At 43.2% G+C, this 57,671-nt stretch carries 37 protein-coding genes (1 of these 37 running past the window's edge); 20 read left to right on the top strand and 17 right to left on the bottom strand.

The window, feature by feature from the left end:
- The first annotated feature begins 667 nt into the window (after window positions 1–667).
- The 5 genes from BN35_RS04975 to BN35_RS04995 all read left to right on the top strand — a co-directional run bounded on the left by BN35_RS04975 (window position 668) and on the right by BN35_RS04995 (window position 8,890).
- Complete coding sequence (locus BN35_RS04975) at window positions 668–994, top strand: hypothetical protein (protein WP_025071786.1); 327 nt, start codon at window positions 668–670, stop codon at window positions 992–994.
- 225 nt (window positions 995–1,219) lie between these two features.
- Window positions 1,220–3,340, top strand: coding sequence for a TonB-dependent receptor (locus tag BN35_RS04980; RefSeq protein ID WP_025071785.1), 2,121 nt, complete (start codon window positions 1,220–1,222; stop codon window positions 3,338–3,340).
- A gap of 141 nt (window positions 3,341–3,481) precedes the next feature.
- Window positions 3,482–5,128: a hypothetical protein gene (locus BN35_RS04985; RefSeq protein ID WP_028900855.1), complete on the top strand. Its 1,647-nt coding sequence runs from the start codon at window positions 3,482–3,484 to the stop codon at window positions 5,126–5,128.
- A 227-nt stretch (window positions 5,129–5,355) separates the two neighbouring features.
- Complete coding sequence (locus BN35_RS04990) at window positions 5,356–7,017, top strand: putative transporter (protein ID WP_025071784.1); 1,662 nt, start codon at window positions 5,356–5,358, stop codon at window positions 7,015–7,017.
- A gap of 85 nt (window positions 7,018–7,102) precedes the next feature.
- Window positions 7,103–8,890: an LTA synthase family protein gene (locus tag BN35_RS04995; protein ID WP_028900856.1), complete on the top strand. Its 1,788-nt coding sequence runs from the start codon at window positions 7,103–7,105 to the stop codon at window positions 8,888–8,890.
- Window positions 8,891–9,262: 372 nt separating this feature from the next.
- On the opposite strand, the gene BN35_RS05000 is transcribed toward BN35_RS04995, so the two are convergent.
- The 3 genes from BN35_RS05000 to BN35_RS05010 all read right to left on the bottom strand — a co-directional run bounded on the left by BN35_RS05000 (window position 9,263) and on the right by BN35_RS05010 (window position 13,885).
- A complete protein-coding gene (locus BN35_RS05000; protein WP_025071782.1) occupies window positions 9,263–10,270 on the bottom strand; it encodes a 2-oxoacid:ferredoxin oxidoreductase subunit beta in 1,008 nt (335 codons plus the stop codon).
- Window positions 10,267–12,120 (bottom strand): 2-oxoacid:acceptor oxidoreductase subunit alpha, encoded by a 1,854-nt coding sequence (locus BN35_RS05005; protein ID WP_025071781.1) that lies wholly within the window; start codon window positions 12,118–12,120, stop codon window positions 10,267–10,269. The genes BN35_RS05000 and BN35_RS05005 overlap by 4 nt, the downstream gene beginning before the upstream one ends.
- Window positions 12,121–13,042: 922 nt before the next feature.
- Window positions 13,043–13,885, bottom strand: a complete 843-nt coding sequence (locus BN35_RS05010) for a helix-turn-helix domain-containing protein (protein WP_025071780.1) — start codon at window positions 13,883–13,885, stop codon at window positions 13,043–13,045.
- 496 nt (window positions 13,886–14,381) lie between these two features.
- Between BN35_RS05010 and BN35_RS13680 the strand changes: the two genes are divergently transcribed.
- The 3 genes from BN35_RS13680 (at window position 14,382) to eno (ending at window position 22,395) form a co-directional block, all read left to right on the top strand.
- Window positions 14,382–14,546, top strand: coding sequence for a hypothetical protein (locus tag BN35_RS13680; RefSeq protein WP_154653945.1), 165 nt, complete (start codon window positions 14,382–14,384; stop codon window positions 14,544–14,546).
- Between the two features lie 69 nt (window positions 14,547–14,615).
- Window positions 14,616–20,582: a T9SS type A sorting domain-containing protein gene (locus BN35_RS05015; RefSeq protein ID WP_234396647.1), complete on the top strand. Its 5,967-nt coding sequence runs from the start codon at window positions 14,616–14,618 to the stop codon at window positions 20,580–20,582.
- Between the two features lie 505 nt (window positions 20,583–21,087).
- Window positions 21,088–22,395 (top strand): phosphopyruvate hydratase, encoded by a 1,308-nt coding sequence (eno, locus tag BN35_RS05020; protein WP_004348729.1) that lies wholly within the window; start codon window positions 21,088–21,090, stop codon window positions 22,393–22,395.
- A 257-nt stretch (window positions 22,396–22,652) separates the two neighbouring features.
- Here eno and rbr read toward each other — a convergent pair whose 3' ends face one another.
- Together rbr and BN35_RS05030 are read right to left on the bottom strand one after the other, a co-directional pair.
- Window positions 22,653–23,306, bottom strand: coding sequence for a rubrerythrin (rbr, locus tag BN35_RS05025; protein ID WP_025071778.1), 654 nt, complete (start codon window positions 23,304–23,306; stop codon window positions 22,653–22,655).
- A 212-nt stretch (window positions 23,307–23,518) separates the two neighbouring features.
- Window positions 23,519–24,493 (bottom strand): YitT family protein, encoded by a 975-nt coding sequence (locus tag BN35_RS05030; protein WP_025071777.1) that lies wholly within the window; start codon window positions 24,491–24,493, stop codon window positions 23,519–23,521.
- A gap of 1,066 nt (window positions 24,494–25,559) precedes the next feature.
- Here BN35_RS05030 and BN35_RS05035 point away from each other — a divergent pair.
- Window positions 25,560–27,248 (top strand): RluA family pseudouridine synthase, encoded by a 1,689-nt coding sequence (locus BN35_RS05035; protein ID WP_025071776.1) that lies wholly within the window; start codon window positions 25,560–25,562, stop codon window positions 27,246–27,248.
- A gap of 131 nt (window positions 27,249–27,379) precedes the next feature.
- On the opposite strand, the gene BN35_RS05040 is transcribed toward BN35_RS05035, so the two are convergent.
- The 3 genes from BN35_RS05040 to pckA all read right to left on the bottom strand — a co-directional run bounded on the left by BN35_RS05040 (window position 27,380) and on the right by pckA (window position 33,024).
- The gene (locus BN35_RS05040; protein ID WP_028900859.1) at window positions 27,380–29,569 is read right to left on the bottom strand and encodes a glutamine synthetase III family protein; all 2,190 of its coding nucleotides are present in this window, start codon (window positions 29,567–29,569) and stop codon (window positions 27,380–27,382) included.
- Window positions 29,570–29,732: 163 nt separating this feature from the next.
- Window positions 29,733–31,304, bottom strand: a complete 1,572-nt coding sequence (locus BN35_RS05045; RefSeq protein WP_028900860.1) for a sulfatase family protein — start codon at window positions 31,302–31,304, stop codon at window positions 29,733–29,735.
- Window positions 31,305–31,410: 106 nt separating this feature from the next.
- Window positions 31,411–33,024 (bottom strand): phosphoenolpyruvate carboxykinase (ATP), encoded by a 1,614-nt coding sequence (gene pckA, locus BN35_RS05050; RefSeq protein WP_025071775.1) that lies wholly within the window; start codon window positions 33,022–33,024, stop codon window positions 31,411–31,413.
- A 244-nt stretch (window positions 33,025–33,268) separates the two neighbouring features.
- Here pckA and upp point away from each other — a divergent pair, with 244 nt between their 5' ends.
- On the top strand, window positions 33,269–33,928 hold the full coding sequence (gene upp / locus BN35_RS05055) for a uracil phosphoribosyltransferase (RefSeq protein WP_025071774.1): 660 nt from the start codon (window positions 33,269–33,271) through the stop codon (window positions 33,926–33,928).
- A 136-nt stretch (window positions 33,929–34,064) separates the two neighbouring features.
- Here upp and BN35_RS05060 read toward each other — a convergent pair whose 3' ends face one another.
- Entirely contained in the window at window positions 34,065–34,715 is a 651-nt protein-coding gene (locus BN35_RS05060; protein ID WP_025071773.1) for an HAD family hydrolase, read from the bottom strand.
- 886 nt (window positions 34,716–35,601) lie between these two features.
- On the opposite strand from BN35_RS05060, the gene BN35_RS05070 reads away from it, so the two are divergent.
- The 3 genes from BN35_RS05070 to BN35_RS05080 all read left to right on the top strand — a co-directional run bounded on the left by BN35_RS05070 (window position 35,602) and on the right by BN35_RS05080 (window position 40,077).
- The gene (locus BN35_RS05070) at window positions 35,602–37,137 is read left to right on the top strand and encodes a GH3 auxin-responsive promoter family protein (RefSeq protein WP_025071772.1); all 1,536 of its coding nucleotides are present in this window, start codon (window positions 35,602–35,604) and stop codon (window positions 37,135–37,137) included.
- 22 nt (window positions 37,138–37,159) lie between these two features.
- Window positions 37,160–39,205, top strand: a complete 2,046-nt coding sequence (locus tag BN35_RS05075; RefSeq protein WP_028900862.1) for an Ig-like domain-containing protein — start codon at window positions 37,160–37,162, stop codon at window positions 39,203–39,205.
- Window positions 39,206–39,285: 80 nt separating this feature from the next.
- Complete coding sequence (locus tag BN35_RS05080) at window positions 39,286–40,077, top strand: DUF3108 domain-containing protein (RefSeq protein WP_025071770.1); 792 nt, start codon at window positions 39,286–39,288, stop codon at window positions 40,075–40,077.
- A 134-nt stretch (window positions 40,078–40,211) separates the two neighbouring features.
- Here BN35_RS05080 and BN35_RS05085 read toward each other — a convergent pair whose 3' ends face one another.
- Window positions 40,212–40,676 carry a MaoC family dehydratase gene (locus tag BN35_RS05085; RefSeq protein WP_008125147.1) on the bottom strand — a complete coding sequence of 155 codons (465 nt, stop codon included), beginning with the start codon at window positions 40,674–40,676 and terminating at the stop codon, window positions 40,212–40,214.
- A 274-nt stretch (window positions 40,677–40,950) separates the two neighbouring features.
- Here BN35_RS05085 and BN35_RS05090 point away from each other — a divergent pair, with 274 nt between their 5' ends.
- Both BN35_RS05090 and BN35_RS05095 read left to right on the top strand, forming a co-directional pair.
- Window positions 40,951–42,783 (top strand): ABC transporter ATP-binding protein, encoded by a 1,833-nt coding sequence (locus tag BN35_RS05090; RefSeq protein WP_025071769.1) that lies wholly within the window; start codon window positions 40,951–40,953, stop codon window positions 42,781–42,783.
- Window positions 42,784–42,813: 30 nt separating this feature from the next.
- On the top strand, window positions 42,814–44,808 hold the full coding sequence (locus BN35_RS05095; protein WP_025071768.1) for an LTA synthase family protein: 1,995 nt from the start codon (window positions 42,814–42,816) through the stop codon (window positions 44,806–44,808).
- 524 nt (window positions 44,809–45,332) lie between these two features.
- Here BN35_RS05095 and BN35_RS05100 read toward each other — a convergent pair.
- Complete coding sequence (locus BN35_RS05100) at window positions 45,333–46,481, bottom strand: glycosyltransferase family 4 protein (RefSeq protein WP_028900863.1); 1,149 nt, start codon at window positions 46,479–46,481, stop codon at window positions 45,333–45,335.
- A 114-nt stretch (window positions 46,482–46,595) separates the two neighbouring features.
- Here BN35_RS05100 and BN35_RS05105 point away from each other — a divergent pair, with 114 nt between their 5' ends.
- Genes BN35_RS05105 through BN35_RS05120 form a run of 4 tightly spaced genes read left to right on the top strand, consistent with a single transcriptional unit; the run spans window position 46,596 to window position 50,384 of the window.
- The gene (locus BN35_RS05105; protein WP_025071766.1) at window positions 46,596–47,567 is read left to right on the top strand and encodes a lysophospholipid acyltransferase family protein; all 972 of its coding nucleotides are present in this window, start codon (window positions 46,596–46,598) and stop codon (window positions 47,565–47,567) included.
- On the top strand, window positions 47,564–48,358 hold the full coding sequence (locus BN35_RS05110; protein WP_025071765.1) for an alpha-1,2-fucosyltransferase: 795 nt from the start codon (window positions 47,564–47,566) through the stop codon (window positions 48,356–48,358). The genes BN35_RS05105 and BN35_RS05110 overlap by 4 nt, the downstream gene beginning before the upstream one ends.
- Before the next feature lie 45 nt (window positions 48,359–48,403).
- Entirely contained in the window at window positions 48,404–49,210 is an 807-nt protein-coding gene (locus tag BN35_RS05115) for a glycosyltransferase family 2 protein (RefSeq protein ID WP_025071764.1), read from the top strand.
- Between the two features lie 4 nt (window positions 49,211–49,214).
- Window positions 49,215–50,384 carry a glycosyltransferase gene (locus BN35_RS05120; RefSeq protein ID WP_025071763.1) on the top strand — a complete coding sequence of 390 codons (1,170 nt, stop codon included), beginning with the start codon at window positions 49,215–49,217 and terminating at the stop codon, window positions 50,382–50,384.
- Between the two features lie 11 nt (window positions 50,385–50,395).
- Here BN35_RS05120 and BN35_RS05125 read toward each other — a convergent pair whose 3' ends face one another.
- Both BN35_RS05125 and BN35_RS05130 read right to left on the bottom strand, forming a co-directional pair.
- On the bottom strand, window positions 50,396–51,175 hold the full coding sequence (locus tag BN35_RS05125) for a glycosyltransferase family 2 protein (RefSeq protein ID WP_025071762.1): 780 nt from the start codon (window positions 51,173–51,175) through the stop codon (window positions 50,396–50,398).
- Between the two features lie 4 nt (window positions 51,176–51,179).
- The gene (locus BN35_RS05130) at window positions 51,180–52,886 is read right to left on the bottom strand and encodes a phosphoethanolamine transferase (RefSeq protein ID WP_025071761.1); all 1,707 of its coding nucleotides are present in this window, start codon (window positions 52,884–52,886) and stop codon (window positions 51,180–51,182) included.
- A gap of 112 nt (window positions 52,887–52,998) precedes the next feature.
- Between BN35_RS05130 and BN35_RS05135 the strand changes: the two genes are divergently transcribed.
- Window positions 52,999–54,204, top strand: a complete 1,206-nt coding sequence (locus BN35_RS05135; RefSeq protein WP_025071760.1) for a glycosyltransferase family 87 protein — start codon at window positions 52,999–53,001, stop codon at window positions 54,202–54,204.
- Here the strand turns inward: BN35_RS05135 and BN35_RS13090 are convergent.
- From BN35_RS13090 to BN35_RS05155, 4 genes are all read right to left on the bottom strand, one after another.
- The gene (locus BN35_RS13090) at window positions 54,149–54,574 is read right to left on the bottom strand and encodes a GtrA family protein (protein WP_081411416.1); all 426 of its coding nucleotides are present in this window, start codon (window positions 54,572–54,574) and stop codon (window positions 54,149–54,151) included. The two genes, BN35_RS05135 and BN35_RS13090, sit on opposite strands and share 56 nt — an antisense overlap.
- Window positions 54,564–55,520 carry a glycosyltransferase family 2 protein gene (locus BN35_RS05145; protein ID WP_025071758.1) on the bottom strand — a complete coding sequence of 319 codons (957 nt, stop codon included), beginning with the start codon at window positions 55,518–55,520 and terminating at the stop codon, window positions 54,564–54,566. Before BN35_RS05145 ends, BN35_RS13090 begins: the two co-directional genes overlap by 11 nt.
- Entirely contained in the window at window positions 55,517–56,302 is a 786-nt protein-coding gene (locus BN35_RS05150) for a polysaccharide deacetylase family protein (RefSeq protein ID WP_025071757.1), read from the bottom strand. Before BN35_RS05150 ends, BN35_RS05145 begins: the two co-directional genes overlap by 4 nt.
- A gap of 78 nt (window positions 56,303–56,380) precedes the next feature.
- A protein-coding gene (locus BN35_RS05155) for a helix-hairpin-helix domain-containing protein (RefSeq protein WP_025071756.1) crosses the window boundary here: on the bottom strand, window positions 56,381–57,671 show its 3' portion. 701 nt of this gene lie beyond the right edge of the window; 1,291 of the gene's 1,992 nt are visible here — the last part of the coding sequence; the start codon falls outside the window, past its right edge; its stop codon occupies window positions 56,381–56,383.

A 57,671-nucleotide genomic window follows, 5' to 3' on the forward strand; every position in this document is an offset into this window, starting at 1 on the left:
GACAGTTTTTTATATGTAATCAAATGGCTCCTCATAATTTTTGGTAAGAGTGTTAGACGTATTTGTCCTATTATTTTACCAAAAAACGGTCATCCAAAATCTTCAAAATAGAAAAATTTAATAGGCAAACGCACAACAAAAATGGGCTGATTTTCACAAAATAAACGCCTTTTCAAGCTGAATCATTGATTTTACGCTCTTGGAAACACGCTTTAGAGGTGTTATTCACATGTAATAACCGCATTAAAGCATGCAAATTGCAGGCTTATCTCAATGCTTCAATCGCAAAAGAGCGGTAAAAATAGAAAAGAAAAGAGATGAGTTTGTTGTAACGTACATAATAACAATGAATTATAAACATTGCTCATAACTCGCGTATTTGCGATCAACTTTGAAGTTGGTTGCAAATACGCGAGTTATGAGAGGCACTTTGTAAAGATAATTCAGCATTAATAAGCCTTCTCTGAAACGTGTCCCTTATTTTTATATGTGGCGTTTTTTCGTTGCTTCAACCTATTGGGTAAATTAGTATTAACGAAGATGTAATATACGAAGTAGTCTGTTAAGATTATCAAAAAATAGGTATTAAATGGTGACAACACGTCATGGTAGACATTTTTTTTGTTTACTTTTGCTTTTTAGATAACATAGGCTCTTGTGAGTGCGGATGATAACAAGTAAATTCAAACGAATATTGATGGCGTGGATGATGGTGCTGACCTTCATCTTAGCTCTCTTTGTCAAAGACTTTCATGCGCACAGTGTAACTGTTCAGCACTTAGACCAAACAGAGCAACACCAAACTACTGTACAGGCGTATTGCTACATTTGTAACTTTGATCTGTGCAAGATGGATATGCCCAAACTCTTTGTTTGGCAGCCTGTGTTGCTTGTTAAGCATGTTTTTCAACCTCTTTTTGCGGAACAAATCGTTTATCGTGAGCCGCTTACGGTAAACGCAAATTCGCCCCCTTTTTTAATTCATAATTCATAATTTATAATTCATACTTCAGATGAGAGAGCATTCTTTCGTCTGTAGAATGATGATATTCATACCCCTATTTTATTAAAAAAGATTACGAGCCGAACGCAATCAGGCTTGCCTGAAATTGCTAAGGCGAAGTATCTTTTATGCAAAAATAGTGCAAGTTGAAGGCTATTCAATCATGATTGAATGGCTGAGGCGAAGCCTATTGAATGAAAAGGAGAAATTATACAAATGAATAAAAAGGAAAATTTATGGCTTATCATCCTATTGTCGTGTATGGTGATGAGCAATAGTACGTTGGTGAGTGCGCAGGATATAGAACACATACCTCGCCAACATCTAAAAGATACCATTACTTTGGGCGAGGTAGTGGTGAAGAGTAAGCGACAAATTGTTACGCCCAATAGTATCAGTACCACGCTTACTCACGAAGACATTGCTCGTGCGGCGGGTAAGTCTTTGGCGTCGATGTTAGAGAACGTCAGTGGGGTGAGTATGCTTCAGACGGGTTCCAACGTTGCCAAACCCGTGATACACGGCATGTATGGCAACCGAATATTGGTAGTGAGTAGGGGAGCAAGGCTTACTGGTCAGCAGTGGGGTATCGACCACGCACCCGAAATAGATAAGAATGCTTATAATGACGTGGTGGTAGTGAAAGGCTCTGAGTCGGTAAGATATGGTGCGGAAGCATTGGGTGGTATCATTTTGATGAATGCCAAACCCTTGCCGTATGGCTCGAAAGGTGTTCAAGCCGATGTGATGAGCTACTATGGAAGCAACGGACGGCAGATAGGAGCGGTAGGACAAATGCAGGGAACGCTGCCTTTTAATCGCCAAATAGCGTGGAGCTTGCAAGGCACTTTTGAACACTCGGGCGACCGAAGTACGGCGGCTTATCTGCTTAACAACACGGGCATGCGGCAACGCAACGCTGCTTTTTCGTTGGGATACCAGCATGACCAGTGGCGCGTAGAAACGGGGTACAGCTTGTTTTGGCAGAAAATGGGAGTGATGCGTAGTGCGCAAATGGGTAACGAACAGCTGTTGCAAGAGCGCATCAGGATAGGGCAACCGGTAGAGTTTACGCCTTTTACGTATCAAATAGATTATCCCTTTCAGCGTGTGGCGCACCATTCGGCTTTCTTTAATGTTTATTATCGTCCGTCATCTTCCATGAAATGGAGTTGGGAAACCACCTATCAGGCAGATGACAGACGTGAAAACAGAATCAGGAGAATGAACCACTCGGACATACCTTCTGTTAGTTTACGTCTGCAGTCATTGCAAAGTCAGTTGCACGGTAGCAGGCTGTTCAATCGCTGGAAAGCCGAGTGGGGAGTTCAAGGTATGCTCATGAAGAACAGTAATGAGCGCGGTACGGGCGTTGTACCAGTAATACCCAACTATACAGAAACAACGTTTGGCACTTATGCCATCGCTAAGTATTTGGGCGATATCTGGGGGACAGAGGCTGGTGTGCGTTATGACAATCAGCTCACTCGTGCCGATGGATACGATTGGACAGGTCATCGATATGGAGGCAACAGGCATTTTGAGAACGTTACTTTCACGTTAGGTGGTCATCAGCATTTAGGAAATCTGTTGACATTGGCGACCAATTTTGGCTTGGCATGGCGTGCACCGCATGTCTACGAACTGTACAGCAATGGCAATGAACTAAGTTCTGGCACGTTTGTGAAAGGCGATTCTACGTTGCGTTCAGAGCAAAGTTACAAGTGGGTTACGTCGTTATGTTATCATGATTCTTGGGTACATGCTCGTATAGATGCGTATTTACAGTGGATCAATCATTACATTTACGATTATCCTACACGGCAAAACGTGGTAGTAGTATCGGGAGCGTATCCTGTGTTTCAGTATGTTCAGACCAACGCCTTGTTTCGTGGGGTGGATGTGGACGTGCATCTTTATCCGCTACAGACGCTCGATTACAGGGTTTATGGTTCATGGATATGGGCAAACGAACAACGAACAAAGGCATATTTGCCGTACATTCCGTCGTTTAAGTTCACGCAACAGCTCACTTGGACACCCGCTTTTCGTGTCGCATGGCAGCCTTCTGTGGGCATTGAACATCGCTATGTGGCTAAGCAACGCAGGTTTAATGTGGCTACCGATCTAACAGACGATACTCCTGCGGCATACCATTTGGTGGGCTTTAACTGTGGTGTTACCTGGAAAATGCCTCATCATCAACAACTATCCTTGTTGTTTGAAGGAACCAATGTGTTGAATCAATTATATAAGGAATACACCAATCGGAGTCGTTATTACGCCCATGACCTTGGGAGGGACATTCGTTGCACCCTTCGTTGGAAGTTGAATTGAGATAGTTGACGAGTTCACAAGTTGGTAGTTGACGAGTAGACAAGTGAACAAGTTGACCAGTTAATAGTTAATGGGTTCATCAATAACGATAACCGTATTCATCATTTTATAAAAAACAAACATTATTAAAATAAAAAAACAATGAGAACAAAGACCATATTTTCAACCGTTTTCGCATACCTCTGTATGTTGTTGGTATTCGTAGTAGCATCGTGTAAACCCGAAGAGGCAGTGGATGAAACAAAAAACAAGTTGCACGAAGACCCGGTGAAGGCCGTGTTTACCTTGCAAGAGGGGTCCATCAAGGGTAACAAATCGTTTAACCAGCAGTTGGTGTTGGCAGATTTTACCCCATCAACAACGCCGGCACAACAAATCGTTTGGGAAATAACACCCAAAGAGGGGTGGCATGTTAGCAGTGCACTCAAGCACTTTCAAGTGAAGAGCATCAAGGAGAATCCAACCATGGTGTACCACCTATCCATTGAATATTATAATAGTAAGGGGCAGAAAATCAATCATCAGTTCTTCGATTTGGGACAAGATAAGATACACCAGCATTTCTTTTCGCTGTACAAAACCACGACGGTGCTGGGCAAGACAGGCAAAGCTCGCGTGACAGATAAGAGCCAACTTCCCTACGATTATTGTTATGTGGACCAATACAATGGGGTAGACATGGGGGCTACCAACCCTGTTGGGTTTGATGGGTTGTTGCAGATTGTGCATCCAAGTGAAGCGTTCAACCTGTCAGTTGACTTGCTCCATGCGGCTCAGAGCAAATATGATAAGGACAATCGGTTGTCACCTTTCTATCTTCCTGCAGCGATTCTCACCTCTACCGGTCAGTGGGATATTACGGTGTCGCTGCCCTTTGACGTCGACGGACAGGTGGCTCAAGGGGATGCGAAACCCCTCGATGCGTCGCTGTTTCAACCCAAAACGGTGGAAATAGAGGTGTATGAAGGGCATTTGCATGGCGAAAAGACGTTCCATCAAAACGGATATTCAAAGAATAACCAATGCCTGGGCAAGTCGTATAGGTTGAAATATACGTTGGAAAACAATCAATGGGTGGCAGACAAGTCAAATCCCGCGTCGGTTAATGTGATGGGAAATGCTGATAAATTTGTGCGATATGCTTTCTCTTTGCGCTATTTCAACGACAAGCATGAGGATATAACGGGGCAGATAGTAAATGGAGGAGAGGACCAACACTATCAGCATTTCTTCACCGTGAGCAACGTGAAACCGTCGTATGGTGGAGTAGAAGAGAAGTCGGATGGCAACCATCCCGATTTCTTCCAATACACTTACTGCGACACAAAGCCTTGGGATAAGACCGTACACTTTGACAATGCTGCGTTCTTGGACGACAACAACCCGATAGGTATAAAAGGTTTTTTTACTTTTTTGCGTAGCCGTAAGCAATTCACACTTAACATTCGACTCATGCGGGCGCACCAATCAAAAGGGGTAGGGGGCAAGCCTTCTCCTTTTTATGCGCCCTCTTCACAGCAGGAAGCAAAGGAGACATGGATGCCAGCTATACAGATTCCCGTCAACGTGTATATGGACTGGAATGAAAAAGGCTTGGACCTTGCGGTTTGGGAGAATCCAAAATTGGTGGAGAGTACCCTGCTGAAAGACCTTTCCGAGCATGATCAAAGGACAGTACTGTCGCTCATGAAGGCTTTTGGTATCAAGGATATCAAAACTGCTTTGGCAGAGTTTTATTGGAATATGGCTGATGTTCCCGTTCACGACGGTAAAGGTTTCTGGTTTTGAACAATGGTAACTGAAGCCAATCTCATTCGTTGTTGAACAAATACTGATGATTGTTTTTGTCTGCAAACTACCTTTTTTAATGAAAGAGCCGTGGTTACAGATAAATAAATCGTATCATTTATTTTGTAAGTTCTTATATTTCATGTACCTTTGCTCTTATTAAATAAACTGTTATTTTAATAGATACGATACCTATATAATAGATTGTATCACAATATTTTATCGTTGTGGATTGGATAAACGGTCTTTTTACTATTCATTCATCAGTACAAACGGTAGTCATTGTCTCTTTGATTATTGCAGCGGGTACGGCATTGAGCAAATTCAAGTTTAAGGGTATTTCGTTGGGCGTTTCATTTGTATTCTTTGTCGGTATTATTGCTGGAAATATTGGATTATCTGTCGATACTGTAGCTCTTGACTATATAGAGACGTTCGGATTAGTACTCTTCGTTTATACTTTAGGGCTGTATGTGGGACCAAACTTCTTCGGTGCCTTTCGACATGAGGGTACTACCTTTAACTTGTGGGGCTTGGGAGTTATCTTTCTTGGAACGCTCATGGCGGTTGCATTATGTCCGCTGACCGGCATTTCTCTATCCAATATGGTGGGATTGCTTTGTGGTGCCACGACTAATACGCCTGCTTTAGGTGCTGCCCAACAGGCTTTAGGACATTTAGGACATCCATCGGATAGCATTGCATTGGCTACGGCAGTGACTTATCCATTAGGTGTCGTGGGCGTCATCTTGGCTATTTTGCTGATGCGTAAATTGTTTGTGAAGCCCAATGACTTAGAACCAAAGCTACCCATTGATGAAGATCACACGTTTGTGTGTCAGTTTTTAATCATCAATCCTGCTATTGAAGGGAAGACGATAGGACAATTGGCAATCAGTACACCACTCAAATTCATCGTTTCTCGTTTATGGCGACAAGGCGAAGTCATCGTTCCTATGGTAAGCACTGAATTACATACGGGGGATAGCCTGTTGGTGGTCACCACTCCTGCGGCTGTCTCTGGCTTAGAAATCTTGTTTGGAAAAAGGGTTGAGCGCGATTGGAATCAAGACCAGATAGATTGGAATTATATCGATTCTAATGTCGAATCACGGGTTATTGTTTTAACTCGTCCTGTACTCAATGGCAAGCGATTGGGTAGAATTCATCTTCGAGAGACCTATGGAGTGAATGTTAGTCGTGTCATTCGTGGTGATGTAAAATTGTTGGCTACGAACGATTTGCGTCTGCAATATGGTGACCGACTCACTGTTGTGGGCGAACCAAAGGCAGTAGAGAATGCAGAACGGTTTTTGGGAAACTCGGTAAAAACCCTCAACGAGCCTAATGTCGGCAGCATCTTCTTTGGTATGGTCTTAGGTCTGATGTTAGGAAGCATTCCTATTTCATTGCCAGGCATGGATTCCCCCATTCGATTAGGAATAGCGGGAGGTCCCATTATCATGGGTATTTTGGTAGGTGCATTGGGACCGCACATGCATTTTATTTCCTATACCACACGTTCGGCATCCCTTATGTTGCGACGCATGGGACTTGCAATGTATTTGGCTTGTTTAGGTTTGGATGCGGGAAAGAATTTTCTCGACACGGTTATTCGACCAGAAGGCTTGTTGTGGGTTGGTGTGGGCTTCGTCCTCACGCTGGTACCTGTGCTTATCATCGGCTTGTTCGCACTGCGTTCAAAGAAGTTCGATTACGGCACTATTTGCGGTATTCTCTGTGGGGCGATGGCGAACCCCATGGCTTTGGCTTATGCGAATGATACGATTGATGGCGATACTCCCAGTATTAGTTATGCCACGGTTTATCCCATTGGGATGTTCATTCGTGTCATCATTGCACAAGTTTTAATCATGTTTTTTGTCTGACACCGATATGCGCACACGTTTTAAGTATTTGTTTTTGACCTATTTCTTGTTTGTACTTTTATTTTTGGTACAAAAACCTGTTTTCATGCTATATCATTGGCTCCTGTTTAAAGAAATGACATGGCGCGATTGGTGGCAGGTTTCTTGGCATGGGTTGATGCAAGATTTATCCGTGTCTGCTGCTCTTACGCTGGTACCTGCTATCCTTTTACTCATCACCATTTGGGCACGAAACCGGATATGGCGCCGTTTGGCAAAGTTTTATTTTGTCTTCATCTCTTTACTCATCGCAGTGGTCTATATCACGGATTTGGCTTTCTTTCGTTCTGTAGGCGGACATTTGGGTGCTTCTCAATGGTTGACTTTCCTTCACTCGCCTCAATCGATGTTCTCCGACATGAATGCATGGGCAATTTTAGGCGGTGGCGTGGGCATTGTTCTCATGGCTATTTTTGTCTATGCTTTGTTTTATCCCATGCTACGGAACGACCGATTTGAGAAAAAACTGTTACCACTCAACAAACCTTTTTTCACTCTTCTTTTTGTGTTGCTGATAGGTGTTTTAATTCTTCCCGTCCGACAATTGGCATCTCATGATTCCTTGACAACAAATCGGCAGGATGATTTTCAAAACCACCCACAACTGTATCAAGCCTCTCTTAATCCTTTGCATTGTATGTTTGGCTCTACACCAACCATTGCTCCGTGCGAAAAACAGCCAAGCAGCATTCCATCTTACCACTTCATGGATGCAGACGAGGCGAATAAGTTGGCACAAAGAATGCTTGACCCTGATGTGATTCATCAAGAATACCATGCGCCCAAGTTTTGGATCTTAAATACTGCACGTCCGAATATCTTACTGTTGGTGTTAAATGGTGTAGATTCTCAGTTCATGAGTTCGTTGGGTGGAATGCAAGACGTAATGCCACAGTTAGATCAACTGTCTTCCGAGGGCATGCTGTTCCGAAAGTTTTATGCCAGTGGAACGACATCTAACGAAGGTATCTCTGCCTTGCTTACCAGCACACCTGCAATAGCTGTGAGTCATGATGAAGGCGGACAACACGCTCCTTCGTTGGTTCGTGAACTGCACAAGCAAGGATATACCTCTGCCTTCCTTGATGGAGGAGCAGCGAATATACAGCAAAAGGAAGCGTATTTAAGTGCCCTTGGTTTTCAATCTGTCACCACTAAGGCACAGTTTGACAAGCAACAATGTGCGAAAAAGGGTGGAGTTTACGACCAGCATCTGTTCCGTTATTTCCTTGACAACCTACGACAGGACAAAGGTGTAAAGCCTTGGTTGAAGGTGATACAAACCGCTCATTTGGATGAGTCGGCTGTCATTCCGTCCCAACGCTTAACCAACAAGAAGCTCAATCGTTATGCTTACACGGATAGTTGTGTAGGACAATTTATTACCGAGCTCAAGCAATTGCCTCAGTGGAAGAAGATGTTGGTTGTCATTACATCTTCTCATGTGGGTGGCAACCCAACAGAGAGCAATCCTCTGTCCATACATCGCTATCATATACCTTTATTATTCCTCGGGGGTGCGCTCAAAGGTCCCGGAAACATATATATCTGCGGTTCACAAACCGATTTGGTTGCCACCTTATGTGGTCAGTTGGGATTATCGCATCAGATGTTCCAATACAGTAAAGACATGTTCAATCCTAACTCACCTCATTTTGCATTCTTCACGGCGCCTCATACGTTAGGCTTATTGGATGAAGCGAATCTGGTGACGTATGATATCAACCGTAAGTGGGTGGCCGTCAGTCAAGGAAACGCAAAGGCGGCTCATCTCAAGGCAGCTCAAGCTTATTTGCAGCATATCTGCGCTACTTTCTTCCCGCAAAACAAGTAATCGTTGCCCTCTCTGTGGCTTTTCATTTCTTTTGTACGTTGTTCAAATAAAAGCGATGTGCCTTCATTCTTATATCGCATAGAGTATGAAGGCACGCTATTTGCGCCATCTACGTCATTTGCGAGCGCATTTTTTAGAAAAATAATGCATGCGAACCTATTTTTGAAGAGAAGCAATTTATGCGAGAAATTGTACATGTAAATTCCGCAAATAGCGCAGATTTTCATGGTTGTGCGCACGAATTATAATCATTAACTGGAGAGAGTAGCAACGAAAAACAGACTGTTTTGTGAGGCAAAATAGTTTATTTTGTCTTCCAAAACAGTCTGTTTTCTTCATTTATCTCTTTGCGATAGCGCAAAAAGGCGGATGTTATTTCACTTCCCAGATATCATTTGTTTCCAACAGTTCGGTAAAGTTGTGATAAGCTTTCTTTTCCTTTACCTCTTCTATCTGTTTGTTCACCATATCATCATAGGTAGGTGCTTCCACGTCACGAATCACGCCCAAGGCAACAGGGAAGCCATGTTCGTTGTCCATCATGGCTAACTTTGCGTGCAGCGTGCTATCCTCTTCGTGCGCATTATGTACCAAAATGTCCTTTTCGGTAATGCCATTTTCGCCTAATTTTACCACCTTCAGTCCGAATCCCTCTTGCATGAGTCCGTATTCATTGTTCTCACCGAAGAGCAAAGGTTTGCCATGTTCTACGTAGATAGCATTCTGTTTCCTGCCGTCGCGAGTGTAAATCGGGTCGTAAGCACCGTTGTTAAAGATGACACAGTTTTGCAGTATCTCGCACAGTGCAGCCCCCTTGTGGTGATAGGCAGCTTGTAAAACGGCTATCACACTTGGACCATCGTTGGCTACAGCACGAGCAAAGAAGCGTCCACGTGCGCCAAAACAAAGCTCGGCAGGCTGGAACGGATCTTCTACCGTACCGTAAGGAGACGATTTAGAGACAAAGCCACGAGGCGATGTAGGCGAATATTGTCCTTTTGTGAGACCATAGATGCGGTTGTTTAACAACACCATGTTGATATTGATGTTACGGCGCAAGGCATGGATAAAGTGGTTGCCGCCAATGGCAAGACCGTCACCGTCACCACTAATCTGCCAGATGGTTAAGTCTGGATTTACTACCTTTGCTCCCGATGCTATCGATGCCGCCCTACCATGAATGGTTTGCATGGCATACGTATTCATATAATAAGGTAGACGACTGGAGCAGCCAATACCCGATATTACGGCGATTTCATGAGGTGGAACACCAATTTCCGCCATTGCCTTGTGTAAGTTGGCTAAAAAGAAATGGTCGCCACAACCAGGACACCAGCGAGGTTGTCCTATTTTATATTGATTTGCTGTAAACGCTGTCATGCTTTTCCCTCCAAAATTTGTTCAAATGCGTTGATGAGTTCAGCCACTACGAAGGGCTGACCCTTTACTTGGTTAAATTGATAAGGCACAAAACCGTCTATCTTGGTACGTAGATAGCTGGCAAACTGTCCCATGTTCTGTTCTGCCACTACTACCTTTGGGTAGCGTTTCAGTACTTCTTCGGTGTTGGCAGGCAGAGGATTGATAAATTCAAAATGTGCCAAAGCCACCTTCTTGCCACTTTTCACCAGTTCTTCAACGGCAGTGTATAGATGTCCAAAGGTACCACCAAAGCCCACAACCAATAAATCGGCATCGTCTGCCTCGCCCAATACTTTCAGGTCGGGCACTGGGATGCGAGCCACTTTTTCGGCTCTGTTGTTCACCATCTGCTGGTGGTTAGAGGGATTATTGGAGATTTGTCCTGTTTCCGAGTCCTTTTCCAATCCACCTATAATGTGTTCGTAACCCTCCATTCCAGGAGTAGCCCAGTAGCGAACCAAAGTTTCTGGGTCGCGTTGATAAGGGGTATAGTTTCCTTTTTGCTCGGGGGTGACACGGTGAGGAGTGATTGCAGGCAGCTTATCCATTTGTGGGATAGGCCATGCCGATGAGCCATTGGCAATATAAGCATCGCTCAAAACCACCACGGGTGTGACGTGTTCCAATGCTATCTTACAAGCCATATAGGCTGCATCGAAGCAGTTGGTGGGACTCGTTGGGGTGATAACCGGCATTGGTGATTCACCGTTGCGACCATAAAGCACTTGCAGCAGGTCGGTTTGTTCGGTCTTTGTAGGGAGTCCTGTAGAGGGACCACCACGCTGAACATCAATAATTACCAATGGAAGTTCGTCCATCACAGCCAAGTTCATGCCTTCTGATTTCAGACAGATACCGGGACCAGAGGTAGACGTAACGCCCAATGCTCCTGCAAACGAGGCTCCGATGGATGTTGCACAACCCGAGATTTCGTCCTCGCACTGCATCGTGATGACGCCCATCGACTTGTGTTTAGCCAATTCGTGCAATATGTCGGATGCAGGTGTAATAGGATAAGAACCCAAAAAGAGTTTCACACCTGCCTTCTCTGTGGCAGCCATAAGACCGTAAGCGGTAGCTTTATTTCCCGTAATGTCCATATAGCGGCCTGGCACTTTGTTACGAGTCTCAATACGATAGGTGTTGGGCACACTCGCATGGGTATTGGCTCCGTAGTCATATCCTGCTCTTACCACTTTGATGTTGGCTTCTAAGACAGCCGGTTTCTTGTGGAATTTCTGCTGTAAAAAGTTGTTCACGAGTTGCAAGTCGCGGTCGAACAACCAGCATACCATACCCAATGCAAACATGTTTCGGCACTTGAGAATCGACTTGTTGTCCATGCCCGAATCCTTTAAGCATGCTTTTACCAGCGTTGTCAAAGGGCATGCTATCACGCTGTCTGCATCAATACCCAATTCTTTTAAGTAGTCGGGTGTTGCAAACTTTGCCTTTTGTAAGTCAAAAGGCTTAAAGTTGTCCGTATCAATAATATACGTTGCTGTTGGTTTGGCAAATTGTCGTTGTGTTTTCAGGGCAGCGGCATTCATGGCAACTAATACATCACACTTGTCTCCAGGGGTGTGAACGTTCTCTCCTACATTGACTTGGTAACCACTCACACCAGTTAACGAACCTTGCGGAGCTCTAATGTCTGCAGGATAATCGGGGAATGTGGAGATTTGATTGCCCACTGTTGCCGATACTGTAGAGAAGATGTTACCTGCCAGTTGCATTCCGTCACCGGAGTCACCGGAAAAGCGGACTACTACATTTTCGAGTTCTTTCACTCGTAAACCTTCTTCCATAATGTTTTTTTCGTTTAGATTTAGTTCTTGCAAAGGTGGCAAATTATATTGATACTGCAAAATGATTAGCGGTTTTTTTGTATTTATTTGTTGTCTTTGCTGTTAGTTTGTTCAAAGTTCAATGTATTTTTGTGTTTTTTGTCTTTGCTGCTTTACATTTTCTCGCATGCGTTTTTTCTTTGTAAGATGCGCTCGCAAATGACGCAGATTTCGAAAATATTGTGCCTTTGGCACGCTTGGGTGACATTCCATGACAATGTACAACAGTTGATGTTTCGAGCAAAGACGGGGCGAAGACCGCAAGATAACACTTCAAGACATTGTACATCAGTAAACGGTTTCGAGCAAAGACGGGGCGAAGCCCCAAACGGAATATAGCCCATGGTAACACCATGGGTAAGCGGTAATTAACTAATTGGCGCGCTGTAAGCGCAAAAGGAGCCAGTGATGTGCTCTTTCTCTCCTCTTCCTTTTGCTCTTTCAGAGCGCAAAATAGAGGGTCAACTGTACCCAGAGCGTTGCTCTGGGCTATACACTTGTTGGGCTTTCAGCCCGTCTTTGCTGCATACAAACCCTTTAGGCTGGTTCTATAAATTATCACCGCATATAGTCATTAAAATTTTATGAAATACGTTTTGTTATCTTTTGGCTTCTTTTTATATAAAACAGGCTGCGCCTCAACAATTCAAACAAGTTTGATTGCATTCGGCTTGCTCCGTTTTTGGTTCAAAATGTAAGATTGTTCGGTCGTGTAGCTCGCTACACTCCTTCACGCTCTTTCATTTTGACCTCAAAAATAAGCTCAAAATCTAACAAAGCTAATTTATAGAACCAGTCTTTATAGAACCAGCCTTTAGTTATTTTTGTGTCTTTCGTTGTTCACCCAATCTACAAGGTGATGGTGTGAAAAGGCGAGAAAACACTATTGCTCTCGCAACTGCGAGGGATTCATGCCACAGCGTGTTTTACAAAAAGAGCGCATGCTTTGCACCGATGCAAACTTCAGTTCATCCGCCACCTCTTGTTCTGTGCGAGCGGTATTGCGCATCAGATTTCTCAAATCGTTCATGCGAGTTTTCGATAACCATGCTTGTGGGGTCTCCTTAAACACCTTGCGAAAGTGTCGGACAAACGAGGGGTAGCTCATGTTGAGTCTTGCTGCCATTTCTTTCACAGGGAGATAATCGCCCGCCAACTTCATCACGTCGTTGTAGAAATGCGCATTCGGATCGTAGATAGGAGCAATAAAGGGCAGCAAATCCTCCGAACGGTAATAAGCTTGCAGTACCGCAGCTAACTCCTGTTGTTTCATGGCATGCACATTACAGCACATCAATCCGTCGGTGATGTAGCCCGTCATTTGTCGCATAATGGCTTGTATCTCGGGTATCATGGGCAACACCTTGCCTTGTTCGCCTTTGTCTTCAATTCGGTTCAGCAACAAGTCCGAATTGACAATGCGGTGACAAAAATCCAGTCCGTCGCCCTGCACGTAGAGTCGCATGCATACACTATCTTCCATGGCAGTGATGTACGACTCCTTTCCGAAAACAGCAGTCACCATTTCACCAGCTTTGACAACTGTTTCGATGCCCTTTTTGAACCAAAGTTTTATTTTACCACTTATGACGAATATCATCAAGGGTACGGGCAAGATGTCTTCTACACGTTCACCTCGAATGCCAGTGAACAAGGCAAAACCCATGGCCTTTGACCCTATGTAGTTGGGACATTGGCGGTGTTTATTCAGATTATAAAATTTCATACGCCAAATGTTTTAAGCCTTTAGCCTGTAGCAGAACAGCTTTAATTTTTGTAAAGATAGAGAAATTAAGATGTATATAAGATAAATATCCATAAGTTTTAACATTGAAACCTCATCGTTAATTTATATTAACATTTCGGGAGGGGCAAGATAGACATATTTGTCGTTTTGATATTTTTTCGTGCGTTTACGCCATTTGTAATGATTACTTTTGTATTGTTCAAAATACGAACTTTTTGCATCTATTTAGGTGATGAGGCGCTGTTGCCATTCCACCTTATTATATATATAGCTCACAAACCATAGAAATGGGAACAGCCTGAGCGCTATATGCAAAATAGGATGACGGTAATGCTGAATTAACAACCCGATGTACGACAGATACTTGGGTGAATGTTCGGCTACAGACCTTTGTAAAAAGAGAAGAATGTGCCAGCTATAGCTGGTAACAAGACATAGAAAACTTATTTATTTATAAAAACAAAAAAATTAAAACATGGCAAAAAAAACGTATGTAAGTCCCGGAATCATGCTACTGGCTGCCGATCCAGGTACAACCGATGTACCGTTCAGCCAATTTGACCCTGACAAACCAAAAGGCAACAATGCAAAAGAAACGGAGTTTGACGATGAAGAGTTCGACACAGGCTGGGAATACTAAACCCCATGTCGGCGATCGTAAGTAAACAGACGTATAGTAAATTAGAAAATGAAAAAAAATAACAACAACATGAAACATTTATTACCAGCAAGGTATATGCTGACGATGCTGCTCGCGTGCTTCATGGCACTCGGAGCACAAGCACAGACCACGGTGCCACCGTTGGAGTATTACGTGTCTGCCAAGGCAGGCAATGATAAGCGTAACGGTACTTCATGGAATGATGCCTTCCAGACGCTTCGTCAAGCGCTCGCAATGGCAGACAAGAGTACAAACCTCAATGTCAATATTTATATTGCAGAAGGACAGTATGATGTGGGAGAACCCGTGAGCTACAAATCGGGTTTCTACTTTCTCACCAAGGCGGGACAGACCCTCACCATCAAAGGAGGTTTCCCCACTCCGGGAGCGCGTACACTGCCCACGGACAAATGTAGCAACAACCCCAAGGAGTACACCACAGAGCTGATATGCAGCAAGAATATACAGACATCCGTGTTCCTTACGCAGGCAGCAAACCAGACGCTTACATTAAGTGGACTGACTTTCAATTCCAAGCGTTTTAATGGTAATGATAATTATGGGGCTTTGATAACCTTGGATGAAGGGAGTAAAGAAAATGTGCATTTCAAGATGAGCGACTGCGTCATCAATTACTATAAGTCAGCTGGTGCTGGGGCCATATTTGTGAGAAATGCCCACAACAACCCCAAGGTTGAACTTGAACGTATAGAGGTGCTGCAAGGAGAGCGTATAGGTTTGTTCGGAGGAGGTTTCCTCGCTTTTGAAGAAATTGCCAAACATGTTAATACGCAGATAGATGTCAGCTACGTCACATTCCATGACATGCGTCATATTGGTTCAACGGCGATGTGTTGTCTCATTGGTGCTATAAATTCAGGTACTAAGGCAGAGAACCCCAACTCGTACGTCAGGATAGACCACATGCAGGTGAATCGTTGTGATGCTCTTTCAGGAACGGGTCAAAAGCCTACGATGTTGTTCAACGGGTTTGAAAAAGTAGAAGTTACCAACTCGGTGTTCCACAACTCAAGAGCTGGTAACGGTGGTATCATGCAGGTTGGTGGTTTTGTGAACTTCCTTTCAGAAAACAACCAATACTACAATAACTTCGGTGGTGATATTGGTGGTGCTATCAGTATTATCACCGGCAATAGCCAAATTAATACAAACACACCACGTAAAGCTGTATTCCGCAACGATGAGTATCATGGCAATAGCACTGGCGCCTCATTGGCGAAAGGCGATGGTGGTGCTGTTCATATTAGCTCTAAGAATGAAACAAACAGACCGCTTTCTGTATTAGTGGAGAATTGTAATTTTGCAAACAACTTTACAACAGCTCTCGAAGGTGGTGCCATGTTCATAGACGTAGACGGTAAGGTGGAGATTAAGAACTCTCGATTCTGTAATAACACTGCCAATAAGGATGCTTCCAGTGGTACGGGTTCCGGTGGTGCCATTCGTTTTGGAGGTGCCAACCCGCTCATCATCGATGGCTGTTATTTTAGCAACAATGCTACTAAAAAAGGTGGTGGTGCCTTTGAAATTGACATCGCCAACATGCCATTTGAGGTAAAGAATACTGTCTTTGTAGGCAACACTTGTAAAGATGGAGCCGAAAGTGGTGGTGTTATTTACCCGTCAGGTGGCGCAGTTTCCCTCCCAAGTGGTCATGGTTCGTTTACGAATTGTAAATTCATTGGAAACACCAGTAACTCTTACGGAGGTGGAGTCAGTATCAGAAATAACACTTTCGTGACAGACAAGCCGATTACCTTTGACAACTGTGAGTTTGATGGCAATAAATCCAACAATGGTGGAGCCATTGGGCAGATAAATAATGGTCATGAGGTCATCGTAACCAACTGTGTGTTCAAAAATAACCTTGCCTATGGACTTGAGAAATCAGGTAATGGCGGTGGTGCCATCTGCATGCTGGTCAACTGTAAGGGTACCATATTGAGAAACAATACGTTTACGGACAATTCCGCGACTGGCAATGGTGGTGTAGTTTTTTACAAGAGCGGAGGTTTAGAAACGGAGAATAACCGCTACTATAACAACAAGGCATACACAGGTGGTGCTATTTTCTTGTCCAATCCGGATAATCTTATATCGTCGGGTGATACCTTTTATGGTAACACGGCTAAACATACCAAAACGAAAGGAAATGGCAATGGTGGTGCTGTTTACATAGATATAGAACAGCTTAAGACCGTGAAATTTACAAATAGTGTTTTTGTAAACAATGTGGCTTACCAGTATTCTACAAGTCTTTCTCGTGGAGGCGCACGTAACGGTGGTGGCGGTGCCATTTATTTCACTTGTGGTGCAGGTATAAATGCATCTACTCCTCTTATTGATGTCATGGATGGTTGTACATTCTATGGAAACAAGTGTTACAACGACAGTAAGATTTTGACTTCTACTGAAACAGGTGCAGACTTGTGTGCTAATCTCACGGAAGTTGCTTGCCACATATTTCAGGTGAAGAACACCAAGCTTCAATGTAATAAATCTATTTACGAAACACTTACAAAGCTTTATAAAATTTCCCCAACAGGTACTTATGTAGACTTGGGTGGTAATTCATATAATGCCAGCAACCCTAATATCCCCGCAGAGGCTGCGCCCATTGGTGGACAAGGCTACACCAAGCCAACGTCTGCCGAGATGGGTGAACATGGCGAGGGAATGAAGACGGATTGTAAGGAGATTAACGAGCGTGACGAAATTGACGTAACAATGCCGCATGCCGACATTATCACCAGCAAGAAAGCACCAAAGACTTTTGCTACTTATTGTGCCGATGACAAAGAAAACTATTGGGCTATGTTCCAAAGCAAGGGTGGCGAAGGACCATTCAAGTTTACCTATGATGTTTGGAAGCAGAAAGGTCGTAACCTCAAGAAAATAGTAACTGGAAAGGTGATAAAGACATCTGATAAGAAGTTCAAGAGACCAGACAGAGTCATTGAGATACTTGATGATGAAGGAAAAGTAGTAAAGAAAACGATTGCCGGTACATGGGAATATCCTGACAGCATCATCGTTAGAGGCAACGACCTTTTCCCATCTTCCGAAATAGAGGAAGGCTATCTCTATACCATTATCGTGCGCCAACTCACCGATCATGCTGACGAAGTGTTTAAGTATGACTGTTATGAATATGATAAGCAGCGCGAGTTTGCACAAAACACCGGTGCACAGATATTCTTCAAAGAATGTGCTGTGGCTCCTGGCGACCTCGACTGGGACGATGACGGTATCAAGAACGATGTGGAGTGTACAGACATCGCTGAAACCAACCTCACGCTGAAGGACAACACGCTCACGCCTACAGGCAACAAGTGGGTGCGTTATCTTGGCAATGTAAAGACACAGGGATTGTTTGCTCAAATGGTAAACGACAATAACTATCTCAACAGCAAACCAACAGGCGGTAAGGTGCTTACGCTGTTGCCATCAGTACTTGGTGCAACATCGGCAACTTCCGATCCCTTCACGGCAGATATCTCTGACAAGTTCGGTTATGAAAAGAATTCCGGTGCCGTTACGGTGACTATCAGCAATTATGCTATCGTGAACGACCGCTTCATGACCATGAACAGCAACGACAAGACCATCACCACTTGGGAGATTGGTGGAACGATGCATCCATACGTGCTGATGCAGAGCACGCCTGCGTCTACGTTCCATAAGAATAACCAGTTTGCCATCAATATTCTGACAAACTCTGATGCTTATTCACAAACAGCGTTGTACACACCTCAGAATGACAGACGCTATACGGTTATAGAAAATGACGGAACGAGAAAGGTTATCTTTAACAATGACGATGCTGACCTTACTAACTATGTTGGACTATCGTATCTGAACACTGATCCCGGCAAGAAGTACTTTGCCTTTACGCAAAGTCCAGACCAGAGTGGACAGGTGAACACCTTGGTAACCATCATGCTGCCTTGCGATGATGACATGGACGGTATTCCTAACTACTTTGACCTTGATAGCGATGGCGACGGCTGTCCTGATGCAATAGAGGGTGATGGCGACATCACTGAGGACATGGTTGAAGGCGGTATCATCAAGGGTAAAGTAGATAAAGACGGTATTCCTGTGGCTGCCAATGGCGGTCAGGGAGCTGGTTCTGCTTACGACCCAGACGAGAATGCCTGCGGCAACAACTATTGGATTGGTGGCGTGGACAACGACTTCAATAACAAGAACAACTGGACCAACGATGTTCCTAAGGACGGGCAAAGCATCATCTTTGCCAATAACCAGAAAGACATCAAGGGTGAGAAGAAGGTGGCAGAGCGCGACCTGTACTTGCCTGCTGGTAAGTTTATCTCTGCAAACAAGTTGGTGAACAACGCTCCTAACGAGAAGTTTGAGGAAGGTGCCACTACCAAGACCGTTGGTCACCCAGCTGTGGTTGTTCCCGCTGACGGTGGTTTGACCGTGAAGAGCGTGGAGGGCTTTACCAAAGACGGTGACAAGGACAAGCTTGTGATGAAGACATCAACCGACGGTAAGAAGGTGGGTACGTTCATCTTGAACAATGATAATTCATGCAACACTACTGTATTTGCCACTGTTGAGTTCAAGCCATTGGGTAAGTATGTACAACGTCGTACTGCTACGGATGACAAGGATGAGACCTCGCCAGACTACAACAAAACGGTATGGAATGAGTTTGACTGGCAGTATATAGGATTGCCTGTTAAACAGACCACGAAGCAGACACGCTCTAAGGATCTTTATATCCGTGCTTACAGTGAGAAGCTGAATGATCCCGATCACTATTACCGCAAGTGGACAGACGTTCCTAAGGGTAGCGAGATGAAGGCATTCGTAGGCTATGAGGTGGCTCCTATAACCGATGCAGGTAAGGGTGTTCACAAGATTCAAGGCCAGCTGAACCTCTGTAATCAGGAAATCACGTTGACACGACAAGCAGCTGTTGTTAAAGCTTCTAAGGCAGAAGGGGATGACAATGCCAAGCGTTACGGATTGGGTTACAACATCGTGGGTAACTCGTTCATGGCTGGTGTGGACATCAAGAACATCACGTTAGCATCGGGTGAAGATGGTGTTAAGATGGACAACACTGTTTACATCTACACCACAGGTAGCTGGGATGACTGGAAGAACCAGAATGGACAGTCTGTAAAGGAAAAGGGTGGCTATGAGGCTGTGAACATTGGCAAAGCTGGTGAGGGTGGTATTACCCGTACACTGGCACCTATGCAAGGCTTCATGGTGAAGTACAACAACCCTGTGTACAGTACGAAGACAGGTACACTCACCATTCCTTACACAGGATTGCAGTCTAAGTCCGAGCCGTTGCGCGCCAAGTCATTTGTTATGGATGGTGACTTTAACCGCGGTAGTGTCATGGTAACAATGGATAATGGTAAGGTGGTTGATAAGTTCTGGACATACCAAGAAGAGGACGCTACACCAGCCTACGACTCTCAATTGGAGGGTGAGAAGCTGAACATGGGCGAACCTTCTGTATTTGCCACAACCACTGACGGTAAGAATGTACAGATTTCCAGTTTGCCTTCGTTGATAGGAAGCAAGTTTAGCGTTGAAACCGCTAAGGGTGACACCTACAACATGGAGCTGAACGCATGGAGCCTGAACTATCAGAACTTGAAGTTGGTTGACTTGAAGACTAAAAATGTGATTCCGTTCAACAACGGTAAGGCACGTTACTTCTTCACGGCTACGGTAGACGGTATCGAACATGATCGCTTTATGTTCGCCGACACTCCAGAGACTGACTTTGAGAAAGTGATGGGTGCTGTGACAGGTATTGACAATGTTTCTATTACCCTGACCAAGGGCGAGGCAGAACTCTTCAACCTCTCTGGTGCTAAGATAGGTACCTTCAGCTTGCCTCTCGATGCGAAGAAGCTGAAAGGACAAGTTCCTTCAGGTGTTTATCTCATCAAGGCTACCGACGGCACGAATGTGCAGACCTCAAAGATTGTCATTGAGTAAGCTCAATTGAACAAACATATATTACTTTGCTCCCGCAGACTTCACATGAAGTTCTGCGGGAGCAGTGTTTGTGTAAGTTTGTGAGTTGATGAGTTTTTAAGTTTTTAAGTTTTTAAGTTTTTAGTTGACGAGTTGACAAGTTGACGAGTTCACGAGTTGATAGCTTAAGTTTTTGAGTTGATGAGTTTTTAAGTTTATAAGTTTTTAGTTTACGAGTTGACAAGTTGACGAGTTCACGAGTTGATAGCTTAAGTTTTTGAGTTGATGAGTTTTTAAGTTTATAAGTTTTTAGTTTACGAGTTGACAAGGTTACAAGTTCACAAGTTGACAAGTTGATGAGTTTTTAAGTTTTTAAGTTGACAGTTCAAATCTTAATGTTCAATATTCAAAGCGCAATGTTGTTCATTTCACATTATTTCATATCTCTGTATTGGTGAATTCCTTAATTATCGTTATCTTTGCAATGAATTCAGAGATATTATTCATTCAAAATAAATAATTAATTATGGTAATTGAAAAAGTTCACGCAAGAGAGATTATTGACTCTCGTGGTAATCCTACAGTAGAGGTTGAGGTAACATTGGAAAATGGTGTGATGGGTCGTGCCAGCGTACCATCTGGTGCATCTACGGGTGAAAACGAAGCCTTGGAGTTGCGCGATGGCGACAAAGCTCGCTATGGTGGCAAGGGTGTATTAAAGGCCGTAGAGAATGTGAACAACATCATTGCTCCAGCATTGAAAGGTTTTTGCGTGTTGGAACAACGCAAGATAGACTATAAGATGCTTGCCTTGGACGGTACGCCTACCAAGAGCAAGCTCGGTGCTAACGCTATCTTGGGTGTTAGCTTGGCAGTTGCACACACGGCAGCCAAAGCTCTTCACATGCCACTATATCGTTATATCGGTGGTGTGAACACTTATACGTTGCCCGTTCCAATGATGAACATCATCAACGGTGGCGCACACTCTGATGCTCCTATCGCTTTCCAAGAGTTTATGATTCGTCCTGTGGGTGCTCCTTCTATCAAAGAAGGCATTCGTATGGGTGCAGAAGTATTCCACGCTTTGGCAAAGTTGTTGAAGAAGCGCGGCTTGTCTACCGCTGTAGGTGACGAAGGTGGTTTCGCTCCTAAGTTCGATGGTATTGAGGATGCATTGGATTCAATCATTCAGGCTATCAAAGATGCAGGTTATGAGCCAGGCAAGGATGTGAAGATTGCCATGGACTGCGCTGCTTCGGAATTTGCTGTTCAGGAGAACGGTGAGTGGTTCTACGACTATCGTCAGTTGAAGAGTGGCATGCCAAAGGATCCTAATGGTAAGAAGCTGACCGCTGATGAGCAGATTGCTTACTTGGAAGAACTGATTACAAAATATCCTATCGACTCTATCGAGGACGGTTTGGATGAGAACGACTGGGACAACTGGGTGAAGCTGACCGAGAAGATTGGCGACCGTTGCCAGTTGGTTGGTGACGACTTGTTTGTAACCAACACGAAGTTCTTGGAGAAGGGTATCAAGATGGGTGCTGCCAACTCTATCTTGATCAAGGTTAACCAGATTGGTTCGTTGACCGAAACATTGGAGGCTATTGAAATGGCTCACCGTGCTGGTTACACCACAGTTACTTCTCACCGTTCAGGAGAGACCGAGGACACAACGATTGCTGATATTGCCGTTGCTACTAACTCAGGTCAGATTAAGACTGGTTCTATGAGCCGTACCGACCGTATTGCGAAGTACAACCAGCTCATCCGCATCGAGGAAGAGCTTTGCTGCTCGGCTAAATATGGCTACTGCAAATTGAAGTAAATTTGATAGATTACTTATTTATATAAGAAGGGTGCATCATAAAAACGAATTATGATGCACCCTTTTACGATGATGTCTGCATTATCTGCTTGATAACTTCTCTCATGAATTGCCCTCTATCATGTTTTCTCGCAGATATCTTTCTTTTGGTTAGCTTTGATCATTTGTTCCGTTCATCATATGCGTACGCAACAAAAGAAACGAGAGATACTTAAAAAGCAGTATCTCTCGTTGACGTTTGTCTTATGTCTGTCGACTTACAGATTGTCTGGTTCAATCTGGAAGTAGCTCTGTGGATGGTCACAAACTGGACATACCTCAGGAGCTTTCTTACCGACAACGATGTGTCCACAGTTGCGGCACTGCCATACGCAGCTACCATCGCGTGAGAAGACAATCTTATCTTCGATGTTCTTCAACATCTTGCGATAACGCTCTTCGTGGTGCTTCTCAACGGCAGCAACAGCACGGAACTTCACTGCAATCTCTGGGAAGCCCTCTTCGTCTGCTACCTTCGCCATGTTCGCATACATGTCTGTCCACTCATAGTTTTCACCGTCGGCAGCTTCTTTGATGTTATCTGTTGTGGTAGGGATATCACCACCGTGCAAGAACTTGAACCATATTTTGGCATGTTCTTTCTCGTTGTGTGCCGTTTCCTCAAAGATAGCAGCCAATTGCTCATAGCCTTCTTTCTTTGCCTTAGATGCAAAGTAGAGGTACTTGGTGTGAGCTTGACTCTCGCCTGCAAATGCAGCCATGAGATTCTCTTCGGTCTTTGTTCCCTTTATTGCTTTCGGGTCAAAAGCTTTAAACTTTCCTGCTTTAGCGTGACATACTGGGCACTCTTTTGGTGCTTCTTTTCCTTCGTGGATATAACCACAGACGGTACAAATAAATTTCTTCTTCATAATGTTTTTGTATAATGGTAAACGTTTTTGTATTTTATGCGTCTCTACGCTTGTGTTCCTATTTTTCGGTGTTGATAACGTTAGCAGGAAGCACTTCACCACAAAGATACTATTTTTATCCTTGCATTGCAACAAAAATTGTATTTATTTCATTACTTCTTTTTCTAAATCTTCATCATATCGTTTTATTGCGACGGTCGTCCTCGCCTTGTTTATCCGTTCAATTCTTCGATTGGCGTGGGGTTTACGTCTACTGCAGTTGGTTCAATGCCCTTGTGGTGGTTTGTCTTTTTGCGTTTCACTTTGAACCGGTCGAAGCCCTCCCCATAAACACCAATGACGGCACTCTGAGATACAAATGCTGCGGGGTCGATTTCGTTGATGAGATAAAATATCTTGTTTGATTCTGACTTCTTTGCCAATACAAACAGCATTTTCATGTTTTTACCAGAAAAGAATCCTTGTGCATTGATGACCGTACACCCACGGTGTGGATTTTCATTGATTTGTCGACCTATCTCTTCATATTTGTCAGAGATAATAAAGAACTGTACCGACCTGCGCATACTGTTCACCACTTGGTCTACACAAAACGAGGTGATGAACAACACAACATATCCGTAAATCACTTTCTCCCAATCGTGTAATGCCAAGAAACTGGAAGAGATAATCACTACATCACAAAGTAAAATAACGCGTCCCAATGAGATGTCACGATATTTGTTCACGATGGCAGCCACAATATCTGTTCCTCCAGTACTACCATTGGCTGATAATCCTAAGCCTACTCCCGATCCGCAGAATACGGCGCCGATGACACTTGCCATAAAAGGTTGGTCGCTCAATAAGGAGACGTCTTTCATATACGTTTGCACCAGTGAAGTAAGGGCTGTCAAGATAATGATGCCATAAATCGTTTTGATACAGAAACGCAGTCCCAATATGCGTAAAGCAAAAATAATAAGGATGGCATTCACAGCAAAATAACTATACTGTACTGGTATTCCTAATCCCCAGTATAATACTGAAGAAATACCCGGTACGCCACCTGTTGCAATGTCATTAGGTAACAAGAAAATTGTCCACCCGATACAGTAAAACATCATCGCGATGGTGATGAATACGTAATCTTTTAGCTCATTTGCGCTAAAAGGATTCTTTAAACCCGTTTTTTTCATGTCTGTCATTGATCATTGATTTGTTTTTGCAAAACTTCGTTCTCCGTTTTTCTCAACTTCCTTATAGGGGGTTGTCTTTGATGAGTCTTTGCTTTGCAAAGATAGATGAAGAAAACCTATTATCAAAATATTTGTGATTGTAAATTTTGAATAGTTTTACATGCTTTCTTCTGCACCTCGTTTTGAGGTACCAATCTTTCATTGAAGAGCGAGATTTTTATAATAAAAACCACCAACCCTGCCGCATTTGTAAAATTGGTGATGTGCTGCATGAGAGGGTAATTAATGCTGAATTTTCTTTACAAAGTGCCTCTCATAACTCGCGTGAAATCATCCAACGGCAAAGTTGGTCGCAAATACGCGAGTTATGAGCGATGTTCGTAATTTGTTGTTATTGAGATGGTTACGCTTTATAGTCCTCTTTTCATCCCCATTTTTACCGTTTTTTTGCGACTAAAGCATTGAGATAAGCCTGCTATTTGCATGCTTTAATGCCGTTGAAGCATGTGAATAACACCTCTAATACATGTTTCCAAGAGCGTAAACTCAACGTTTTAGCTTCAATCAACGTTTTATTTGTTAAAATCAGCCCATTTTTGCATGTCGTCTGCCTATTAATTTTTTCTATTTCGCAGATTTTAGATGACCGTTTTTTGGTAAAATAACAGGACAAAAACATGATTTCGAGAGTGCTATCGTTAGTCCTTAACTTCATCCCTTATGACACGGTGAAATTGTAGTCGAGTGTCCCAATATCCTCTTACAAGCTATATTTTCGTCTCTTTGGTGTTTGTTCGTTGTTCAATAGCCATCTACCATGCCCGAAGTAAGCAATGCGATTCGTTGGATGCGATAAATTTATAGTGGGAGCCAAAGAACAAAGATTTTTTCATATTTAAGTCCCTTTCTCAACTGAAAGAGCCGTGCGGTGAACCCTAAAATAAAGCATGAATGCGGTGGTATCTCGTATAAAGTCCGTACTTTTGTAGCGGGTTAGAAAATTTCAGCCTTTACTTTGAGGTTGGTTTGCTTCACAGTCATGGCTTTTGAACGACCTCCTTTTATGCACACTTCCATGATTCAACGTGAAAATTCCGTAGACAAAGGTTTTGAAGCTCATTGCTTTCATCCACTTAGCACCGATGTGGAGCGTCCCCAGCAATTGAATAATCCCTTCAATTATCGTCCGCATCCGCTCGCTCTTTTGGCGGCAGAGCAGTTGCAGCGGTATGTGGCATCGCAACCAGCATGGCAGGAAGAGATTGCATTAGGAAAGATGTTTGGCGTTTTGGTAGTGGAAGATGCCCAACATTCATTGGGCTATTTAGCTGCTTACTCGGGGCAAATCGGTGGGCGTAGCAACTGGCATGGATTTGTGCCTGCGGTGTTTGACTATCTTGAGCCACAGGGATATTTTAAGAAACAAGAGGCTTTCATTACTCAAATCAATGTAAGGGTAAAGTGTTTAGAGGTTGATGAGGACTACCAAACGTTGAAAACGAAGTTAAAAGAATATGACCAAAAGGCAGCTGCCCAACTGACATTGTTTCAAGAAGAGATGAAAGTCGCCAAAAAAAGGCGTGACCAACAGCGTAGAGAACTAACTCTGAGTGTAGAGCAACAAGCTGCCCTTATCAAGGAGAGTCAGTTTATGAAAGCCGAATATAAGCGACTCAAGGAACGGTTGCGCATAGAACGGATACCACTTCTGCAATTATTAGCCGAACACGAGCAACAAATGGAAGATGCAAAAGCATTACGCCGAACCTTATCGGACGACTTACAACGCTGGCTTTTCTCACATTTCGTCATGTTGAATGCGAAGGGAGAGCAACGTAACCTCCTTACCATCTTTGCCCAAACAGCGCAAGGTGTGCCGCCAGCAGGTGCAGGGGAGTGTTGTGCGCCCAAGCTTTTGCAGTATGCTTATCTACACCGTTTGAAGCCTGTCTGCATTGCTGAGTTTTGGTGGGGCGCTTCTCCCAAGACCTCTGTACGTCATCATGGGCAGTTTTACCCTGCTTGTCGTGGCAAGTGCCTGCCCATTCTTTCTTTTATGTTGCAAGGTTTGAAAGTGGATGCAGAGCAGTCTGTCGAAGAGCAACACAGTCAACTTCATGTCGTTTATGAAGACGATGCCCTCATTGTTGTGGACAAACCAGCAGGTATTCTTTCTGTCCCGGGACGTTCTCAGCGCCCTTCTGTCTACTCCATTTTGCGAAGTCAGATGCCCTCGTCGGTTGAGTTGTTTTCCGTCCACCGCCTCGATATGGCTACATCGGGTTTGCTGATATTGGCAAAAAACAGTGTGGTTTACCGTCATCTGCAACGCCAATTCAGGACACATCATATACAAAAGGAATATATTGCCATCTTGGAAGGAGCGTTATCTCAGCGGAAGGGCGTTGTTACGCTGCCCCTTCGTCCTGACCCCTTTGACCGTCCGCGGCAGGTAGTCGATTGGGAGCATGGCAAAAAGGCTGTGACTTCCTATCGTGTGTTAGGTGTACGACACGGTAAAACTTGGGTAGTTTTGTTCCCCGAGACAGGCAGGACGCACCAGTTACGCATGCATTGTGCGCATGCAGAAGGGCTCAACTGTCCTATCTTGGGCGACCCACTCTATGGTCATCATGCCAATCGGCTTTACCTGCATGCCACTTCTATTACCTTTGAGCATCCCATTTCGGGACAACTCCTCACGCTACATGCCCAACCACCCACTGACTTTCAAGATGTTTTTATGGGGAGAAAGCATAGATGATTTTCTGGGTTGATAGGATTTGCGGTGATACCTACGGGGTTGCGATTGCTTCAATACAACAACAGAGGGGTTGCGATACGAGCCGCAAACCCCTCTGTTTCCTTTCTTATTATAATAAGGTATATGTCTTTTTATCTAATAAATAGCAATTCACGATATTTAGGCAGTGTCCACAACTCATCGCTAACGATGAGTTCGAGTTTGTCAATTTGATAACGTATCTCTTCCATCTTTGGTGCAACGGTATCGTGATAGGCAATCGCTTTGTCGCGTTCAGAGGTTATTTTGTTGGCTATCTTACGCGCATTTATCAGTTCTTCCACACCTGTCTCAATGCGTTGTGTACGCTCGGCAATCTCTTTAATAATCTTTTTGTTACGGCAAGTGAGCTTTTCTGCTTCAGTTCGATCGAATATGTTGAACATGTGGCTCACATTCTCCGCAATTTGACTTTGGTAATGCGTGGCAACAGGGATGATGTGATTCATCGTGAGGTCGCCCATCACACGTGCCTCAATTTGAATTTTCTTGGTGTACATCTCCCATTTTACTTCATTGCGTGCCACCAACTCATTGCGTGCCATGACCCCAGTGCTTTCAAACATCTCGATACTCTCTTCGTCTAAGTATCTGTCAAACACGATAGGACAGCTGTTTTCACAGTCTAATCCACGGCGTTTGGCTTCCTCTACCCATTCGTCGCTATAGCCGTTGCCATCGAAGTGAATAGGTTTGCAGGTTTTTATATCTTTGCGCAGAACGTCAATGATAGCCGATGTTTTGTCTTCGCCCTTTGCGATGAGTTCATCAACGCGTTGCTTAAAGTCATTAAGTGCCTCTGCCATGGCAGTATTTAGCACAATCAACGCACAAGCACAGTTGGCTTCTGAACCGACAGCACGAAACTCAAAGCGATTTCCTGTAAATGCAAAAGGACTGGTACGGTTGCGGTCGGTATTGTCAAGGAATAGTTCTGGAATCTCTGGAATATCGAGCATCATCCCCTGTTTACCATTTAAGGTAAAGAGATCGTCTTTATCGGCTATCTCAATGTGATGTAATAAATCAGAGAGTTGCTTTCCCAAAAAGGAGGAAATGATAGCAGGTGGAGCTTCATTGGCACCCAGTCGATGCGCATTGGTGGCACTCATGATCGAGGCTTTGAGCAATCCGTTATGCCGATATACACACATCAACGTTTCTACCAAGAACACCACGAAGCGTAAATTGTCCTCGGCGGTTTTACCCGGGGCATGGAGGAGCACGCCAGTATCTGTGCTCAAGCTCCAGTTGTTGTGCTTTCCACTACCATTGATGCCAGCAAATGGCTTCTCGTGTAGCAGTACACGGAACCCGTGTTTGCGTGCTACTCGCTTCATGAGCGACATCAATAACATGTTGTGGTCGTTCGCCAAGTTACATTCTTCAAAGATAGGTGCCAACTCAAATTGGTTAGGAGCCACCTCGTTATGACGCGTCTTGCAGGGTATCCCCAATTCGAGAGCACGAATCTCCAAGTCTTTCATGTAGGCTTGCACACGTTCTGGAATCGTTCCCAAATAGTGATCATCCATTTGTTGGTTCTTTGCAGCATCGTGTCCCATAAGGGTTCTCCCTGTTAGCATCAAGTCGGGACGAGCATGATATAAATCTTCATCCACCAAGAAATATTCTTGTTCCCAGCCCAAGTTGGTGTGTACCTTTTTTATCTGCGTGTCAAAATACTGACACACCGCAGTTGCAGCTACGTCGACAGCATGCAACGAACGCAATAGGGGAGCTTTGTAGTCTAACGCTTCGCCTGTGTAAGAAATGAAAATGGTAGGAATACACAGGGTGTCATCAACGATGAAGACAGGTGATGTAGGATCCCATGCCGAGTAGCCTCGTGCCTCAAAGGTATTGCGAATGCCACCATTCGGGAAAGAAGAGGAATCTGCTTCTTGTTGTATCAATAGTTTGCCACTAAACTCTTCTATCATTCCTCCCTTACCGTCGAACTCTACAAAGGCATCATGTTTCTCGGCGGTGCCTTCAGTGAGAGGTTGAAACCAGTGTGTATAATGTGTAACCCCGTTTTCTTGTGCCCACTGTTTCATGCCTGTTGCCACTGCATCGGCGATGGCTCTATTGAAGTGAGCCCCATTATCAATCACATCAGATAGTTGTTGGAATACATTTTCTGGCAGATATTTTTGCATTTTTGCGCGATTAAAGACATATTTGCCAAAATATGCAGACGGTCGCTCTTTCGATGTTACTATTTTTAAGGGCGCTTTTTTCGATGCTTCTGCAACAACGTGAAATCTGAAATTATCCATTTTTATACTATTTGTGGTGTAAATCTTTAGAACTCCATCTTGAAAAGATACCGCTAATGGTACAAACAAGTTAGCTGTTGCAAAATTACAAAAAAACTGAAAGTCGTGACAGTGTGTGCCCTTCTTTTTTTAATCGATAGTTTGATGCGTCCACTCTCAACGGTTAATGCTTTGGTGTAAATCCTTTTTCTCGCTCTGTCTGTAAGATGCGAGCCAGTTTGTCAGTTACGTCAGGGTGGTTGGTAGCCACGTTCTCTCGCTCATATAGTTCTTTGCTCATGTCGAAGAGTTGTGCGGTTGGGCTGTTGCCCGTCTCTATTTTGGGTCCCCAAGTAATCATCGGCTTTCCATTGCTCGGCTCTATGTATTTCCATTTTGCTGTTCGCACCGACAGTACATGTGCGCTTGACTGCTCAATGACATACGGTCTTCCTGTCTTGTCCGTACCTAACAGCGCGGATAATCCATTTTGGCTGTCGGGTGCACTGCCTTTGGGAAGGCGCGCTTGTAGCAGGTTGGCGAGGGTTGCCATCAGATCTATTTGGCTTACTAAAGCCTGCGATTCTTGTTTGGCATTTACCTTGGCAGGCCAACTCACGATGAACGGCACGGCTGTTCCTCCCTCAAAGGCGCTGTATTTGTAGCCACGAAAGGGACCGGATGGACGGTGTCCACCCAATTTCTCTTCAGCTTGGTCTTGGTAACCGTCATCTATCACAGGACCGTTGTCGCTGGTTAGGATGATAAGAGTGTTTTCCCGCAGCCCCAACTCATCGAGAACTTGCATGATTTTTCCTACAGACCAGTCGAATTGCACAATGGCATCGCCTCGCAATCCCATAGGACTTTTGCCCCTAAAGCGTTGGTGTGGAAATCTTGGCACATGTACATCGTTGGTTGCAAAGTACATGAAGAACGGTTTGTTGCAGTTTTCGCGTATGAAATTTACCGCATGTGCTGTGATGGAGTCTGCTATGTTTTCGTCTTTCCACAACGCTTTTCCACCCCCTTTCATATATCCAATGCGTCCAATTCCGTTTACAATTGCCATGTTGTGACCATGACTGGGCTTGAGATTGTACATCAGTTCGGGGTTTGTCTGACCCGTCGGTTCGCCTGGGAAAGGCTTTTTGTAGCTCACCTCAATAGGTGCTGAAGGATCGTAGTTAGCCACTTTCCCGTTTTCGATGAATACGCAAGGAACACGATCACTGGTGGCTGCCATGATATAATGATAGTCAAAGCCCAAGTCTCCCAATGATTGAGCTAATGGAGCGTTCCAATCTTGTTCCGCAGTCTGGTCGCCAAGTCCCAGGTGCCACTTGCCAATAGCACTGGTAACGTAGCTTTTGCTCTTGAATATGTCTGCCAAAGTGAACTGCCCTGGACGGATAATCATAGCCGCATTGCCAGCTGCCACGTCGGTGTCTGTGCGTCTCCAAGCATACTGACCTGTGAGAAGTGAGTAGCGCGATGGCGTACTGGTGGCTGCTACGGCATGTGCATTGGTGAACCTGATTCCGCTTTGCGCAAGGCTGTCCACATGAGGTGTACTCACTCGCTGTGCACCATAGCACTGCAAGTCGCCGTATCCCAAGTCGTCTGCTACGATAACAATGACGTTGGGTGATGAAGTTGTTTGGCTTGTTTGTGCGCAGACAACGCTCGAAACGGCTGGTGTAACGATGATGGCAGCCATCATTCTTGGATGAATTATGAGGGATGTTTTGTCCATGGTGTGTATTTTGTACGGTCTGCAAATGATAGTAACGAAAAAAGGGGCTTATCACATCGTTGGATGGATAAGCCCCAGCTTTAATCGCTATGATGCGAAAAATGTATTACAACTGAGGACCAGCAGCTACAAGAGCCTTACCAGCTTCGTTTGTAGTGTACTTGTCGAAGTTCTTGATGAAGCGTTGAGCCAAGTCTTTTGCTTTCTCGTCCCACTGTGATGCGTCACTGTAAGTATCGCGAGGATCGAGGATTTCGGTAGCAACACCTTCCAACTTGGTAGGAACTACGAAGTTGAAGTAAGGCATTGTCTTGGTAGGAGCCTCATCAATAGAGTGATTCAAGATAGCATCAATGATACCACGAGTGTCACGGATAGAGATACGTTTGCCCGTACCGTTCCAACCTGTGTTTACTAAGTAAGCCTTCGCACCATTCTTCTTCATCTTCTTCACCAACTCTTCAGCATATTTTGTTGGGTGCAATTCAAGGAATGCCTGACCGAAACAAGCTGAGAATGTAGGAGTAGGCTCTGTAATACCACGCTCTGTACCTGCCAATTTAGCAGTGAAACCAGAGAGGAAGTAGTACTTGGTTTGCTCCTCGTTCAAGATAGATACTGGAGGTAATACGCCGAATGCGTCTGCAGACAAGAAGATTACTTGCTTAGCAGCAGGACCAGCAGAGATAGGCTTTACGATATTCTTGATGTGGTAGATAGGATAAGATACACGAGTGTTCTCTGTGCGGCTCTTATCTGTAAAGTCAATCTTACCGTTTTCGTTTACAATTACGTTCTCCAAGAGAGCGTCACGCTTGATAGCATTGTAGATATCAGGTTCTGACTCTTTGTCAAGGTTGATAACCTTAGCATAGCAACCACCTTCGAAATTGAAAATACCTTTATCGTCCCATCCGTGTTCATCATCACCAATCAACAAACGTTTTGGGTCGGTAGACAAGGTTGTCTTACCTGTTCCTGATAATCCGAAGAAGATAGCGGTGTTCTCACCGTTCATGTCAGTGTTAGCAGAGCAGTGCATTGAAGCAATGCCCTTCAGTGGCAAGTAGTAGTTCATCATTGAGAACATACCCTTCTTCATTTCACCTCCATACCATGTGTTCAAGATAACCTGCTCTTTGGTTGTAACGTTGAAAGCAACGCAAGTTTCAGAATTTAATCCCAGTTCTTTGTAGTTCTCTACCTTAGCCTTAGAAGCATTGTAAACAATGAAGTCAGGTTCTTGGTCGAGTTCTTCTTGATTAACAGGACGGATGAACATGTTGGTCACGAAGTGAGCCTGCCATGCTACCTCAACGATGAAGCGAATCTTCATACGTGTGTCTTTGTTAGCACCGCAGAAACCATCTACTACGAACAAACGCTTGTTAGAAAGTTCTTTCTTAGCCAACTCATTAACGACCTTCCAAGTAGATTCTGTCATCTTGTGGTTGTCGTTCTTATATTCGTCAGTAGTCCACCAAACGGTGTCGTGAGAATTAGCGTCGTCAACAATGAACTTGTCCTTAGGTGAACGACCCGTGTAAATACCTGTTTGTACACAAACTGCACCCAGTTCTGTCTCCTGACCTTTCTCAAAGCCCTCAAGGCCTTCTTTGGTCTCTTCTTCGAACAACAATTCGTAAGAAGGATTGTAAACTACCTCTGTTGTACCTGTAATTCCGTACTTTTCGAGTACTGATTTATCAAACTTTGCCATTATATAAAAATGTATTTAAGTGTGAATAATTATTCTTGAACAATGAATTTCTAATTCGACTACAAAGTTACAGAAAATATATCCGTCGACAAATTTTAGGTTATAAAAAATATATATATCGTTTCTGTTTTAGGTTAAAGAATTGAAAAAAGAAAGCATTGTTTTGATATTTGCAATTTTCACTTTGCAAAAACAAATGGAAATGGCTACTTTTGCAGGATGAAAACATAACACATTGAAAACAATGAAGATTATCAACTTTAGTGAGTCGAACTCAATTATGAACCAGTATTTAATGGAAATAAGAGATGTTGACTACCAGAAAAACCGTTTGTTGTTTCGTAATAATATTCAGCGAATAGGTGAATTGGAAGCCTATGAGATATCCAAGACTCTTGATTATGAGAAGAAGGATGTCACTACTCCTTTGGGAGTTGCACAGGTGAATATTCCTGCCGACGAGGTTGTATTGGCTACGATCTTTCGCGCAGGCCTTCCGTTCCATAACGGTTTTCTAAATATCTTCGACCATGCGGGCAATGCTTTCGTGTCTGCTTATCGTCAATATATTGACAAAGAGCAACATGAGGTGGGTGTGCATGTGGAATATTTGGCTACACCGAGTATTGAAGGTAAAACCCTTATCATTGCCGATCCTATGTTGGCTACGGGGGCTTCCATGGAGTTGGGTTATCAAGCTTTCCTCACAAAGGGAACGCCTAAGCGCATCCATGTAGCTTGCGTCATTGCGACACCAGAGGGTATCGACCACATCAAGAAAACTTTTCCCACGGAAGAAACTACTATCTGGTGTGGAGCAATCGACCCAGGTCTTAACGAACACAAGTATATTGTGCCCGGTTTTGGCGACGCTGGTGACCTTTGTTATGGAAATAAGCTGTAACAACAGTCGTTAGCTCACTGACATAGGGTTTTAATTGATTATTTTTCCTGTTGAAGCAGCATACGTACTCACTTGCTTTTGAAGAGATGTTTTTGTGAGAATGTATGCTGTTAGGTGGTTTTATTTTTTGTTTTTGCTACCTTTTTACAATCTTCAGTAGTTCCTTGAAATCGTCAATAATAAAGTCGGTGTGCAGTGACGTCATTTGCTCACGCGTGCCATTGCCGTACGTAACACCGCAAGTAAATACATTGGCGTTTTGTCCCATTTGGATGTCATACACCGTATCTCCAACCACCATTGCCTCTTGCGGTTGAATGTTTAGATGTGTTAGGGTCATTAAGACGGACTCAGGATGAGGCTTCGCATTCGAAACATCATTGGCGCTCACTACAAAGGGAATGATGTCTTTCAATTCAAAGGTGTCTATAAAGTTAAGAAGAGAGTGCTTGGAGCGACTACTGGCAATGGTAATAACGTATCCTAAGCGGTGCAATTCTCGCAAAGTTTCAAGTACATTTGGGAAAAGTGGTACCGCACCGGGAACGTTGTTTTCATGAAACACCTTGTCATACGTTGCAACACATTGCTCACCCATTTCGTCTGTCATAGGGATTAAGTCGGTAAAAGTCTGTTTTAAGGGCAGTCCAATCATCTTGGCGCATTGCTCTCGGGTGCGTGGTTCTAAGTGAAGTTGCTCAATAACTTCTAACATGGTGTTGGTAATCAGTGTCTTGGTGTCCGCCAAAGTACCGTCAAAATCAAGAATAATAGCTTTTAAGTGCATGTTTGTTTTGTTAAATGGAAGCACAAAGATAATCAAAATACGGCTATCTTCAGGCGAGTAATTGATAAAAATGGAAAAACAAATGGGAAGGGTAAGAGTTGTTACGCTACTTTTTCGTGTACACAATTCTTACATTGAAGACTCATATTTTTATAGCGAAAAGGCTCTTATCAGATAGCGCATATAAAATTGTTGGTGCGCAGTTTCAGCGACTCCTCTATGCTGAATTATCTTTACAAAGTGCCTCTCATAACTCGCGTATTTGCGAACAACTTTGAAGTTGGTCGCAAATACGCGAGTTATGAGCAATGTTTGTAATTTGTTGTTATTGAGAGTGTTATGTTTATAATATCGTTTTTCATTCATAAATTTACCACTTTTTGGTGGCTGAAGCATTGAGATAAGCCTGCAAGTTGCATGCTTTAATGCGGTTATTACATGTAGATAACACCTCTAAAGCGTGTTTCCAAGAGCGTAAACTCAATGTTTCAGCCTGAAAAGGCGTTTATTTTGTGAAAATCAGCCCATTTTTGTAGGGTGTTTGCCTATTGATTTTTTCTATTTTGAAGATTTTAGATGACCGTTTTTTGGTAAAATAACAGGACAAAAGCAACGCATTTCTATCTCTAAAAATGATAAAATTGAAGTGTCATGCTTGTTACAAGAAGAAAAGCAAAAGAAGCGCATGAGGTAAGCCGTGCAATGCGTTTCTTTCCTAAAGGCTGTTGTTGAAACAAAACGAAAAACTGGTTTTTCATCATCAGCCACCTATTTATAATAGAAAGAACTCCGTGTGCCATGTGTCTTAAAATACGTGAATTGTGCGTTTGTTACAAAAGATTAGGTTATTTTTGCATATTAAACTGATAAACTGCACGATAATAAAATGGGGCTAACAAGTATAGCAAGCCAATTCTTTCTGTCGCGTCAAAAAGAGATTGAACGATGCGCCAGACACACTGAATCAATGCAACAGCAGGTACTGATGAACCTGTTGGAGCAGGCTAAAGATACAGAGTATGGGCGTAGCCATCTCTTTGGGAGTATAAAGTCGTATGAGGAATATGTAAAAAATGTGCCTGTCTGTACTTATGAAGAGCTGAAAAGTGACATTGACCGCATGCGGCATGGGGAAGAAAATGTGTTGTGGCCCGGTCAAGTGAAGTGGTTTGCCAAATCGTCAGGTACAACTAATGATAAGAGCAAATTCATACCCGTGTCTAACGAGGCTCTTCATCACATCCATTATCAAGGAGGAAAAGACACGGTGGCACTCTATCTCCTTAATCGTCCTGACAGTCGGATTTTCGACGGAAAAGCTTTGATATTAGGAGGAAGCCACTCTCCAAATTATAATGTACACAACTCTTTAGTGGGAGACCTTAGTGCAATCCTGATAGAAAATATCAATCCTCTTGTTAATGTGATGCGTGTGCCGAAGAAGTCTACGGCACTTTTGCAAGATTTTGAAGTAAAACGAGATCGTATTGCAAAGGAAACATTACATAAAAATGTAACGAATATCTCAGGAGTTCCCTCTTGGATGCTGTCTGTATTGGTGAGAGTGATGGAATTAAGTGGCAAGACGCATTTGGAAGAGGTATGGCCTCACCTTGAAGTTTTCTTCCATGGAGGCATCCCTTTCACGCCTTATCGTCCGCAATATGAGCAACTCATCACCTCTCCGCAGATGTGTTACATGGAAACCTATAATGCCAGCGAAGGATTCTTTGGCATACAAAGCGACTTAGATGATTCTTCCATGCTCTTAATGCCGGATTATGATGTGTTCTATGAATTCATTCCGATGGATGAATTTGGAGTGAAGGAAGCCCCCACAGTAGTACCATTGGAGGGCGTTGAGCTGGATAAAAACTACGCCATGCTCATCTCTACATCTTCTGGATTGTGGCGTTATATGATTGGTGATACTGTGAAGTTTACTTCAAAAAATCCCTATAAATTCATTATTACTGGTCGTACAAAGTACTTCATCAATGCCTTTGGTGAGGAATTGATTATGGACAATGCAGAAAAAGGGTTGGCTTATGCGTGTGAGCAAACGGGTGCAGAGATTTCAGAATACACCGCAGCACCCGTATATATGGACAGTAATGCCAAATGTAGACACCAATGGTTGATTGAGTTTGTCAAAAAACCAAAAAGTTTACAACAATTTGCGTCTATCTTAGACAAGCGTTTGCAGGAATTAAATAGTGACTACGAAGCCAAACGTTTTCACAATGTCACACTGCAACATTTGGATATCATCATGGCACGTACCAATTTGTTTAATGATTGGCTGAAAATGAAAGGGAAAATGGGTGGACAGCACAAGGTTCCACGTTTGTCTAATAGTAGAAAGATTATTGAGGAATTGCTCGAACTCAATACCTCTGAACAAAATCTTGTTAAGGGATAATTCTCATTTATATTGAATGAAAATGCGTCATTTGTACTTTTTCAATTACCTAAAGTCACTTCATTGCAATGCAGGCAAAGTGCTCTCGCTTAGCGCAGCATGGTATGTTCTCCTTTTGTGGCTTTCCTCTTCCCTGATGATGTCTTGTGCTCGCATGGGAAGTCCCGATGGAGGATGGTACGACGAGACTCCTCCAAAAGTGGTCAGTACGTCACCTAAGGAGGGTTCTGTACATGTCACGGATAAGAAAATATACATACAGTTTGACGAATTTATTAAGATTGACAATCCCACAGAGAAGGTTGTCATCTCTCCTCCACAGATAGAAGCACCAGAAATCAAGTCGCAAGGAAAGCGAATCGTGGTGGAACTGAAAGATTCTTTGAAGCCAGACCTCACTTATACGGTCGATTTTAGCGATGCAATCTCGGATAACAACGAGGGCAATCCTTTGGGAAATTATACTTATAGTTTTTCAACAGGTTCAAAGATTGATACCATGGAGGTAAGTGGTTATGTGCTGGAAGCCGAAAACTTAGAACCCATTAAGGGAATCTTGGTGGGTCTTTATGCCAATCATAGCGACTCTATCTTCCGACATAAGCCCATGTTGCGCGTGTCTCGAACCGATAGTCGTGGCAAATTCACCATTCGTGGCATTGCTCCAGGCACTTATCGTATTTACGCTTTGCAGGATGTAGATGGAAATTACTTTTATAATCAGAAAAGTGAGAAGTTGGCTTTCACGCATGACCTGATTACTCCAAGTTCTAAACCTGATATTCGACAAGATACGATTTGGGCAGATTCGCTCCATATCAAGAATATTCTGCAAGTGAATTATACGCATTTCTTACCAGATGATATTACGTTGAGGGCTTTCACCGAGATACAGACAAATCGTTATCTCATTAAGACGGAGCGTAAAGAGCCTAACTTCTTCTCGCTGTTTTTTAGCTATGGCAGTGACCAACTCCCGCAAATAAAAGGTCTTAACTTTAATGATAAGGACGCTTTCATCATGGAGTCGACTCCTCGAGGCGACACCTTGACGTATTGGTTGCGTGACACAACGCTCATTCATCAAGACACATTAGAGGTTCAGTTAAGCTATCAAGCCACCGATTCTGTGGGACATCTGCATCAACAAGTGGATACTGTTTCGTTATTGTCTAAGATTCCGTATGCAAAGCGATTAAAATTGGAACAGAAAAAGATAGACGAGTGGACAAAAAAACAAGAAAAAGCTAAAAAAAGAGGCGAGCCTTACGACTCTATTATGCCAAAAGAAAACTTGGATGTACAAGTTACCGCTGGCTCGGCAATGACGGCTGATAAGAATGTAAGCTTTCATTTTGAAACTCCTTTGGCAAAGATTGACACGTCCAAGATACATCTTTATGCCAAACATGACACGCTTTGGTACGTCTCTCCGTATGAATTTGAGCAACAACGAGATACTACTGTGAAGGCTCTCAATAAGGCTTATTTAGAACATACGCGCGACTATGTCTTGCGAGGTGAGTGGCGTCCAGGGATAGAGTATAGTCTTGAACTTGATAGTGCCGCCTTTATTGATATCTATGGAGTGGCATCAACGAAGAAGAAACAAGGCTTTTCTGTTCAATCGAATGATGAGTTAAGCACCATTCTATTAACCATTGCGGGCGCAAAGCAAGCACCTATGGTGGTTCAGTTGCTTGACACTTCGGATAAACCAGTGAAGCAGGTGCCTGTAGTCAATGGTGAAGCACGATTCTTCTATGTTAAACCGGGCGATTATTATGCGCGTTTGTTTGTAGACACGAATGGAAATGGTCGCTGGGACACGGGGAATTACGATGAGAATAGGCAGCCCGAAGAAGTTTATTATTATCCAAAGAAGATTACATGTCGTGCAAAATGGGACTTTAATGAAACTTGGAATCTCACCCAGACGCCTCTGTATCAGCAAAAACCTGCACAAATCACCAAACAAAAGGGAGAGCAGCAACGCAAAATTCAGAATAGAAATGCCAAGCGTGCCCTCGACTTAGGTAAAAAATATGTGCCAGGTATGTTGAAATAATACCACGAAGTGTTATTCTGATGAAGAATCACGATGTTGCAAATACATCGTATTGGTACAAAAATAAGGAACAAACGAATATGAAATTATTGAAAAAAATCACTTTATTATTACTATTATTGGTCTCATCGGTCGCTGTACAAGCACAGTGTGATATGAAGAACACGGCTTTTACTTCTGGTGAGCTTCTTACCTACAATCTTTTTTTTAATTGGAAATTCGTATGGGTGAAGGTGGGAAATGCTTCCATGTCCGTGGTACGTTCCAACTATAAAGGACAGCCAAGTTATCGCGCTTCATTAATTACCAGAGGAAATCGTAAGGCGGATCATCTCTTTGTATTGCGTGATACGTTACAAGCTTATACCTCGCTTAACTTGGCACCGCAGTACTATCGCAAAGCAGCACAAGAAGGTTCACGTTATTATATAGACGAAGTTTTTTATACTTATCCCAATAAGAAAGTCTATGTCAAGCAACATCAGATAACCAGTAGTGGTGAGCATCTATGGAGGCAGGGCTACAAGAACGAATGTGTGTTCGATATGTTGAATATCTTTTTACGTGCAAGGTCGTTCGATGTGTCCAAGTGGAAGAAAGGCTACGCTTATCGCTTTACGATGGTTGACGGTGAAAAGTCGATGCCTGCCATGTTGAAATATCATGGGAAAACCCACGTCAAGGCGGATGATGGGAAAAAATATCGTTGTTTACAATTGTCATATATGGAAAAAGAAGACAAGTCGTATAAGAAGATTGTCGACTTTTTCGTTACCGATGACACCAATCATATCCCCGTACGGTTAGACATGTTCTTGCGCTTTGGCTCGGCAAAGGCTTTCTTAGTGGGGAAGAGAGGCGTAAAAAACTAACTGCGAAATACGAGAGATGAACTTTCAGGTCAAAAGACAAGTTTCCTTCTTTGATCTCTTTCGTCGTTCATCTTCTCTTTATTTGCAGTGATTTTATTGGTAGCTTTTGCCGAAAAGTTCCTTTTTTTATTTGCTTATATAAAGTAATATAAAAAGGTGGCAATTCCCTCTACGGCAGGTTTTCGCTGTCCTTCGATTTCTATTTTGAAGTTGATTTCTGTTTTGCAAATGCCACGAAGGTTGCTAATGGCATGCAACTTGGCGGTCATTCTTACACGACTACCAGTAAGAACTGGTTGTCCAAAGCGCATTTTATCCATGCCATAGTTGACCAACATCTTGATGTTGTTCACCTCAATGATTTGTTCCCAAAGGTGTGGCAATAGAGACAAGGTAAGATAACCGTGCGCAATAGTGCTCTTGTAGGGGCTTTCTACTTGTGCACGCGCTTCGTCTACGTGAATCCATTGATGGTCTAAAGTAGCGTCTGCAAATAGATTGATGCGATCTTGTGTTACTTCCAACCATTCGGATGCACCTAAGTCTTTGCCTAAGTAACTGGCAAAATCTTCGTAAGAATTGATGATTACTTTTTCCATATACTGCTCATTTGTTGTGAATACGTCGCTGTGAAACGAACCGTTATACGGGGATTGTTCCCTTTAGCATCGTATTTGATGGTTTCATGATACAAAGGTAGCAAAAGCAATTTAATTAGACAAATCGCACAAACAATGGTTGTACGCACGCAACCATAAACTGCTTGTTAACCAAAAATATAACGTTAAAGTTGTCGTTTTTCAATAAATGGCTTACCTTTGCATGATACCGCAGAGATTATTTATTTCTCACAGCATTAGTTTTAGCAATTTCATGAAAGAGTTTATACAAGTTTTTAGGCGCTTCGTGCCACCCTACAAACGTTATTTATGGGCGTCCGTCTTATTCAATGTCTTGTCAGCAGTATTGAATATATTTTCTTTTGCGGCGCTCATTCCCATTCTTAACATTCTGTTTAAGGTGAATCAAGTGCAGGTAACCACACTCATGCCTTGGCCTGAAGCCATTAAAGATTTACCCCGTATGTTAGCTAATAATGCCAATTATTACGTGCAGGTGATGATTGATACCTATGGTTCTACGACCACCTTGCTGCTGATAGGTTTGTTTTTGGCTTTCATGACCTTTCTAAAGACGGCAGCTTACTTTCTGTCTTCTGCCACTATCATGCCGATTCGTACAGGTGTGGTACGTGATATCCGCAATCAGTTGTACCGCAAGATTACCAGTTTGTCGCTGGGATTCTTCTCAGAAGAGCGCAAAGGTGACATCCTTGCACGTATGAGTGGTGATGTACAGGAGGTGGAAAACTCTATCATGGCTTCGATAGACATGCTCTTCAAGAATCCTATCCTCATCATTGCCTATTTCGCAACCTTACTTATAATCTCTTGGGAGCTCACATTGTTTACCATTGTGTTTGTTCCTATCTTTGGATGGTTAATGGGGATTGTTGGTCGTAAACTTAAACAAAATAGCATCAAGGCACAAAGTCTCTGGAGTGACACCATGAGTCAGGTCGAGGAAACGTTGGGAGGACTGCGCATCATCAAAGCCTTTTGTGCCGAGGAAAAGATGAATAAGCGGTTTGATAAGATCAACAGTGATTATCGCAATCATATACTTCGAGTCAATGTGCGGCAACAAATGGCGCATCCCATGAGCGAGTTCTTAGGTACAGTGATGATTGTCATCGTGCTATGGTTTGGTGGTACCTTAGTACTCAACCAACAAACGCTCAGTGGTCCTACGTTTATTTACTACTTGGTGATGCTGTATAGTATCATCAATCCTTTGAAAGAGCTATCAAAAGCCAGTTACAGCATCATGAAAGGCTTGGCTTCGATGGAGCGAGTAGACAAGATATTAAATGCGAAAGTCACCATACAAGATTCTCCACATCCTGTTCCTATCAAGGAATTCAAGCATCAAATCGAGTTCCGTGATGTATCTTTTAGGTATGGAGAGCAATGGGTGTTGCGACATATTAACTTGGTGATACCCAAAGGAAAGACGGTAGCATTGGTGGGACAGAGTGGAAGTGGAAAGTCTACTTTGGTGGATTTGATACCACGCTACTATGATGTACAAGAGGGCGAGGTGTTGATTGACGGTATCAATGTTCGTGATTTGGGTATTCACGACCTGCGACAACTCATCGGGAATGTGAACCAAGAGGCGATTCTATTTAACGATTCGTTTTATAACAACATCTCTTTTGGCGTCGACCATGCCACGCAAGCAGAGGTAGAGCAAGCAGCTCGTATTGCCAATGCTTATGACTTCATTATGGAGTCAGAAGATGGATTTGATACCTGCATTGGAGATCGAGGCGGAAGGTTGAGTGGTGGGCAGCGTCAGCGTGTGTCCATCGCCCGCGCTATCTTGAAGAATCCACCTATCTTGATACTCGACGAGGCTACCAGTGCGCTTGATACTGAGAGCGAACGCATGGTGCAAGATGCGCTGGAGAAGCTCATGAGCACACGCACAACGGTGGCAATAGCACACAGACTGTCTACTATCAAGCATGCCAATGAAATATGTGTGCTACACGAAGGACGCATTGTAGAGCGTGGTACGCATGAAGAACTCATGAGTAAGGATGGCTATTACAAGAAACTGCACGATATGCAGGAACGATGATATAATGAAAAACGAAAGCTAAAGAGCGAAATGGAAAAGATGAAATATAGCGTTGAATCGTCTAAAAGCAAAGGAGCTAAACAGTACTTGGCACCATTTGTGTCATTAGTGGTGAATATTTTTATGGCGTTTGTGGTGTATCTCATTGCCCGGGTGGCATTCCTTTTAGAGAATTTCAGTTATTTCTCTGAAGGTTTATCCATCTCCCAAGTGGGCGAATGGTTTTGGGGTGGCTATATTTTCGACCGTTCTGCCATCACTTACACCAACTCCTTGTACATCGTCATGATGCTCTTCCCTTTGTGGATCAAAGAACGTCGAGGCTATCATCTATTGTGCAAATGGGTCTTTGTGGTCGTCAATACGCTTACTTTGGTCATCAATCTATGCGATGCTGTGTATTTTCCGTACACCTTGCGTCGTACTACTACGAGCGTATTTCGTGAGTTCAGCAACGAGAACAACTTGCTGGATGTGTTCTGGGGCGAGCTATGGGGACATTGGTACTTATTATTGCTCGCCATTGCAGTGGTATGGTTGATGTGGAAACTCTATCTCATGCCACGCACCCACCACACCTATTATGCCACGCTGGGCAGTCGCATCGGCTTCGGAGTGGTGCAGTTGCTTTTGTTGCTCGCCATTACACCGCTTGCCATAGGTGCATGCAGAGGTGGACTTGAGTCGGGGATTCGCCCCATAACCGTGAACAATGCCAACCAATATGTCAACAGACCCACCGAATGTGCCATTGTTCTCAACACACCCTTTGCGCTTATCCGCACCATTGGAAAAGACGTATTCGAGGTGCCACCTTACTTTGAAAACCTCGAAGCTGCCGAACGAGTGTTCTCACCCATTCATCGTCCTGTCTCTACCCATCCGTTCCAAAAGAAGAATGTGGTGGTACTCATTGTCGAGAGCTTTGGAAGAGAGTACATTGGTGCCCTGAACAAGGATTTAGAAAATGGCAACTATAAGGGATATACACCCCATGTGGACAAACTCATTCAACAGAGTGCCACCTACCAGTATTCTTACTGTAACGGTCGTAAGAGTATCGACGGAATGCCATCTGTGCTTTGTGGCATTCCAATGTTCAAAGAACCCTTCGTGTTGTCGCCTGCTTCGATGAACAATTACACCAGTATGGCAGGACTTTTGGGCAAAGAAGGCTATCACACTGCTTTCTTCCATGGGGCTAATCGTGGTAGCATGGGATTTATGGCGTTTGCTAACAAAGTAGGATTCCAGCAATACTTTGGGCGACAAGACTATGCTGCCGACAAACGATTTGGCGGAGATGCCGACTTTGATGGACACTGGGGCATTTGGGACGAACCGTTCTTACAGTATTGGGCAACGAAGATTGGCGAGCTAAAAGAGCCTTTCATGACGGCTTGCTTTACTGTGACAAGCCACACTCCTTATGTCATTCCCGAGAAATATAAAAAGGTATATCCAGAAGAGGGCATTGTGATACACAAATGTATTCGCTATACCGACATGGCTATCGGTAAGTTTTTCGAAACCGCAAAGAAGCAACCTTGGTACAAGAATACGATTTTTGTGCTGACCAGCGACCATACCAACTTGAGCGATCATCAGCAATATCAGACCGATATTGGCGGTTTTTGCTCACCTATCGTCATCTTCGACCCCTCGGGCGAGGTAAAGTCTGGCATTTATCCAGGTATTGCGCAGCAAATAGACATCTTGCCAACAGTGCTCAGCATATTGGGCTACAACAAGCCTTTCCTCTCTTTTGGCTGCGATCTCATGACAACCCCCATGAAAGAGACGTATGCTGTGAACTATCTCAACGGTATTTATCAGTATTGTAAATATGGCTACGTGCTGCAATTTGATGGACAACACACCAAAGCCATCTATCGATTAGACGACAAGCTCATGCAGCACAACCTCTTGGGAAAGGTGAAAGAGCAAGCACAGATGGAGCATGAGCTAAAAGCTATCATTTGGCAATATATGTACAGAATGGTACACGACAAGCTGATGCCATAGTTTTGCACCAGTGATTTGTGATTTGATGTGTACGAACTCTTTGCATGGAGTCGTGCGACGATGAAGAATTGAGTTTTTTTTGACGTTTTGCATGGTGATTGAAGCCGCAAAAAACACCCTGTAAAACTGTCAAAAAACTTAACAAAAGGCTTTCCATAACTTCAATATTTTCACGCAGATGATAAGTTGCTCGCAAATATCGCAGTATTTGAAGAGTTTTGTAAGTGTCAGAATATGAGTTACTTATCTTGAAAAGTGCAGATAATGTTGCCTTTCTTTCCTTTGTTTTAGTTGCTAAAGCAATGCTTTAAGGGCGTTAAGTCATGTTGATAAGCCCTTTATCCCATGTTTACAGCACTCCAAAAGTATTACTTTAAGGGCATTCACCCATTGCTTTAACAAAATCAGCGCATATTTCGAGCTGTTTTAGCTGCATTTTTGAACCAAAATGGGGTGTATCTTCGTCTATTTTGAAGATTTTTCCTGACCGTTTTTTGGTATTTTTTTAGGACAAAAAAGAGCATTTATTCCATGCACTTTTTGTATAAATTGATGAGCTGTCGAGTTACGTTTTCGGTGTCAAATCGTTGCACATATGCCTTGGCTCGAGCTATGCGACCCTTCCTTTCCGTATCGTTTAGCAAAGTTAGCAATGCTTCTCGCATGGCTTGGACGTCATCGGGATGAACATATAAGCAGTCTGCTCCTCCAGCTTCTTCGAGACACGACCCTGTACAAGCCACGACAGGTAGTCCACTGTGTATAGCCTCAATGATAGGAATGCCGAAACCTTCGTAGCGAGAAGGATAGACAAAGCACTCAGCCAGTTGATAGATAGCGGGCAAATCGGCAAAGGGAACATGGTGCAACAGGGTGATGCGACTTTGCAGATGGTGTTGTGTAATGTAATTTTTCACCTTCTCTGTGTAGGGTGTAGTCTTGCCCACCACCACCAAATGAATATCGGTAGGCATGTCCTTGAGTGCCTTTACTGCCAGCAGTACGTTCTTGCGCTCTTCAATACTGCCTACGTTGAGGATGAAACGAGTGGGCAAATGGTACTTCTCCCGAACTTCTTGCAGTTGTCTTTCGGTACAAGGGTGTTTGAAAACCTCGTCACAGTCTTGATAGATGACCGTAATCTTGTCGGGCGAAACGTGTCCATATTTCACGATGTCTCGCTTGGTACACTCGCTAATGGCAATAATATGTGTGGCTTCGCAACAGGTCATGCGAAACTTATAACGATAAATCAGCACATCCCACCAATGATAATATTTTGGAAAGCGTAGGAAAATAAGGTCGTGGATGGTCACGATACCCTTCACTCCCGATGCCTTGATGCCACGTGGCAGTTCGTTGGAAAGCCCATGATAGAGGTCGATGTGGTCGCGCTTCAGGTCATTAACGATGCCTGTAAACCGCCACCAAGTTTGCGACAGTGGATGTTTTTTGCCCGTGGGGTAAACATAGCGCACGCATGGTTGCGCAGGAATTTGGTTGCGCAACTCTTCGTTTCCTTCGTTGGGCGCATACAGACGGATGTCCAAGTCAAGGTCTTGGGCGTGAAGAAGGTTTTTTACCAAGGTTCTACTGTAGTTACCCAATCCTGTTTTGTTGCGTACAATTCGTTTGGCATCAAAGCCTATGTGTAGTAATTTCGAGTGGTTCATGACAAGCTGTTTGAACTTCAAAGATAGATGAAAATAGCCAATGAAACAACTAAACGAAACAAAAACTTGGAGGAAAGGGGTGAAATGCGTATATTTGTCACCAAATATCTTTGCATGAATCTACTTTACAGGTTAGGCTTTGGCATCTCCTATCTGCTGTCCATGCTACCGTTGAGGGTGCTTTATGTGGCATCTGATATTATTTATCTCATACTCTATCGTTTGATGCATTATAGGTATGAGGTGGTACATCGTAATGTCATGGCATCGTTTCCACATTCTTCAGCGGCGGAACAAGAGGCTATGATACGAGGATTTTATCATTGGTTGTGTGATTACTTTGTGGAGACGCTCAAGATGATGTCAATGAGTAAGCGGCAAATGCAGCGAAGAATGCAATTTATCGGTACGGAGGAAGTCAACAAAGTGATAGCAAAAGGGCAGTCTGCGGCTATCTATTTGGGGCATTATGGTCAGTGGGAATGGATCACCTCACTCCCTTTTTGGGTTTCTAATGAAGCACAATGTGCCCAGATATACCATCCCTTAGAGAATAAATGTTTTGACAAAATGGTGAAGCACATGCGTGAAAAGCGAGGAGCCGTGTGCATCTCGATGTCAGAATCGTTGAGAAAAGTGGTGGAATATCGACAGAAAAATATTCCGCTCGTCTTGGGATATATCTCCGATCAGGTGCCTTTCTGGAACAACATACACCATTGGGTTGACTTCATGCATCAAGATACGCCCGTGCTGACAGGTACGGAGCGCATGATAAAACGATTGGGACAAGCCGTATTTTATGCCGATGTGCGACGTGTACGGCGTGGATACTATACCTGTGAGTTTAAGTTAATCACCACAACACCGCAGACATGGGCTGATTTCCAGCTAACCGACCGCTATTTTGAATGTTTGCAAGCCAGTATAGAGCATGACTCAGACCTCTATTTATGGAGTCATAATCGTTGGAAGCGAACCAGAGAAGAGTTCAACTTACGGTACGATGCGCAGACAGGGAGGGTGGATTTGCGTGATTTAGAAACGATTATGTCTGAAAAAAGAGAGAAAGGATCAAAACCATGATATTGATAAAAGGTTACGGGCAGATGTGCAATAACATTCTGCAATATGCGCATTTGTATGCTTTCGGGCGTGAGCATGGGGTAAAAGTCATATCCATGCGTTTCTCGTATAAATATCGTTATTTTGCAATTTGCAAGAAGTGGTATCACCGTCCGATGACTTATCTGCTGGCAAAGCTGCTGATACGGCTGCGTTTGGTAGACTGTATCATGGGCGATAACACTCCCGAGATAGACCGCAAGTTTGCACAAGTCCCTCTCATTGCGTGTGGCGGCTGGGGTTGTAGGTATGACGAATTGTTTCGGAAGTATCGGTCGGAGATAGCACAACTATTCTGTATCAAGCCTGCCATTCAGCAGAAAGTGAACAACTGGATGCAAAAACATCCAAAAGCCGATATCAACTTGGGTGTCCATATACGTCGAGGTGACTATAAAACGTGGCAGGGAGGGAAGTATTTCTTTGGAGATGAGGTATATGTACGACTTATCCAAGAATTTCAAGCATTACATCCCCAACAGAAAATCAATGTGTTTATCTGTACCAACGATGCACGGTTGGATATCAACAGGTATCGCAAGGCTTGTCCGAATGTGTATCTTTCAAAAGGTTCTGGTATCGAAGATTTGCAGTTGCTTAGCCAGTGCGATTATCTCATGGGCGTAAAGAGCACCTTCTCTCTGTGGGCATCGTTCTATCGAAACATCCCCCTATATTGGATTATGGATGAAAATAAAAAGCTGGAAAACAATGACTTCGTGCATTTTGAAGATGTATATATGAGCGTGTGAAGCCTTCATGAAAGATGTTTTATCAATAACTTTGTGAACAACAACATGGAAACAACCAAACCCAAAGTATCTCTCCTTGTTTCTACCTATAATTGGAAGGAAGCATTGAACCTATGTGTGCGCAGCATTTTTGCCCAAACCGTGCTGCCAGATGAAATCATTATAGCCGATGATGGGTCAGGAGAAGATACGCGGGCAGTGATAGAACAGCTGCAAAAGGAAAGTAGTGTGCCTGTGATACACGTGTGGCATGAAGACAAAGGGTTTCGGCGAACAGAAATCATGAACAAAGCCATTGTGGCTGCTTCGGGCGACTATTTGTTGCAAGTGGATGGTGATGTTATTCTGTCGCCTTACTTTGTGAGCGATCACTTAGAGGTCTGCCAACCCAATTGCTTCGTGTGTGGCTCTCGAGTGAAGCTTGGAATAGTGTTGACTTGGCGGCTCTTGTCTCATCAGAAGTTTGAGTTGAGTCCTTGGAAGTTGCCTTTCAGTTTTGTTCTTAATAGTTTTCGGTCAAGACGCTTGCGCGCCTTTTTAGCAGATAGGTATGCACGCAAGATAGACCACTTGCGAGGATGCAACATGGCTTTTTGGCGTTCAGACCTGTTCAAGGTAAATGGTTATAACGAAGACCTGTTGCAATGGGGACATGAAGACAGCGAGTTGGCTTTCCGATTGCATTATGCTGGTGTGCACAAGCGAGCCTTGAAAATGGGTGGTAATGTGTATCATCTCTATCATCCAGAGGCATCTAAGAGCAATGAAGGGCGGCATTTGGCAGAGTTGGAGCGTGTGCAGCGAGAACGACTGACATGGTGTAAGAATGGTTTGGACAAGTATGAAATATAAAAAGATGAAGAAAAAGAAAATACTTTTTGTAATTAGTTATTTCTTAGATGGTGGAGTAGAAACCGTATTGATAGAATATCTTAGAAATTTATTAAAGACAAAAGCTTATGATTTAACGTTAGCAATAGCTTATAAGATAGATGAGGTAGAAGTATATCACAACAGAATACCCAAAGAAGTGAAAGTGGTATATTTGGTAACTAATCCCATTTTGCTAAAATACAAGTGCCGTAAACCCGCTAATAAGATAATTAAACTAACGGATGAGATTTTCATCAATCCCATTAGGCGTTATGTGCAATCACGCAATTTACATAAATTGGTAAAAAAAGCAGATGCTGTTGTTGATTTTATTAGTTCACAAGGTAGTTTTTTAAGAAAAGAAAAAACCAATAAAATTGTTTTCATACATAGTGCGATAGAAGAAAATTACAAGCGCGATCCAAAGGAAGGAGAAAAACAAAAGCGAAAAATACCCACTTACAATCACATTGTAACTATTTCTAAAGCCATGTATCAAGAGGCTTGTAGATTTTATCCTGAGGTGAAAGACCGTATTTGTATGATTTATAATTCGGTAGATACAGACGAGTTGCAACGAGCTTCAGAAGAGTTGATTGCAGATGAGCGTATGGAAAAACCTTATATTTTGAGCATTTCACGCTTAGAGGAATATCCAAAAGACTTCTCTACCTTAATTGCTGCTTACGCACTTTTGCGAAAATATTACGGACACACAGAAGAATTGTATATAATAGGAAAAGGTCCGTCTTTACAGCAACTTCAACAAAAAACAATAGAGTGTGGTGTTCAAGACCATGTACATTTCTTAGGTTTTATGTCGAATCCCTACCCCTATATAAAACGGTGTGAGATATTTGTGCATAGCTCTCAGTACGAAGGATTACCAACAGTTATGATAGAAGCGCTGTTGTTGGATAAAATGATAGTAGCCACCGATTGTCCAACTGGTCCTCGAGAAATCTTAAATGGTGGTAAAGCGGGTATTCTAACCCCTGTTGGCGATATAGAAGCATTAGCCAAAGCTATGCATGAAGCATTGACAGATAAAAAAATGCAGCAGCAGTTTGCTGAAGGAAGAGCAGCACACAAACGCTTATTTACATTCGAAGCAAACAGAGAGGCTTTTTGCAAACTCTTGGAAAGTAAGTAACTGCAGGGCTGTTATGACTTGTTTTTTCGCCCTTCTATCAATTTGGCAACGACCGCAAATTGATAGAACGCATCCCATACAGCATGGATAAAACCGGGCGCACCATCACAAAAACCACCCTTGAGAATGTAACTTTTGAAAAATCTGAATGCAGGACGTGTTAACAAACTGCCTGCTCCATAATTCTTCTGACGACGACGTGGCACCTCGTAGTCGGAATAAGTGTCTGTCTTCTTGAATAAGGTAGCAATGCTGTCGTTTGCCAAATGCTCTATCGCCAAAGCGTGGTTGCGCTTGGGAATATAAGAGATAGTACCGTTTATCTGCGGTACTGCATGGATGACCGCAGGCCAATGAGCCACCTCTTTGCGAAAGAAGCGGAGGATATAGTCAGGATAATGGGCATGCAAGAACTGTCCCATGAAATAATTTTTGCGTGGAATATATAAGCCGTCTGCACAATTTGGGGTAGCAATGTGGCGATAAAGGTACGCTCTTAACTGCTCGCTAATCAGTTCGTCGGCATCTACAACCAGAATCCAAGGGTGAGTTGCGTGGTCAATAGCAAATTGTCGAGCTGGTTCTACAATGTTGTAATTGCCTTTTGGAAAGATAATAACCCTGCAACCCATTGACTTCGCTATCGTTATTGTATCGTCAGTGCTCTCCATGTCGCACACAATAATCTCGTCAAAGTGCTTCACAGAGTCTACTACTTGTGCCAAATGTTTCTCGGCATTATAGGTGTTGATGACAACAGAAATTTTCTTTTCCAAATTAGTGTGGCTCATAAATCTACTTTATAGGATAAAGTCTTCCTGCACAAATACGTTTTCTCTTATAGTTAAATTGTTTGTTAAAAATGCTAAGTGAAGGACGATATTCTTTGGTTTGTATCTCCATAAGATCAAGAATGCTATGTATCATATCATCTGTCATGAATGGATGGTGTGCCGATAGACGAATTCTATTTGTGATATATGGATAGTTTTTCTGGAAAGTTTTAGACATATACACCAACATGGGGATTTCTACTTTGTGATTATTGATATCAATGTCACCGTGTCCAGCTATTTTTTTGTTGATTTCCATCACATCTTCACCGTGGTCAGAGGTGTAGATAATCAATGCGTTTTTGTCTTTAAAACGGTTGATAATAGCGTTGACGATACTATCATTGTAGCGCACAGCGGTATCGTAAGTTGCTTTTGTTTCTTTTATTTTGTTATTCTCGCCTTGTTCTACATTTGTACTAAAAGCCTTAAATGTTTTTGGGTAGCGGTTTTCGTATTCCACGTGTGTACCAATAAGGTGTAGTACAATAAATCTTTTGGGCTTTTTTTGCTTTAAAGTTTGGTCTAATAAAGGTAGCAAATGTTCATCGTAAGGCTTTTCAAATTCACTTTTTGAATCTCTAATGCACACAAAAGAATTTGATTTACATCGCTCTGCGTAGAATCTTCCATTATTACCGTATATGCCTGAAGACTCTTGATTTGATAACCAGGTGGTATAATAACTTGCTTGATTTAAAATACTAAATAGGTCGGTATATTCATACCATTTCCCTTTTGCGCCTTGCCTGTAAAATGTAAATAATTTTTCCAGAACCCCCATTGTGTGTCCATTTGGACTGATAACATCGGTAAATTTGACTAAATCGCCAGTCTTTTCAAGGCTACTTAAATAAGGTGTTGTCTTAAGATGGTATCCGTATATCCCCATATGATTTCTTGTAGTAGATTCTCCTAATATATAGACAACATACGGTATAGTACTATTGTTCTTTAATAGCTTAGGGTGTGTGTTCCCTTTTTGTTTCATTTGCTTTAATTCTTGCATGTCATTTATAGCGTCACGTGTAAGAAAAACAGTGGAAACGACAGAGCAGCATTGGTGTAATAGCTTGTCTCGTGTGGCAGTATTTTGTCTTATTATATCTTTTACAAGGTTGACTACTGTAAAAAATGATGCAAAAGAAAGCCATGCTGATGCGAATAAAATAGCTGAACGCTTATATTGTAATTTTAGTAATAATAGGCTATATGCCGATAAAACAAAGATGACTGCACAAATGCTTCCATACAACCGTGAATTTAATACGTTGGCTTGCAGGTATTCTAATGCCTCATTATGATTAGTAGCTAAAAGGATTTCGAAAATTGCACTATCAGGCAAGCAGCGATAATAATATAGGAAATACAAAGAAAGAAATAGTAATAAAACCGATAATAGTTCAATGATGCTTTTAGTTAAACGCATAACTCTTTGATATGGAATAAGTGATATTATGAGAGTTAAGCAAATAATGGCAAAGCACATATATAAAAAATGATGTACGCCACGACCAAACGATGACATATTAAATAGGTATGGAATATTGATAAACAACATAAACGTGATGAAGCGAAAATGTTGTTGTATGAAATTTACGATCCCATTCCATATTTTTTTACTTCTACTTGTGTCTTGTGGTTGCATGAATTGATTTTCTGCTTGCATAATGTGAATATGATGTATCTATTTGCAAAGATATGTTTTTTTAGTAATATCATATAAAACTATTATATATTTTTTTTACTTTTGCAGCAATTATAAGTTATAATAATTAAGCATGAAGAACTCAATCCAATGCAAATGCAGGGCATTCTTAGCCAAACCTTTCTTTCACGATAAGCGAACACTGTTGTGGCTATGGACACTTTTGCCCATTATCGCCACTGTTTTCAAGTTGCATCGCAACAATAATTATCTGATATTCCGTGGCGTTTTTTGGCATACTGTGAACCAAACATCGCTGTATGGGGCGTACCCCAACGAATATTTTGATGTAAATCATTATGGACCTTTGTTCGCTTTGGTTGTTGCTCCCTTTGCTGTAATGCCCGTATGGTTAGGCATGTTGTTTTGGAATGTAGCACTCTCGCTCTGCTTGTATGTTGCCATTAGTAGGTCGCAACTGAAGTACAAACAGCAAATCTTTATTTATTGGTTTTGTGCAGAGACGTTGCTAACGTCCTTGTTCATGCAGCAATTCAACATTGGCATTGCTGCTATTATCATTGCTTCGTACTTCTTGATAGAGCGAGAGCGTGACTTTTGGGCAGCATTCCTCATCGTGTTAGGAACGTTTGTCAAGCTATATGGGGTGGTAGGACTGGCTTTTTTCTTCTTCTCCAAGCACAAAGGGCGGTTCGTTTTGTCGTTGTTATTGTGGGCTGTTGTGCTGTTCGTTGCGCCTATGCTGATAAGCAATGCCGACTATGTGATAGGGCAATATCACGAATGGTATGTCACCTTGTTGGAAAAGAATGGAGAAAATCTCCAATCTATTGCCCAAAATATCTCTTTGTTGGGCATGGTTCGCCGCATTACAGGCAATCTTTTATATTCCGATTTGTGGCTCATCGCTCCTGCGTTGGTATTGTTTTTCATCCCTTACTTTCGCTTTTCGCAATACAGAAATGCGATGTTTCGCCAAACCTATCTTGCATCGGTGTTGCTGTTCGTCGTGCTTTTCAGCACAGGCAGTGAGAGTAGTTCGTACATTATAGCCATTAGTGGGGCTTGTATATGGTATCTGTCTGCTCCGTGGCAACGCAATCGTTGGGATGTAGTCTTCATGGTGTTGGTGTTAATGATATCAGGATTTGGCTCGTCCGATCTCTATCCTCGTTGTATACGGCACGACTTGATACAAGTGTATTCGTTGAAAGCCCTACCATGCACCTTGGTTTGGCTGAAACTATGTTATGAAATGATGTTCAAGAATTATGATTCCGCTGATGTAGATACACAAAGTGAAGCATCAAAAAGTTGATAGGAACAGCCACAACCATCACCAATATGGGCGAAAGCCATTTGCTCACGTCCAACCAAAGAAAGATATTCAGCAAGCCAATCTCCATAAGATAGTTGACAATATGACTCCCCACAAAGCCCGCTGCATTAGACTTTGTGGGCTTTTTGTGGAAGGTAAAATAAGTAGTGAGTACATAGTTGCACACCAATCCCACCCCATAGCCTGCCGTGTAGGAAACATTCGCATTGGTAAACATCAAGAAAAGGCAATAAATGCCATAATGAATCAGTGAACAGAGCGTACCTACCAACCCAAAACGAACGATGCGTCCCGCATCTTTTCGCAGCTTGGGGTGTCTTTCTCCGTATGCTTTGAAGCTATTCTTCATCCGCTCCAACAATTTTGGTCACATGGTATAGTGGTCTGTTTTTTACTTCGGTATAAATTTTTCCGATATAAACGCCCACAATACCTATTGACAGCAAGATGAATCCTCCTACGAGCCAAATGCTCATCATGATTGATGCCCAGCCCGGATAGGCTGTTCCTACGACTAATGCATGAATGACATAGATGCCAATGCCGATGCTTAGAAAGATGAAAAGCAAACCAGCATACAGTATGAAATATATGGGATGTACGGTAAACGAGGTGATGCCATCGAGTGCCAAACTTAGCATTTTGCGCAGTGTGTATTTGGATTTACCTGCCTGTCGCTCGCTGATGGGGTCATCGACACATGCCGATGGCAGTCCCAGCATAGGTATCAGTCCGCGCAAATACAAATTGCGTTCCTGATAAGTGGATAGGATATCAAGTGCAAGGCGGCTCATCAAGCGGAAATCTGCATGATTGAACACGCTTTTCACGCCCAGTTTGTCCTGCAATCGGTAGAAGGCGGTAGCACTCAGTCGTTTCAATAGTGGGTCTGCCTGCCGTGAAGTCTTCACGCCATACACCACCTCACAGTTATTGTGAGTGTACTCGTGAATCATTAGTGGAATGGCATTCAGGTCGTCTTGCAAGTCGGCATCAATCGTAACGACCGCATCTGCCCATGTTCGAGCCGTCATCATGCCTGCCATCATGGCGTTTTGATGTCCCACGTTGCTTGCCAGGTTGATGCCTCTCACAAACTTGTTGGTTTGTTGCAACTTGCAAATAAGCTCCCAAGTACGGTCTTTGCTGCCGTCGTTGACAAATACCATCATGCTATCTGCACTGATGTGTCCCTGTTGTATGAGGTCGTTAAAAAGGGTTGTCAATCGAGCTACCGAGTTTTCCAGCACCTCTTCTTCGTTATAGCAGGGGGATATGGTGGCTAATCTCATCATGCTTTGTTCAATTTACTTTTTGCAAATTCGGTAAAGGTAACAAACGCTTCCTCTTCTTTTTTCAGCATCTTGATGAGGTTGCTCAATCGTTGAACCATTTTGTCGCCACTATTTTTGCGGATGATATACGGCATCTTGTATTCACGGTGTGCGTTGAGGTCGTAGAATTCCCATGGATGAAAGTAGGTTACAAAATAGCCATCGTGTCCAAGTACTCGTCTTGTCATCCAGTGATAGAGTTGCTGTGGTAAGAGATGTAACGACAGCCAAAACAGCGGAAAGCGTACCCAAGGCGTTACCGATGCTGGTATTTGCATCACTTCTCCGCGCATAAACCATGTGCGAGGCGTTGTGAGGTGCATGTATCTGCCAGGAATAAAGGCAGGATTTAGGGAAGAGTTGTACAGATAGCCCGCCTTTTCAATGTCCTTGTCTGACACGGGAAACATCCTTGGTTGTCGATAACCATGCACCTGTGTACCTGCCACGCTTTCTACGATGCGTTTGGATTCAAACACGTCTGTAGGCTTAGGTTGCCAATGATCCACACCATGACAAGCCACCTCGTGCCCCTCTTGCATAATGCGCCTAATGGTTTGAGGCGACTGTTCGGCAAAGTTTGCCGTACAAAAGAAGGTAGCGTGTACTCCATTTTGTTGTAAGCAGTCTAATATCTTGTTCGTGCCTTCAACAGAAATACGCATCCCTTCTTCTAACGAGATGTTCACGCCGTGTTCTTTGGGTACATCAAATTCTTCGGTGTCGAAACTCAATAATATCATGACATTGCCTTTTCGTATAGTATTTGCAAAAGTAACAAATTATTTATTTCTTTTGCGCAAACCGTCTGGTTATTTGTCTTAAAATCTCCAACGCAGTTGCATTTCCAAGTCGGTCTGTGTGTTGCCGCTGATTTCTTGATACCCTGTGCCCATCTTCTGACGATCCAAATAATGTGTAGCTCCTATCTTGACAGCCACCATTAGCTGTTCGTTGAGGTTGAAGCGTGTGTTGAAAGCTCCACGAATGCCCTTGCCAGCAAACATAGGGAATGCAAAGGTGTAGAGCATGCCACGTTCGTAAGTGTACAAACGGCTGTTGTAATCATCGGTGTGGAAATAAGCCAGTGCGGCAAAAGCCTGTAACCGTTTGAACTTTCCGCCCACATTTTCTGTCACCATGTATCCCGTGCTGTGTTTTGCACCTTGATAATACACCCCGTCAATCTGTGTTTTTGTAAACCATGCACTGTGGGTGAACATGGCAGCGAGACGTGCTCGGTGCGTGTAGGTATTGAGGAGAGCCGACTTGTCTGCGGTGTCTTTCTGTTTCATCTTGTATCGGTAGCGCACCTGCAAGTTCCATTGTCTGTGTTGATAAGTGGCAAGTGTCATCACATCCCAAGCATGACTCGACTGTGATGCTTGATACCGAGCCCATGGGAAATAGGCAAAATCAACGTAAGTTATCATTGATAAATGGCGAAAAGGCTGCCAATTGGTGCCGAGAAAGATGCCACTTTCGTTTTGACAATGCCCACCTTCGCTAAAACTTCGCCCCAAAAGAGCGTAATATCGGTAGGAATAAAATCGCTGAATGGCTATCACCGACCAATTGGGTAGGCATTGGTAACTAATGCTGTTAATGGTTGCGAGTGCTTTGTGGTTGCCTGTTGCGGTTTCTCCCTGTATGGAAAGTCGCCTGCTAATGTATCCATAGTCGATGCTGGCGTTCCAAAATGATTTGCCTTGAGGGGCATATTGCCGATAAGTTTGTTTAATATTGGGCTGCAACTCCTTGTCCAAAGTCGTTGAAAATGCGGTTGCTCCGACATGAAAGCCATGACTGAAATACTGCAAATGTCCTCCTGCTACAAACTCAGAAGTGTTGTGTTTGCGGCTCATCTCTCGCATTGTGCGATGATAGCCCGAGGTGACAATGGTGGCTATGGTGGTACTGTCTTTGTTCAGTGTACCGTCTATGTATCGATAGGACGCAAAACCTGTAAGGTCAAGTCCATTCGCTACCTGCACCGTAGCAGCGACTCCTTGCAGATAATTGGCTTCCGAACGTGACGAGTGCGCACGTATAGTATTGTACTGGTTGCCCAATGATGCCAAGGTAGTGAGCTTCCCGAGCATGAAGTCACGA

This window comes from Hoylesella timonensis 4401737 = DSM 22865 = JCM 15640, from assembly GCF_000455445.1.
GTDB classification, from domain to species: domain Bacteria; phylum Bacteroidota; class Bacteroidia; order Bacteroidales; family Bacteroidaceae; genus Prevotella; species Prevotella timonensis.

Coding starts and splice junctions, on each gene's coding strand:
- BN35_RS04975 (WP_025071786.1), top strand. CDS start 668: ATGATAACAAGTAAATTCAAACGAATATTGATGGCGTGGATGATGGTG.
- BN35_RS04980 (WP_025071785.1), top strand. CDS start 1,220: ATGAATAAAAAGGAAAATTTATGGCTTATCATCCTATTGTCGTGTATG.
- BN35_RS04985 (WP_028900855.1), top strand. CDS start 3,482: ATGAGAACAAAGACCATATTTTCAACCGTTTTCGCATACCTCTGTATG.
- BN35_RS04995 (WP_028900856.1), top strand. CDS start 7,103: ATGCTATATCATTGGCTCCTGTTTAAAGAAATGACATGGCGCGATTGG.
- BN35_RS05000 (WP_025071782.1), bottom strand. CDS start 10,270: ATGACAGCGTTTACAGCAAATCAATATAAAATAGGACAACCTCGCTGG.
- BN35_RS05005 (WP_025071781.1), bottom strand. CDS start 12,120: ATGGAAGAAGGTTTACGAGTGAAAGAACTCGAAAATGTAGTAGTCCGC.
- BN35_RS05010 (WP_025071780.1), bottom strand. CDS start 13,885: ATGAAATTTTATAATCTGAATAAACACCGCCAATGTCCCAACTACATA.
- BN35_RS13680 (WP_154653945.1), top strand. CDS start 14,382: ATGGCAAAAAAAACGTATGTAAGTCCCGGAATCATGCTACTGGCTGCC.
- BN35_RS05015 (WP_234396647.1), top strand. CDS start 14,616: ATGAAACATTTATTACCAGCAAGGTATATGCTGACGATGCTGCTCGCG.
- eno (WP_004348729.1), top strand. CDS start 21,088: ATGGTAATTGAAAAAGTTCACGCAAGAGAGATTATTGACTCTCGTGGT.
- rbr (WP_025071778.1), bottom strand. CDS start 23,306: ATGAAGAAGAAATTTATTTGTACCGTCTGTGGTTATATCCACGAAGGA.
- BN35_RS05030 (WP_025071777.1), bottom strand. CDS start 24,493: ATGACAGACATGAAAAAAACGGGTTTAAAGAATCCTTTTAGCGCAAAT.
- BN35_RS05035 (WP_025071776.1), top strand. CDS start 25,560: ATGATTCAACGTGAAAATTCCGTAGACAAAGGTTTTGAAGCTCATTGC.
- BN35_RS05040 (WP_028900859.1), bottom strand. CDS start 29,569: ATGGATAATTTCAGATTTCACGTTGTTGCAGAAGCATCGAAAAAAGCG.
- BN35_RS05045 (WP_028900860.1), bottom strand. CDS start 31,304: ATGGACAAAACATCCCTCATAATTCATCCAAGAATGATGGCTGCCATC.
- pckA (WP_025071775.1), bottom strand. CDS start 33,024: ATGGCAAAGTTTGATAAATCAGTACTCGAAAAGTACGGAATTACAGGT.
- upp (WP_025071774.1), top strand. CDS start 33,269: ATGAAGATTATCAACTTTAGTGAGTCGAACTCAATTATGAACCAGTAT.
- BN35_RS05060 (WP_025071773.1), bottom strand. CDS start 34,715: ATGCACTTAAAAGCTATTATTCTTGATTTTGACGGTACTTTGGCGGAC.
- BN35_RS05070 (WP_025071772.1), top strand. CDS start 35,602: ATGGGGCTAACAAGTATAGCAAGCCAATTCTTTCTGTCGCGTCAAAAA.
- BN35_RS05075 (WP_028900862.1), top strand. CDS start 37,160: ATGCGTCATTTGTACTTTTTCAATTACCTAAAGTCACTTCATTGCAAT.
- BN35_RS05080 (WP_025071770.1), top strand. CDS start 39,286: ATGAAATTATTGAAAAAAATCACTTTATTATTACTATTATTGGTCTCA.
- BN35_RS05085 (WP_008125147.1), bottom strand. CDS start 40,676: ATGGAAAAAGTAATCATCAATTCTTACGAAGATTTTGCCAGTTACTTA.
- BN35_RS05090 (WP_025071769.1), top strand. CDS start 40,951: ATGAAAGAGTTTATACAAGTTTTTAGGCGCTTCGTGCCACCCTACAAA.
- BN35_RS05095 (WP_025071768.1), top strand. CDS start 42,814: ATGGAAAAGATGAAATATAGCGTTGAATCGTCTAAAAGCAAAGGAGCT.
- BN35_RS05100 (WP_028900863.1), bottom strand. CDS start 46,481: ATGAACCACTCGAAATTACTACACATAGGCTTTGATGCCAAACGAATT.
- BN35_RS05105 (WP_025071766.1), top strand. CDS start 46,596: ATGAATCTACTTTACAGGTTAGGCTTTGGCATCTCCTATCTGCTGTCC.
- BN35_RS05110 (WP_025071765.1), top strand. CDS start 47,564: ATGATATTGATAAAAGGTTACGGGCAGATGTGCAATAACATTCTGCAA.
- BN35_RS05115 (WP_025071764.1), top strand. CDS start 48,404: ATGGAAACAACCAAACCCAAAGTATCTCTCCTTGTTTCTACCTATAAT.
- BN35_RS05120 (WP_025071763.1), top strand. CDS start 49,215: ATGAAGAAAAAGAAAATACTTTTTGTAATTAGTTATTTCTTAGATGGT.
- BN35_RS05125 (WP_025071762.1), bottom strand. CDS start 51,175: ATGAGCCACACTAATTTGGAAAAGAAAATTTCTGTTGTCATCAACACC.
- BN35_RS05130 (WP_025071761.1), bottom strand. CDS start 52,886: ATGCAAGCAGAAAATCAATTCATGCAACCACAAGACACAAGTAGAAGT.
- BN35_RS05135 (WP_025071760.1), top strand. CDS start 52,999: ATGAAGAACTCAATCCAATGCAAATGCAGGGCATTCTTAGCCAAACCT.
- BN35_RS13090 (WP_081411416.1), bottom strand. CDS start 54,574: ATGAAGAATAGCTTCAAAGCATACGGAGAAAGACACCCCAAGCTGCGA.
- BN35_RS05145 (WP_025071758.1), bottom strand. CDS start 55,520: ATGATGAGATTAGCCACCATATCCCCCTGCTATAACGAAGAAGAGGTG.
- BN35_RS05150 (WP_025071757.1), bottom strand. CDS start 56,302: ATGATATTATTGAGTTTCGACACCGAAGAATTTGATGTACCCAAAGAA.